Origin of the sequence: Stieleria tagensis, assembly GCF_024129865.1 — a bacterium.
In the GTDB taxonomy this organism is placed as follows: Bacteria; Planctomycetota; Planctomycetia; order Pirellulales; family Pirellulaceae; genus Stieleria; species Stieleria tagensis.
Genome location: NZ_JAMYFE010000009.1, coordinates 1 through 57,671 on the forward strand (window position 1 = coordinate 1; position 57,671 = coordinate 57,671).

General features: G+C 57.6%; 43 protein-coding genes (1 of these 43 running past the window's edge). 26 read left to right on the forward strand and 17 right to left on the reverse strand.

Features of this window, described 5'->3' with window-relative positions; translation table 11 throughout:
• Positions 1-79 precede the first annotated feature (79 nt).
• Complete coding sequence (locus NHH03_RS00985; protein WP_253153798.1) at positions 80-2,299, reverse strand: hypothetical protein; 2,220 nt, start codon at positions 2,297-2,299, stop codon at positions 80-82.
• Between the two features lie 448 nt (positions 2,300-2,747).
• Here NHH03_RS00985 and NHH03_RS00990 point away from each other — a divergent pair, with 448 nt between their 5' ends.
• Genes NHH03_RS00990 through NHH03_RS01000 form a run of 3 tightly spaced genes read left to right on the forward strand, consistent with a single transcriptional unit; the run spans position 2,748 to position 8,603 of the window.
• A complete protein-coding gene (locus NHH03_RS00990) occupies positions 2,748-4,301 on the forward strand; it encodes a circularly permuted type 2 ATP-grasp protein (RefSeq protein WP_253153800.1) in 1,554 nt (517 codons plus the stop codon).
• Positions 4,302-4,338: 37 nt separating this feature from the next.
• On the forward strand, positions 4,339-5,289 hold the full coding sequence (locus NHH03_RS00995) for an alpha-E domain-containing protein (protein ID WP_261364006.1): 951 nt from the start codon (positions 4,339-4,341) through the stop codon (positions 5,287-5,289).
• The gene (locus NHH03_RS01000) at positions 5,286-8,603 is read left to right on the forward strand and encodes a transglutaminase family protein (protein ID WP_253153804.1); all 3,318 of its coding nucleotides are present in this window, start codon (positions 5,286-5,288) and stop codon (positions 8,601-8,603) included. Before NHH03_RS00995 ends, NHH03_RS01000 begins: the two co-directional genes overlap by 4 nt.
• A 1,245-nt stretch (positions 8,604-9,848) precedes the next feature.
• Here the strand turns inward: NHH03_RS01000 and NHH03_RS01005 are convergent.
• The 8 genes from NHH03_RS01005 to NHH03_RS01040 all read right to left on the reverse strand — a co-directional run bounded on the left by NHH03_RS01005 (position 9,849) and on the right by NHH03_RS01040 (position 20,339).
• Entirely contained in the window at positions 9,849-11,369 is a 1,521-nt protein-coding gene (locus tag NHH03_RS01005; RefSeq protein ID WP_253153806.1) for a sulfatase family protein, read from the reverse strand.
• 76 nt (positions 11,370-11,445) lie between these two features.
• Positions 11,446-12,330, reverse strand: coding sequence for a hypothetical protein (locus NHH03_RS01010; RefSeq protein ID WP_253153807.1), 885 nt, complete (start codon positions 12,328-12,330; stop codon positions 11,446-11,448).
• 365 nt (positions 12,331-12,695) lie between these two features.
• Positions 12,696-13,649: a transglutaminase family protein gene (locus NHH03_RS01015; protein WP_253153808.1), complete on the reverse strand. Its 954-nt coding sequence runs from the start codon at positions 13,647-13,649 to the stop codon at positions 12,696-12,698.
• Positions 13,646-16,201, reverse strand: a complete 2,556-nt coding sequence (locus tag NHH03_RS01020; protein WP_253153809.1) for a circularly permuted type 2 ATP-grasp protein — start codon at positions 16,199-16,201, stop codon at positions 13,646-13,648. Before NHH03_RS01020 ends, NHH03_RS01015 begins: the two co-directional genes overlap by 4 nt.
• Before the next feature lie 500 nt (positions 16,202-16,701).
• Positions 16,702-17,580 (reverse strand): peptide chain release factor N(5)-glutamine methyltransferase, encoded by an 879-nt coding sequence (prmC, locus tag NHH03_RS01025; RefSeq protein ID WP_253153810.1) that lies wholly within the window; start codon positions 17,578-17,580, stop codon positions 16,702-16,704.
• Positions 17,581-17,624: 44 nt separating this feature from the next.
• Positions 17,625-18,704 (reverse strand): peptide chain release factor 1, encoded by a 1,080-nt coding sequence (prfA, locus tag NHH03_RS01030; protein WP_253153811.1) that lies wholly within the window; start codon positions 18,702-18,704, stop codon positions 17,625-17,627.
• Positions 18,705-18,882: 178 nt separating this feature from the next.
• A complete protein-coding gene (rpmE, locus tag NHH03_RS01035) occupies positions 18,883-19,122 on the reverse strand; it encodes a 50S ribosomal protein L31 (RefSeq protein WP_253153815.1) in 240 nt (79 codons plus the stop codon).
• A 224-nt stretch (positions 19,123-19,346) separates the two neighbouring features.
• Complete coding sequence (locus tag NHH03_RS01040) at positions 19,347-20,339, reverse strand: NAD-dependent epimerase/dehydratase family protein (RefSeq protein ID WP_253153816.1); 993 nt, start codon at positions 20,337-20,339, stop codon at positions 19,347-19,349.
• Positions 20,340-20,656: 317 nt separating this feature from the next.
• On the opposite strand from NHH03_RS01040, the gene NHH03_RS01045 reads away from it, so the two are divergent.
• The 7 genes from NHH03_RS01045 to NHH03_RS01075 all read left to right on the forward strand — a co-directional run bounded on the left by NHH03_RS01045 (position 20,657) and on the right by NHH03_RS01075 (position 33,436).
• Entirely contained in the window at positions 20,657-23,944 is a 3,288-nt protein-coding gene (locus NHH03_RS01045; protein WP_253153818.1) for a tetratricopeptide repeat protein, read from the forward strand.
• Positions 23,941-24,933 carry a MotA/TolQ/ExbB proton channel family protein gene (locus tag NHH03_RS01050; protein ID WP_253153820.1) on the forward strand — a complete coding sequence of 331 codons (993 nt, stop codon included), beginning with the start codon at positions 23,941-23,943 and terminating at the stop codon, positions 24,931-24,933. The genes NHH03_RS01045 and NHH03_RS01050 overlap by 4 nt, the downstream gene beginning before the upstream one ends.
• 3 nt (positions 24,934-24,936) lie before the next feature.
• The gene (locus tag NHH03_RS01055; protein WP_253153821.1) at positions 24,937-25,371 is read left to right on the forward strand and encodes an ExbD/TolR family protein; all 435 of its coding nucleotides are present in this window, start codon (positions 24,937-24,939) and stop codon (positions 25,369-25,371) included.
• A 62-nt stretch (positions 25,372-25,433) separates the two neighbouring features.
• Positions 25,434-28,118, forward strand: a complete 2,685-nt coding sequence (locus NHH03_RS01060) for a prenyltransferase/squalene oxidase repeat-containing protein (RefSeq protein ID WP_261364009.1) — start codon at positions 25,434-25,436, stop codon at positions 28,116-28,118.
• 739 nt (positions 28,119-28,857) lie between these two features.
• Entirely contained in the window at positions 28,858-30,384 is a 1,527-nt protein-coding gene (locus NHH03_RS01065) for a MotA/TolQ/ExbB proton channel family protein (RefSeq protein WP_253153824.1), read from the forward strand.
• A complete protein-coding gene (locus NHH03_RS01070; protein ID WP_253153826.1) occupies positions 30,381-32,399 on the forward strand; it encodes a hypothetical protein in 2,019 nt (672 codons plus the stop codon). Before NHH03_RS01065 ends, NHH03_RS01070 begins: the two co-directional genes overlap by 4 nt.
• Positions 32,396-33,436 (forward strand): hypothetical protein, encoded by a 1,041-nt coding sequence (locus NHH03_RS01075; RefSeq protein WP_253153827.1) that lies wholly within the window; start codon positions 32,396-32,398, stop codon positions 33,434-33,436. Before NHH03_RS01070 ends, NHH03_RS01075 begins: the two co-directional genes overlap by 4 nt.
• Before the next feature lie 88 nt (positions 33,437-33,524).
• Here the strand turns inward: NHH03_RS01075 and purD are convergent, their stop codons facing one another.
• On the reverse strand, positions 33,525-34,814 hold the full coding sequence (gene purD / locus NHH03_RS01080) for a phosphoribosylamine--glycine ligase (protein ID WP_253153828.1): 1,290 nt from the start codon (positions 34,812-34,814) through the stop codon (positions 33,525-33,527).
• Positions 34,815-35,574: 760 nt separating this feature from the next.
• Here purD and NHH03_RS01085 point away from each other — a divergent pair.
• The 7 genes from NHH03_RS01085 to NHH03_RS01115 all read left to right on the forward strand — a co-directional run bounded on the left by NHH03_RS01085 (position 35,575) and on the right by NHH03_RS01115 (position 41,299).
• On the forward strand, positions 35,575-36,369 hold the full coding sequence (locus NHH03_RS01085; RefSeq protein WP_253153829.1) for a methylamine utilization protein: 795 nt from the start codon (positions 35,575-35,577) through the stop codon (positions 36,367-36,369).
• Between the two features lie 234 nt (positions 36,370-36,603).
• Entirely contained in the window at positions 36,604-37,845 is a 1,242-nt protein-coding gene (locus NHH03_RS01090; RefSeq protein WP_253153830.1) for a cytochrome c, read from the forward strand.
• Positions 37,842-38,021 carry a hypothetical protein gene (locus NHH03_RS01095; RefSeq protein ID WP_253153832.1) on the forward strand — a complete coding sequence of 60 codons (180 nt, stop codon included), beginning with the start codon at positions 37,842-37,844 and terminating at the stop codon, positions 38,019-38,021. Before NHH03_RS01090 ends, NHH03_RS01095 begins: the two co-directional genes overlap by 4 nt.
• Positions 38,018-39,067, forward strand: a complete 1,050-nt coding sequence (locus tag NHH03_RS01100) for a COX15/CtaA family protein (RefSeq protein WP_253153834.1) — start codon at positions 38,018-38,020, stop codon at positions 39,065-39,067. Before NHH03_RS01095 ends, NHH03_RS01100 begins: the two co-directional genes overlap by 4 nt.
• A gap of 1 nt (position 39,068) precedes the next feature.
• The gene (locus NHH03_RS01105; RefSeq protein ID WP_253153836.1) at positions 39,069-40,154 is read left to right on the forward strand and encodes a protoheme IX farnesyltransferase; all 1,086 of its coding nucleotides are present in this window, start codon (positions 39,069-39,071) and stop codon (positions 40,152-40,154) included.
• Between the two features lie 3 nt (positions 40,155-40,157).
• A complete protein-coding gene (locus NHH03_RS01110; protein WP_253153837.1) occupies positions 40,158-40,832 on the forward strand; it encodes an SCO family protein in 675 nt (224 codons plus the stop codon).
• Positions 40,832-41,299, forward strand: a complete 468-nt coding sequence (locus NHH03_RS01115) for a DUF420 domain-containing protein (RefSeq protein ID WP_253153839.1) — start codon at positions 40,832-40,834, stop codon at positions 41,297-41,299. The genes NHH03_RS01110 and NHH03_RS01115 overlap by 1 nt, the downstream gene beginning before the upstream one ends.
• Positions 41,300-41,475: 176 nt before the next feature.
• On the opposite strand, the gene NHH03_RS01120 is transcribed toward NHH03_RS01115, so the two are convergent.
• The 3 genes from NHH03_RS01120 to NHH03_RS01130 form a co-directional block, all read right to left on the reverse strand.
• Entirely contained in the window at positions 41,476-42,126 is a 651-nt protein-coding gene (locus NHH03_RS01120) for a lysophospholipid acyltransferase family protein (protein ID WP_253153840.1), read from the reverse strand.
• A gap of 3 nt (positions 42,127-42,129) precedes the next feature.
• Positions 42,130-43,113, reverse strand: a complete 984-nt coding sequence (locus NHH03_RS01125; RefSeq protein ID WP_253153842.1) for a phosphatidate cytidylyltransferase — start codon at positions 43,111-43,113, stop codon at positions 42,130-42,132.
• 74 nt (positions 43,114-43,187) lie between these two features.
• A complete protein-coding gene (locus NHH03_RS01130; RefSeq protein WP_253153843.1) occupies positions 43,188-43,940 on the reverse strand; it encodes an SDR family NAD(P)-dependent oxidoreductase in 753 nt (250 codons plus the stop codon).
• Positions 43,941-44,422: 482 nt separating this feature from the next.
• On the opposite strand from NHH03_RS01130, the gene NHH03_RS01135 reads away from it, so the two are divergent.
• From NHH03_RS01135 to NHH03_RS01170, 8 genes are all read left to right on the forward strand, one after another.
• Positions 44,423-45,490 (forward strand): DUF1559 family PulG-like putative transporter, encoded by a 1,068-nt coding sequence (locus NHH03_RS01135; protein ID WP_253153845.1) that lies wholly within the window; start codon positions 44,423-44,425, stop codon positions 45,488-45,490.
• Positions 45,491-45,555: 65 nt separating this feature from the next.
• The gene (locus NHH03_RS01140) at positions 45,556-45,966 is read left to right on the forward strand and encodes a hypothetical protein (protein WP_253153846.1); all 411 of its coding nucleotides are present in this window, start codon (positions 45,556-45,558) and stop codon (positions 45,964-45,966) included.
• Between the two features lie 47 nt (positions 45,967-46,013).
• Entirely contained in the window at positions 46,014-47,240 is a 1,227-nt protein-coding gene (locus tag NHH03_RS28080; protein WP_253153848.1) for a multiheme c-type cytochrome, read from the forward strand.
• Positions 47,164-48,450, forward strand: a complete 1,287-nt coding sequence (locus NHH03_RS01150; protein ID WP_253153850.1) for a hypothetical protein — start codon at positions 47,164-47,166, stop codon at positions 48,448-48,450. The genes NHH03_RS28080 and NHH03_RS01150 overlap by 77 nt, the downstream gene beginning before the upstream one ends.
• Positions 48,447-49,580 (forward strand): hypothetical protein, encoded by a 1,134-nt coding sequence (locus NHH03_RS01155; protein ID WP_253153852.1) that lies wholly within the window; start codon positions 48,447-48,449, stop codon positions 49,578-49,580. The genes NHH03_RS01150 and NHH03_RS01155 overlap by 4 nt, the downstream gene beginning before the upstream one ends.
• 188 nt (positions 49,581-49,768) lie before the next feature.
• Positions 49,769-50,950 (forward strand): Na/Pi symporter, encoded by a 1,182-nt coding sequence (locus NHH03_RS01160; protein WP_253153854.1) that lies wholly within the window; start codon positions 49,769-49,771, stop codon positions 50,948-50,950.
• 9 nt (positions 50,951-50,959) lie between these two features.
• Positions 50,960-51,184: a hypothetical protein gene (locus tag NHH03_RS01165; RefSeq protein ID WP_253153856.1), complete on the forward strand. Its 225-nt coding sequence runs from the start codon at positions 50,960-50,962 to the stop codon at positions 51,182-51,184.
• Positions 51,185-51,805: 621 nt separating this feature from the next.
• The gene (locus tag NHH03_RS01170; RefSeq protein ID WP_253153857.1) at positions 51,806-53,314 is read left to right on the forward strand and encodes a cytochrome c3 family protein; all 1,509 of its coding nucleotides are present in this window, start codon (positions 51,806-51,808) and stop codon (positions 53,312-53,314) included.
• A gap of 17 nt (positions 53,315-53,331) precedes the next feature.
• Here the strand turns inward: NHH03_RS01170 and NHH03_RS01175 are convergent, their stop codons facing one another.
• The 4 genes from NHH03_RS01175 to NHH03_RS01190 form a co-directional block, all read right to left on the reverse strand.
• Complete coding sequence (locus tag NHH03_RS01175; RefSeq protein WP_253153862.1) at positions 53,332-53,727, reverse strand: DUF1844 domain-containing protein; 396 nt, start codon at positions 53,725-53,727, stop codon at positions 53,332-53,334.
• Between the two features lie 37 nt (positions 53,728-53,764).
• Positions 53,765-55,405: a CTP synthase gene (locus NHH03_RS01180; RefSeq protein ID WP_253153864.1), complete on the reverse strand. Its 1,641-nt coding sequence runs from the start codon at positions 55,403-55,405 to the stop codon at positions 53,765-53,767.
• 46 nt (positions 55,406-55,451) lie between these two features.
• Complete coding sequence (kdsB, locus tag NHH03_RS01185; protein ID WP_253153866.1) at positions 55,452-56,264, reverse strand: 3-deoxy-manno-octulosonate cytidylyltransferase; 813 nt, start codon at positions 56,262-56,264, stop codon at positions 55,452-55,454.
• 192 nt (positions 56,265-56,456) lie between these two features.
• Positions 56,457-56,651: a Flp family type IVb pilin gene (locus NHH03_RS01190; protein WP_253153868.1), complete on the reverse strand. Its 195-nt coding sequence runs from the start codon at positions 56,649-56,651 to the stop codon at positions 56,457-56,459.
• Positions 56,652-56,953: 302 nt separating this feature from the next.
• On the opposite strand from NHH03_RS01190, the gene NHH03_RS01195 reads away from it, so the two are divergent.
• Positions 56,954-57,671, forward strand: the 5' portion of a protein-coding gene (locus NHH03_RS01195; RefSeq protein ID WP_253153870.1) for a hypothetical protein. Its footprint extends 1,049 nt past the window's final position; 718 of the gene's 1,767 nt are visible here — the first part of the coding sequence; the start codon lies at positions 56,954-56,956; the stop codon falls past the right edge of the window.

A 57,671-nucleotide genomic window follows, 5' to 3' on the forward strand; every position in this document is an offset into this window, starting at 1 on the left:
CAAAACTCACGCGTCGGGTTGGGATGAAAACACACCTCCAAAATTCACTCCGCTCGAATCCTCTCTGACGACCTGCTCGCTAGTTCAACAATCCTGCAAAATACGACTCGTAGCTGCGGAGGGAGCTTCCGGGTAGTACCACGGACGTTCCGTCGGGGAAGGTGATTTTGCAATCGCTGCGGACGTAGCCGGCGATCTTTTCGATGGTTGTTTTTGCAAGCAACCCGCGTGCGATGGCTTTGATTTCCAACGCGGTGTCCGGTGTGGGCTGGCTGACGGTGAAGCAAATCAACGTCGCATCGATCTTGGTCAGCACCGCATTTTTGATCGCTCCGGCTGTCTCAGCGTCGCGATAGACACAGCGCACCGTACCGGGATGGGCGCCATCGCCGACCAAGTAGTCCAGGGTCTGGACGACTTGCGGAGACGCCGTTTTCTGATCGCAGTGTTCCAAGACTCGGGCGGCGTTGGCGGTGTGATAGCGATCGATGGTGCGTGCGGCATCGGCGCGCAGGAAGTAGGCGGTCACACGCAAGGCTTCTTCGCCCGTCCAAGGTGGCAGCAGGATCGATTCACCGGCCAGCAATGCCGTGTGGGCTTCCGATTCGGGCAAATTGGCCAGAACTTGTTTGCGGCCGCCGGCCGCCATCTCGACCAGGTCCGTCAAAAACTGTTCGCACAGCGGACTCGACGGTTCGATCATCGGCGAGTGATACAGAAACGGTGGCTCCTCGGTCAGATCATTGATCCACTGTGCTTGGGTGTGTGTGTCGGTCGCATTCCAAATGTGCGAGCGTTGCAAGCGGTCGATCGCCTGTTGCGGATCATCACCAAAGTGTTCCAGTGCGAATGCGGCCAGTGACCAGATCGCGCGTTCGGTTTGTTCTTCGCGACTGGCATCGACATGGCCGGCGTGGAACTGAATCTCCAGACGTTGCGCTGCGGCGAATTGCCAAGCGTCGATGGCGGATTTGTCCATGCGATGATGGGAGGGAGTCATCACGTGCGCCAGCATGAATGACTCCAGGCGTTCGACGACCGTCATCCGCTGCGCCGCGGACAGAGAATTGGCGGGTGCGTAACCGGCCGGCCGAGGGCTTGATCCGCTGGCCAGATGCCGCATCAGCGACACTCGGCCGTATTCGTCGCGCAGGGTCAGCACCGCAATTTGTTTCATCGCTTCGACCCGTGCGGTATCGCTGATCGACAGTTCGCTGGCCAGGTGTACGAGTTCGACGCCATAGATCCAGTGGGCGTCACGGTAGCGAACCATGGGGCTGTATACCGAAGCGACTTCGATGGCGACGATCTCGACCAATTGGCGGATCAGTCCGACGGCTTGTTGGTCGATCACGTGGCCGCCCAATTTTGAAGCGCCGTAGGTCGTTGCCTTGCTGGCGGCCCACCAGGCGACCAGCGTGATCGGATTGGTGCTGATCACGATCCGGCCCGCGAACAGGACTCCGGATGCCACGTCGATATAGGGTTTGGCCGATTTGTACATGCCGTAGGTTTTGACGGCGCGGATCACCACATTGTAAATCGTGCGAAAATCATAGCTGGCCAATCCACCGGGCAGGTTTTCGACAGCGACCAGGAACCGCAATGCCCCGCGGCCGGCCGCTCTGGAGAGGGCTTCGACGTTGGTGTTCAGCAAGGGGGATTCTTCGCCCGGGCGATAGATCGCGGCGACATCCGCGACCAAGGCGATCAAATCGTCACGGATTTTCTGGTCGTTGAACGCCATTCTGTCACCCTCTTGGCGGCGATAGGCGTCTTGTTTCAGACTGTCGAACAATTCCTGTGTTTTCTGTTCGATCAATTCAAACAATTCGCGATCATGGCGAGCCATCGGGTCGTTGGCCGCCGGCAGGGTCGCGTCGGGCGGCGGAATCGATGCCCCCGGCAGCGCGTCGCGGAATCCGATCGCGTCGGGAAACTGCATCCACTGCTGTAACGCCAGGGCTCGTGCGTTCAACGCTTGCTCACGCGTCGTCAGCGAATTGGCTTTTTCTTGCAGCCAATCCTTTAACTCGATTTGTTCGTCATCCAGCGGATTGGTTGGACCGTCGCTGCCGCCCTGCCCTGCCCCGTCGCGGCGTTTGCGGTCACGAGGCCGGCGTCCGCTCAAGCGAACTGCATCGACCAGCGCGGCCGCCAACGGCAAAAATCCCAACGCACCCAAACCGGTCGAGGGCAGCCGGATTCCCGAGATCGCCGAAACCACGAGGACCGAGGCCACGATCGCGCCGGCTGATAGAGAATACAGTGGCAACCGTTTGACCCCGTCGACATCCATTGATTCGCTCGTTGCTTGGCGCGGATTATTCGTCAGCCGTTGAGCACTCGCTCACGGTTCCTTGGTTGCCAACATTGCATCGGTCGATGCCAATGTCGTGGATTATCCGCGTCTAGCGAATGGTCGCCAGATAAATTCACCCCAGGAACCAGCCAAACCAATCAGTGTAGCGGATCCGCCCCTAGCAACGAATCTTGACGAAGTTGCGCGGTCTGTGCCACGCAGTTCAGCGGAATGCAGTACCCTTACGGGGAACTTTTGGGGAGGCGATCGTCCACAACCAATTCCGCGATGCTTTGGTAGCGCCGAGTGACAGTGGAACTGACTACACTCGCGTCTGCTCGACTGGAACTTGGCGGATCCGGACGATTTAGTCTCGTCGTTTTTTTAAATCATGCAGCCTGCTTGCTCGGTACGCTTGGCACACAGTCTGCAAGAGAAACCCGTCATGCAAAAACAATCTTCTTCGACCGGTTCGGCCTCTCAAGTCCAATCCTTGGGGCCGATCCCCAAGTTGCCCAACTACGAGACGGGCGGTTTTTTCGACGAATTGGTTGATGTGAACAACTTGGCGCGTCCGGATGCCGAAGAGCTGGTGTCGCTATTCAATCGCTTGCCGCCAAAGGAACTGTTGCGGCGTCAACACGCGATCGAGCAATCGCTGTACCGGATGGGAATCACCTTCACGGTTTACAGCGACAAAACTGGCACTGAAAAAATCATGCCGTTTGATGTGGTACCGCGAATCGTTTCGGCGATGTTGTGGAAACACATTGACGCAGGGCTGAAACAGCGAATCCGCGCGCTCAATCGGTTCTTATGCGACATCTACAACGAACGTGAAATCGTTCAGGCTGGCATCATCCCCGCCGATCTGATCGATTCCGCACCGGCCTACTTGAAGGAGTGCCGGGGGTTGAAACCGTTCAATGACGTTTGGTGTCACATCACAGGGACGGATTTGGTCCGTGATGATTCCGGAACCGTTTATGTGTTGGAGGACAATTTGCGTTGTCCGTCCGGCGTTTCGTACGTGTTGCAGAATCGCCACGTGATGAAACGCAACTTTCCACAGGTCTTTAGTGCGTCGCGAGTCCGCCCGGTCAACGATTACAGTTCACGGCTGTTCCAGTTGTTATGCGACGTCGCGCCACCGCACGTTTCTGATCCGACTGTGGTTGTATTGACCCCCGGGGTCTTTAACAGCGCCTACTACGAACATTCCTATTTGGCTCAGCGGATGGGCGTGGAATTGGTCGAAGGCCGAGACTTGGTGGTCGAAGGCGACATGGTCTACATGCGAACGACCGGCGGTCTGCAGCGTGTCGACGTGATCTATCGGCGGATTGATGACGCCTTTTTAGATCCCAAGACCTTCCGCAAGGACAGCGTGCTGGGTGTGTCCGGATTGATGGACGCGTATCGCGCCGGAAACGTGACCTTGGCCAACGCACCGGGCACCGGGATCGCCGACGACAAAGTCATCTATGCGTTCGTCCCGGACATGATCCGATTTTATTTGGACGAAGAACCGATCCTTCCCAACGTGCCGACCTACGTTTGCCAGTTGGAGGAAGATCGCCAGTACGTGCTCGATCACATGGACGAATTGGTCATCAAAGCCGCTGGCGAATCGGGCGGATACGGGATCTTGATCGGAACCCAGTCGACCAAAGCCGAGCGAGACGAATTTGCCAAAAAGATTATTGAAGATCCACGCAACTGGATCGCTCAACCAACGCTCAAATTGTCTCGTTCGCCCACCATGGTGGACGACCATTTAGAAGGCCGTCACGTCGATTTGCGGCCCTACATTTTATGCAGTCGACCGGACGATGTTTGGGTCTTGCCCGGCGGTTTGACTCGCGTTGCACTGCGAAAAGGGTCGCTGGTCGTCAATTCCTCGCAGGGTGGCGGCAGCAAAGACACGTGGGTGGTTGCTGAACAAGGCCAACGTGTGGCGTCATCCAAAGATGGTGCCACCGAACCGCTCGATTCCTGAATTTTATCCATTCTGACATTACAGATTAACCAAGCCTATGCTCTCGCGAGTCGCTGAATCGATCTACTGGATGAGCCGCCAGGCCGAACGGGCCGAAAACCATGCGCGGTTCATCGAAGTCACGTTGCACATGATGCTGGACCAGACCGAGTACTTGGTCGATCCCTGGGAACCGTTGGTTCAAGTGACCGGCGATAACGCTTGGTTCGAAAAGAAGTACGGGAAAGCAACCTGTCAAAACGTCGTGCAGTTCTTGGCGTTTGATCGTGAATACCACAGTTCGATGCTGACCTGTTTGCACGCCGCACGTGAAAACGCACGCAGCGTTCGCGAGGCGCTGTCGACCGAGGCGTTTGAAGAATTAAACGCGTTCTACCACTTTGTTCGTGACAGCAGTACATCGCAGTTGACCGACCCGACCGCGATGTTCTTTGATTCGGTTCGCTCGCATGCCCTGATGTGGACCGGCGTGCTCGATAGCACCATGTCACATGATATGGCGTGGCATTTTTTGAATGTCGGGCGATTGCTGGAGCGGGCCGACAAGACGTCTCGGATTTTGGACGTCAAGTACTTCAATTTATTGCCGCGGCTGGACGACGTCGGCACGGCAATCGATGATTTGCAGTGGTCGACGCTGTTGTTGGCCATCAGCGGATTTGAAGCGTATCGACGTGAACACCATTTGATGGACGTGCACAAGATCGTGGCCTTTTTCCTGTTTCACCGAACGTTTCCTCGGTCTGTCGACGCTTGTATCGCCGGCGTCGAATCATCGCTGCGGGAGATCGAAAAACTGTCGGGTTCAGACACACAGGGTGAAGCAATCCAGAAAATCACTTCGCTGCGGCTTCGGTTGAAAAACTCGAATGTCAAAGAAGTGCTTGCCGGTGGAATGCATCAATTCATCGATCGTTTGCAAGTCGAACTCAATGACATCGGTGACTCCCTGGTTCAAGACTACTTCTACGCAATCCAAACCGCATGACCATTCGCGTCGCACTTCACCACAAAACTCACTATCAATACGATCGCGCCATCGGACTCGGACCGCAATTGATTCGGTTGCGACCGGCCTACCACGGTCGCACCAAAATCGTTTCATATGATCTGACGGTGCGCCCGACCGAGCACTTCATCAACTGGCAACAGGACCCGTTTGCCAACCCGGTCGCGCGATTGGTGTTTCCCAAAAAGGCGCGTGAACTGTCGATCGTCGTCGATTTGGTCGCCGACATGACGGTGATCAACCCGTTCGATTTTTTTGTCGAAGACAGCGGTCCCTACACCGCCGAATCGTGGCCCTTCACCTACGCGCCGGAAATCAAACAGCAACTGGCGCCCTATTTGGCGGTCGACCCGCTGACGCCGAAGTTCGAATCATTTGTCGAATCGTTGCCGAAGTCGCGGGAGCGGGTGATCGATTTTTTGGTCGATGTGAACCGCATCGCACAGCAAACCATTGACTACACCGTGCGGATGGAACCGGGGGTGCAAACGCCCGAGAAAACACTAACACTGGCCAGCGGTTCCTGCCGTGATTCGGCTTGGTTACTGGTTCAGGCGTTCCGCAACATCGGTATGGCTGCCCGCTTTGTTTCCGGCTACCTGATTCAATTGGCTGCCGATGAAAAACCGGTCGATGGCCCCGCCGGACCGAGCGAAGATTTTTGTGATCTGCACGCCTGGACCGAAGTCTATTTGCCGGGGGCCGGTTGGGTCGGGCTCGATCCGACCAGTGGACTGATGGCCGGCGAAGGCCACATCCCGTTGGCGTGCACGCCCCACTACGCCGATGCCGCGCCAATCACCGGCGGACATGAAACGTGCGAAGTCGAATTCAGCCACGAAATGACGGTCACCCGGATCGAGGAAGGTCCGCGAACGACCAAGCCCTACAGCGATGCTCAGTGGCAACAAATCTTGCAGGCCGGTGATCGAATCGATGCCCAGTTGGAACGCGATGACGTCCGCATGACGATGGGTGGCGAGCCCACGTTTGTGGCGATCGATGACGCCGATGACCCCCAGTGGAATACCGACGCGGTCGGCGTTGAAAAACGAGTGCTCTCCAACCTGCTGTTGTTGCGGCTGCGCGATACCGTCGCACCGGGGGCGATGCTGCACTACGGCCAGGGCAAATGGTATCCGGGCGAATCTTTGCCTCGTTGGGCACTGACCTGTTTGTGGCGTCTGGACGGAGAACCGGTGTGGCAGAATCCAAACTACATCGCCGACGAAGGCGCCGATTATGGGTTCACCCACAGCGATGCCGACCGCTTTGTCAAACACCTCGCGGGTACGTTGGACATCGCCGCCCAATTGACCTACCCCGTCTATGAAGACACCTTTCATTACCTGTGGAAAGAAGGTCGATTGCCGATCGACGTCGATCCGGCGGATCCAAAATTAGCAGATCCAAACGAACGCGCGATGATGGTTCGCACGTTCACCCAGGGATTGAACAAGCCGGTCGGTTTTGTGATGCCGATCAAACGCGCCTGGTGGCAAGCCCATCCCGGTTGGGTCGGCGGCGTCTGGCCGGTTCGCGGTGGAAAACTCTTTGTCATCCCTGGCGATTCACCAATCGGATTGCGTTTGCCACTCGACAGTCTGCCGGCCGCCTCGGCGGCTTCGCCGGTCGATCAACTGCCCTACGATCCGTCCGCACCGCGCAGCCCGCTGCCGACGGTGTCGACGATCCAACAAGACGACAAGCGAATCCAACAAATCAATGAACAGCATCTGGCGCAGCGAGACGAACAACCCAATGCCGAAATCGTGCCGACGGCGTTGTGCGTTGAATGTCGATTCGGACGCTTGCATGTCTTCATGCCACCGACGCAACGTCTAGAAGATTACCTGGACCTGATTTCTGCCGTCGAAGAGACCTGTGTCGATCTGGACATGCCCGTGGTCTTGGAAGGTTACCTGCCGCCACCGGATCACCGTGTCGAAATGTTCAAGGTCACGCCGGATCCAGGTGTGATCGAAGTCAACGTGCAACCGACCGCCAATTGGAAAGAATTGGTGGAGTTGACCGAGACGTTGTACCGTGAAGCTCGCCAGTGTCGTTTGACCGCTGAAAAGTTCGACATCGACGGTGCTCATACCGGCACCGGCGGTGGCGCTCACATCGTGATGGGCGGCAAGACACCGACCGACAGTCCGTTCATTCGGCGGCCCGATGTGCTGGCCAGTATGATTCGATTCTGGCACAACCACCCTGCCCTGTCGTACCTGTTCAGTGGCAAATTTATCGGCCCGACCAGCCAGGCGCCGCGGATGGATGAAGCCCGCCGCGACAGCGTCAACGAAATGGAAATCGCGTTGACGGAGATGGAAAAATTCTATCGCGAAGGGCAAACGATCATGCCTTGGACGGTCGATCGTTTGTTCCGTGATTTGATGGTCGATTTGACCGGCAACACACACCGCGCCGAAATCTGCGTCGACAAACTCTACTCGCCCGATTCCAGCACCGGACGTTTGGGGCTGGTCGAATTGCGGGCCTTTGAAATGCCGCCCAACGCGCGGATGAATCTGGCTCAGCAATTACTGATCCGCGGGATCGTGGCCGCATTTTGGCACAAGCCCTACGAGGCGCCGCTGACCCGCTGGGGCACTTCGCTATACGATCGTTTTCTATTACCACATTTTGTCTGGAACGATCTGCGTGACTTGGTCGGGGTGCTCGGTCGACACGGCGTCGATTTGTCACACGAATGGTACTTGCCGCAATTTGAATTTCGGTTTCCCAAGATCGGCGAAGTGACCTTGGGCGACACCCACATGGAAGTCCGGTCGGCGATCGAACCCTGGTACTTGATGGGCGAAGAACCGTCCGGTGGCAGCACCGCCCGGTTTGTCGATTCGTCGATGGAGCGGGTGCAGATTTGTTTGGACGGTTTTGATCCGGCGCAGCATGCGGTGCTGTGTAATGGACGTCGCGTGCCGATGCATGCCTCCGACATCGCCGGTCGCTATTTAGCCGGCATCAAATTCCGTGCCTGGCAGCCGCCGCGTTGTTTGCATCCGACGATCGGAGTCAATGTGCCCTTGCAGTTTGATGTCGTTGATCGCACCACGGAGCATTCACTAGGCGGTTGTCGTTACTTTGCAGCCGACCCCAGCGGACGCTCACACGACGTGTTCCCGATCAACGCCAACGAAGCCGAATCGCGCCGCGCGGCGCGATTCCATAGCGGCACCCTGACCGGTGGTCGTCTTGTGATCCCCGATCTGCCTCCGATCGACGCGCCCAACGATTTCCCGATCACCTTCGATCTGCGCCGCAGTTAAACGGCCGCCGTTTCCGCGTCTCCTTTTCCCGTAGCTGGACCGGCCACGGTTCAGACTCCCCTTCCCTGCCGGCCGACTGAACCCTGGCGGGATCAGCTACGGTCTCGCTCCCCCGCGCGATGGCGATTTTGATGTCCGACAGCGTTTCCGCGTCTCCGTTTCCCGTAGCTGGACCGGCCACGGTTCAGACTTCCCCTTCCCTGCCGAACGACTGAACCCTGGCGGGATCAGCTACGGTCTCGCTCCCCCGCGCGATGGTAATTTTGGTGGCCGATAGTGTTTCCGCTTCTCCGTTTCCCGTAGCTGGACAGGCCACGGTTCAGACTCCCCTGCCGGCCGACTGAACCCTGGCGGGATCAGCTACGATCTCGCTCCCCCGCGCGATGGCGATTTTGGTGTCCGACAGCGTTTCCGCTTCTCCTTTTCCCGTAGCTGGACCGGCCACGGTTCAGACTTCCCCTGCCCTGCCGGACGACTGAACGCTGGCGGGATCAGCTACGGTCTCGCTCCCCCGCGCGATGCCCATTTTGGTGTCCGATAGTGTTTCCGCTTCTCCGTTTCCCGTAGCTGGACCGGCCACGGTTCAGACTCCCCCTGCCCTGCCGGCCGACTGAACCCTGGCGGGATCAGCTACGATCTCGCTCCCACGCGCGATGCCCATTTTGGTGTCCGACAGCGTTTCCGCTTCTCCGTTTCCCGTAGCTGGACCGGCCACGGTTCAGACTCTCCTTCCCTGCCCTGCCGGCCGACTGAACCCTGGCGGGATCAGCTACGATCTCGCTCCCACGCGCGAGATGTCCATTTTGGTGGCCGACAGTGTTTCCGCGTCTCCGTTTCCCGTAGCTGGACCGGCCACGGTTCAGACTCCCCCTGCCCTGCCGGACGACTGAACCCTGGCGGGATCAGCTATGATCTCGCTCCCCCGCGCGATGGCGATTTTGGTGGCCGATAGTGTTTCCGCTTCTCCGTTTCCCATAGCTGGACCGGCCACGGTTCAGACTCTCCTTCCCTGCCCTGCCGGCCGACTGAACCCTGGCGGGATCAGCTACGATTTCGCCCGCCTGCGCGATGGTAATTTTGGTGGCCGATAGTGTTTCCGCTTCTCCGTTTCCCGTAGCTGGACCGGCCACGGTTCAGGCTTCCCCTGCCCTGCCGGCCGACTGAACCCTGGCGGGATCAGCTACGGTCTCACTCCCCCGCGCGATGGCGATTTTGATGTCCGGCAGCGTTTTCGCTTCTTCTTTTTTACTTCCCTTGCTGCGAAAGGGGAGTCTTTGTTGAACGATACCACTGGGGTGTACCGAACCAGTCGTGCATTTCTTTTTCGAACGGTGCCACGACTTCCCGGGGTTCTGGAAACACACCTTGGTCCTGCGTTTCGATCATCCAAACGGACAACGCCGCGCGCATTCGGATCATCGCTGCTTGGTGTTCCGGATTCTCCGACTTCGCCAGATTGTTGATCTCATGCGGATCGCTTTCAGTATCAAACAGTTGCTCTTCCGGGACCGTCGGCGACATCAACGCGGCGGTTGGACCGGACAACTTGCCTTCCGCCATCAACTGACGCATCAGTGGCTTGATCGGAAAACACTTTTCCTTGTAACGATTCAGTGATGTGAAGTGCCGATCCGGGAAGTAGTTTCGCAGATAGTGATACTTCTTGCCACGAACGCTTCGAATCCGGTTGACTGTCTCGTCAATTCGGTCTCGCGCCGAAAACGCGTATTGCCGCTCCGGCCCAAGTTGATTGCCCAGGAAAATTCGTCCCTGCATCCCGAGTGGTCGATCGATTCCAGCGAACCCGAGAGTGGTGGGAGTGATGTCGATCAAACTGACCACCTGATCGCTGACGGAGCCGGCGGTGTAATTGGCCGGGGCGGGGAAGTTTTTTGGCCAATGAATGATCATCGGAACATGCAATCCCGTGTCATAGCACCAGTGAATGCCGCGTGGCTCAATTCGACCGTTGTCACCAAAAAACATGATGATGGTGTCATCCGCCAGACCTTCACTTTCCAATTGTGCCAGAACGCGGCCAATCGTCTTGTCCATCCCCGAAATCGAGTTCAGGTAGCGCGCCCATTCCTGTTTGACCAATGGGTGATCGGGATAATAGGGCGGCGGGGAGACGTTGTCGGCTGTCGCGATCTGCTCATGTTTGTTTTCCCCTTTCCACTCCACACGGGGCTGCTGCCAGGTTTGCCGATCGTAGATGTCATACTCTGCTTCCAACGTATTGATTTGCGCAAAGAACGGCTGGTTGCCTTGCAGGTCCTCCCACTTGTTGGTGTCGTATAACTTGCCTTCTTCCACGAAGTTCAAGTCTAGCTTTCCGGATCCGATCTGTTCTTGCCCCATCGTGGCGATGTTGCCGGTGAAATAGCCGACGTCTTTCAGACGATGAGTGATCGGTCGCACACCCTCGGGAAGCCGGTACCCATCGGTTCGATGCGAACGCATGTTATGTGTGTCAGTGGTTGTCTGATACATGCCGACAAAGAACGCGCTACGACTGGGGGCACAGACCGGCGAGGTCGAAAAGACGTGGGTGTATCGCACGCCATTTGCCGCCAGCCCATCGAGCGCAGGCGTTTTGACGTTTTGTGCACCATAGCACCCCAAGTCGAGCTTTAAATTTTCACCGACGATCCATAGGATGTTCGGTTTCTTCTCACTCTCGGCCGGATTCGCGTAGCCAGCCGATGCGAGCAGCATGCCGCAGAAAATCAGCCAGGAGAGCGAGCGGAGATTTCGTTTCAACATGGTTTCTCTGGTAGATAAATGATTGCTATTCGAAGTCCACCTTCTCGCTGATTGACGCCTGAGTGGCTTGTCGGCGTCAGTCTGCGGCTCGTTTCAAGGCTGACAGATTGCTGCGTGATTGATTGCGATAGAAATAGGGTGCACGTATCAGCCCTGTCGGCGGGCGGTTGTCTGCGGGCACACGCCAAATTTCTTGCTGATGGTAGGACATCCAGATTTCGCGCGTCGTGAACCGGCCGATCGAATAAGTCCACTGCAACTGGTCCTCGATTCGTCGGGCTTCGATCAATAACAGTGCCTCGGGGTCGGTTCCGGCGGATGAAACAAAGGCAAACAGTGCACTCTCGATCACGTCCCCGGTGTCGGTCGATTGACGTGCGATGGGCTGGGGAAGCAAGCGGAGTTGGTTCTCGACGTTCGAGTCGGTGACCTGCATGCCAAGCGAAAACGATCTCGCCAAACCGCGCATCTGAACCAAACGACGCGGCGCCGAGTTGGCCGGTGTGGGAGCGTCTTCGATGAGTTTGATCGGCGGGACATTGGTTGGAATTTGCCAAGTCTGTGAATCGCCCAACGCGACGTCATGGATGGGTTGATCGGCGAACGAATGGAACTCTTGGAAAAACTGAATGTCGCCGGTTTCCTGCAACTGCGATCCCAGACAGCCGACCAGTTGAATACGGCCTTGGGCAGTGTAAACAAAGAGATCACCCGACCATCCACCGAGACTGTTCCAAGATAAAATCGGCTTCTCTTGGACACTGATTTTGGTATCGGAATCGGCGAGTAGGAATTCCAATTCAGCCGCGTGCCCCCGGTAGGCATCGCGTAGCAGTTGCATCCCCGGCGCACCGTCGGTTGCCGCGCGATCGCTCTGAGCGCAGAGTTGCGTGGGGAGTGAGAAGTGAATGCCGACGATGAGTGTCGAGCAGATTGCGAATGAGCGGGCAAAGCATTTCATGGCACTGGCCGATGCGCGTTTGGAAGTTGCGTTGTTGCAAGCCTCGGAGGGCGATACACGAAGTGCCGGCGGCGTGAGTCGCCGGAAGGCGGGAGATTTTTTTCCCAGCCCAGAGGGCGGCACATGGTCTCACGCAGCGCTGCATCATTGTGTCGCCCGCTGGGCTATGGGGGACTCATTCCTTCTTGATCCGGCGACTTACGCCGCCGGCAGTCCTTGTGCCGCCCGCTGGGCTTTAGAAAGCATAACTTCAAAACGCGTCAGCGAGGGATCACTGCCAGCGGTTTCACTGGGGATCTCTAGGTCTCGCCGAATCGAATGCACTGTCAACGAAAACGAATTGGCGTTCGCAGCGGCCCGAGTCGCTATTCGGCCGCGTCGGGGTTTTCGATTGGTTCGACGTCGACGCTGACTTTCAGTGTGTTGGTGCCGCCGCCGAGCACGACGCCGCGCATTGGGCTGACGTCATTGTAGTCGCGGCCCACACAGACCGGGATGTGGTCCATCGCGACCAAGCAGGCGTTGGTCGGGTCCAGGCCCAGCCAACCTAATTCCACACCCGCGTACACGTCCAACCAGGCGTGAGACTCATCGGCGCCGATCAGACGTTCTTTGCCCGGCGGGGGGACGGTTCGCAAGTAGCCGCTGACGTAACGCGCCGCCAGCCCGAGTGATCGCAGGCAGGCGATTTGGACATGAGCAAAATCCTGGCACACGCCGGCGCGCAAGCGGAACGCTTCTTCGGTCGTTGTGTTGACGTTGGTCGCAGTGCTGTCGTACTTGAATTGCTGGTTGACCCGGCGGGTCAAATCCAATGCGGCTTCGACGATGGGGCGGCCCGGTGAGAACGACGGCAACGCGAAATCGGCATACGCTTGGCTGGGTGTGATTCGCGGTGACAGAAAACGGTGTTCGGCGCAGCGCGGTGGTAACACGCTGGTGTCGTTGATCGCCAGCAGCGTCTCCCAGGGTGCCGACATGGTGTTTGCCGTGACCGTCGGCCGCAATACGCTGACGTGACTATCGGCCTCGACCGTCAGCGACTGATGGATCGCTTCGATGGAGAACGTCACCACACGATTGCCGTAGTAGTCAAAGTGTTCGTCTTTGCTGGTCGGTTCCGGCGTGATGGTCAATTCGGAACGCTGGCAGGCCACGTTGGCTGTGGAGACCGGTTGCATGCGGACTTGGTTTTGGCACACCGCAACGTTGTTGCTGTACCGATACTCTGTCTTATGACGAATCCGATAATGCGTCACCGCGGCGGAGTCACCGTTGTTCGCAGCGCTGCCTGCTGTCGTGCCACCCGTACCGTTCATCGTCCCGTGCCCGTTAGCAACTGTTTGGATTCGGTATGGATCAAGTACCGCGCATTGATGGCTTCACCGAGCACCGGTAGGTCGTCGGCAAGTTTCGTGAGCAGGGTCTTGAGAGTTTCCAACGTGCCATCGGCACTGGTCTCACTCAATTTCATTGGATCAGCAGTGGTGATCCGATACTGCAGGTCCAGCACGATTCGCTGGATCGCGTCCAACCCCACAGGGCCTTCCACCGATGGCAGCTTGTCCATCAACGCGGCGACTCGATCAAGTTGGAACCGCAGCGAACGAGGGTTGGTTTCATCGGTGACAATCAAATCGATCACCGGCGCCAGTCGCACCAGATTCATGTATCGCGAGCGATAGGTCATCCGGCTATCGGTTGTTTCCAGCACCGCATCGCAGATGGATTTTCCCTCGTCGGTCGGGGGACAGAGCATCGTGATCAACAACTCGCAGGTGTGTTCGGCGCGTTCGAGCCGTCGTCCGAGTTCCAGGAATTGCCAGGCATGGGTGCGGACGAAGCTTTCGCTGGTCACACCGGCCAGCGCCAGTAAATCCACGATCAGAATGCCGACCCGTTCGATGGCTTCACCGATTCCGATTTCCGATTGACCGGAGCGTGTGGTGGACGTCACTGGACGCGTCAGTTCGCGTGAGGCGCGCTGCAGGATGCGGAAGGCGTCGACGGACAATCGGTCGCGGACGGCGGTGGCGTTGTGCATCACCGATTCCATCGTGCGGATCAAGCCGCGCGGCTGATCCGGGTCCATCACCGATGCCGGTAGCGTCTGTTCGACATGCGGCAGGTTGACGACAAATGAGTCGACGGCGAATCCCGGTTCGATTTGGCCCATCGATGCCAGCGTGTAGACCAGTCGTCGCACTTCGACCAGTGAATCCCATTTTTCTTCGCCCGCGATCCTGGCCAGCGTGGTTCGCAATACCCGCGCAATCGCCTCGCCGCGTTCGGCGTAGCGCCCCAGCCAATACAGATGCTCGGCGACACGACTGGGCAGTTCATCACCGCCGCGGCGCAGCCGGATCACGGTGGTTGAATCCGGAAGCAGGCTCGTGGATTGATCGACCGGCGACTCGCTGGTGACCCAACAATCTTGTGTCATCTGGCCACAGACCGGTGAACGCGACAATTCCAGTTCGTCGTTGCCCACTCGAGCCAACGCGCCGGGCATCACGTGAACGGCATCCGGGGTTAACAATTGGAACGTCCGCAATGCCGCCTTTTGCGATTTGACTTGTCCATCGATCCAGACCGGGGTTTGGCTGAATCGAAGCTGTTCCTGAGCGATGAACTTTTCCGGGTGCGCGGTCAGTCGTTGCACAAACGATTCGCGATCGGCCGCGGACAATTGCGATACCATCACCGGGGCTTCGCTGGTCACCGCCATCGCGCCGCGAAAGATCAACTGATCCAGGTGATCCATCACATAGCTGCGGTGCCGGGGATCACCACACCAATAGGTCTTGGCCGATGCCAATTGCAACGGGCCGCCAAAGAAGAATTGCTGGGCCGCATCCAGGTATGGCAACAAGCCGGGTGTTTCGACCAATCCACTGCCGATGGTGTTGACGACCGCGACGCTGCGTCGGCGAATGCAGCGCAGCAGTCCGGTCACGCCTTCCTGCGATCGGGAGTCCAGTTCTAGCGGGTCACAGTTGCGATCAGAGATGTGTCGCCACAGCACTTGGATCGGTTGCAATCCACCCAGCGTTTTCAAATTCAATCCGCCGCCGCGAACCGCCAGGTCACTGCCTTGAACCAGCGTGATTCCCAGATAGCGTGCCAGGTAGGTGTCTTCGAATTCGCGGTAGCTGCCGCTAGGCGGTGTCAGCAGCGCGACGCGTGGATTTTCACGATGGCTGGGGGCCAGTGATTGCAGGTGTTCTTGCAGCGATTCGAAAAACGAAGCCAGTCGCAACGTGTTGCTGCTGCGGATCAAACTGGGCATCGCGCGACTGGTCACGACGCGGTTTTCCAGCAAGTAACCCAGCCCACTGGGGGCGCGCGTTCGGTCGCCTGTGACGCGCCATTGACCGTCGGAGGCTCGCACCACATCGGCGGCAGTGATGTGCAGTTTCTGTTGCGATTTTTCCAAGCCGTGGTAGGCGCGATAGAAGTACGGGTTGGTCCACAGCAACTCACCCGGCACCACGCCTTCGCGGATCAACCGCTGAGGACCCAGCAGGTCCGCCAGCACCTCGGCCAACAACAGGGTTCGCTCGGTCAACCCGTCGTGCAACGTTTGCCATTCACTCGATCCGATCACAAACGGGATCGCCGACAATTTCCAGGGTCGATCCGGTGCCCCGACTTTTTCATCGGCGTGAAACGTGACTCCGTTTTCGCGGATGAATTGTTCGATCGAATCGGATCGTTGCCGCATCACATCGACGCCCAACGATTCAATCTGGTCGGTCAACGACGACCAATGGGGGCGCACGCAACCATCGGCCGATCGCCGTTCATGGAAATCCAGCGGATCGAGTCTGTCGTCGTTAAACACCGAACTGGTTTGGAGCGTCGTGTTCAATCGTTGAATCTGTCTTGCTTGCTAACGAAAAGGAAACTTGTTATCGGTTCGCATGATAGCCGGCCAATAGCCGTAGCATAGGATCGGCTCAGATCGATGGTAGTCTGTCGGGAATGAACCGATTGGGATGCCCCCCGTAGCTGGGCCCGCCAGGGTTCAGTCGGTCTGAACCCTGGCGGGATCAGCTACGGGGGGAGACGGGGTCTGAACCCTGGCGGGATCAGCTACGGGGGGAGACGGGGTCTGAACCCTGGCGGGATCAGCTACGGGGAGAGACGGGGGTCTGAACCCTGGCGGGATCAGCTACGGGGGGAGACGGTGGTCTGAACCCTGGCGGGATCAGCTACGGGGAGAGACGGGGTCTGAACCCTGGCGGGATCAGCTACGGGGGGAGACGGGGGTCTGAACCCTGGCGGGATCAGCTACGGGCGGAGACGGGGGTCTGAACCCTGGCGGGATCAGCTACGGGGGGAGTGCGGCTGGTTCGTGTTGCGAGGATTTTAAAGGCGTGCAACGGACACGATTCGTTTGTGCCCGGCCAGGTCTTTGATAAACCGCAGCTCGCCGAGTTCATCGAATTCACCCACCAGTTCCGCCACTGCGTCGGCGATCATCGGACTGAGTTCGATGATCAACCGCCCGCCGGGATTCAATCGGGAACAGGATTCGGCCAGTAAACGCTGGATGATTTCAGTGCCTTTGGGGCCCGAAACCAGCGCTGATTTGGGTTCGTGTTGGCGAACGGTTGGTTCCAGTTCGGCAAACTCGCTTTCGCTGACGTAAGGCGGATTGCTGCAGATGATGTCAAACGTTTCTTGGGGATCCAGTGACGCCATCAAGTCACCGTGCAAGAACCGAATGCGATCGGCGACCGAGTGTGTTTCGGCATTCCATTGCGCGATCTCTAGCGCCGGTTGGCTGATGTCGATGGCGGTGATTTCGGCGGCCGGTTGATGGACGGCAAAGGAGATCGCAATCGCGCCGGTTCCGGTGCCGACGTCGACCATTCGCAGCGGGTGGTCCAGATCGGTCATTGCTTTGGCGCAGTCGAGCGCTTCGATCACCAGGTGTTCGGTTTCTGGACGTGGGATCAAGGTGTGTTCGTTGACACGAAACCGCAGCGAATAGAATTCTTTAAAGCCGACCAGTTGGGCCACCGGCGTGCCCTCGCCGCGGCGCCGCACCAGTTCGCGAAAGGCCGCGCGCTGTTCTTCGCTGGGTTCCTGCTCGAACGCGGTGTACAGTTCGATCCGACTACAGGAGCGCGCGTGGGCGAGCAACACTTCGGCATCCAGTCGCGCCGAGTCGCTCCCGCGTTTCTGAAAGAACTCCGTGGTCCATTGCAGCAGGCGCAAGATGGTCCATTGATCGTCGGACATCAAACATTGGGTGGTGTGAGAGGGGGCGGAAAGTCAGCCATTGATCAGTCGATCATGTCGCCGCGCAGTTGGTCGCGGTCATATTCGATCAGGGCTTCGGTGACCGGTAGGACATCACCGGCCAGGATTTGATCCAGTTTGTAGAGCGTCAAATTGATGCGGTGGTCGGTCAGTCGGTTCTGCGGGTAGTTGTAGGTGCGAATGCGTTGGCTGCGGTCGCCGGATCCGATCAGGCCTTTGCGTTGTTCGGCCTGTTTGGCGGCTTCCTCTTCACGTTTCTTTTCATAGATCCGAGCCTTCAGCACCCGCAGTGCTTTGGCCAAATTCTTGTGCTGGCTCTTTTCGTCTTGGCACTGCACGACGATTCCAGTTTCGTGGTGGGTCAACCGGATCGCCGACTCGGTCTTGTTAACGTGCTGGCCGCCTGGCCCGGAGGCACCAAATTTGTCGACGCGATAATCGTCAGCCTTCAGATCGATTTCCAAGTCTTCTGGTTCCGGCATCACCGCGACGGTGGCGGCACTGGTGTGCACTCGGCCTTGGGTTTCCGTTTCGGGGACCCGCTGGACGCGGTGGCCGCCGGATTCATAGGCCAGATCGCGGAACACGTTCTCGCCTTCCATGGTCAGCAGGATTTCTTTGAACCCGCCCATATCCGAGACGCTGCTGTCCATGATCTCGATCTTCCACGATTTGATTTCCGCGTAGCGTCGATACATCTCGAACAGATCGCGGGCAAACAGCGCGGCCTCCTCGCCGCCGGTTCCGGCGCGAATTTCGACGATACAACGTGTGCGATGACTGTCTTCGCCGCCGACGGTCATCGACAGCAGATCTTCCCAGATCACTTCGCGCTGCTTACGCAGATCGGCCATTTCGGCTTCGGCCATCTCCTTTTCCTCATGGTCCTCGGCTTCGGCCGCCATCGTCTTGCAACCGACGATCTCCTTGGACAGTCGTTTGAACTCACGATATTTTCCGGCCAATCGGGCCAGCCCGCCGTGTTCACGTGCCGTGGCGCTCATCCGTGCTCCGTCACCCACTACTTCGGGGTCGGACATGTCACGTTCGAGTTGTTCGAACCGGTTGAGTTTTTCTTCCAGCAGGTCGCGGATGCTGCTCATGGCTGACAGGGAGGCTTAAAAAGAGGGTGAGTCAGGGACAAGAAAAAACCGCATGGTCCGGCAGAAGGGCTCGGACCATGCGGCAGTGCGTAGCCTGTCGTCGATTCTCTGCGTGACTGCCAAGCGGCCGATGCCGGCCAAGCGGTGTGCGAGAGATCGATCGGCAAAGATCGAATCGCTATTTTTTCTTGCTTTTCGACTTCAAGCTGCCGTACGTACCGGCGGCAAATTTCTTTTGGAACTTGTCGATTCGACCGGCGGTGTCAACAAATTTCAGCTTGCCGGTGTAAAACGGGTGGCAGGCGTTGCAGATATCGACCTTCATTTCGCCGCCACGCACGGTGCGGGTGTCGAAGGAATTGCCACAACCGCATTTGACGCTGGTGGCTTCGTACTTGGGGTGGATGCCTTCTTTCATGGCACGTTCTCGTTGTTTTCTAAGGGTGCAAGCGGGGCTGGCTGGTGTACAGGTCCGCGAAGCCCCACAGAATAGGCAATGCAGCACCGATTCGGCAAGGGCTGTCTGATCAATTGCCAATGCCCCTCGGTTGGCTGTTGGTGTGGAGGATTTATCCGACCGGGTTTGGGGCTCGGGCAGAATCGTGCAGAGTCGGATAAATCCTCCACACCAGCGGGGGTGGACTATCGCATCGAGGAGGCTACCGAATCGATGATGGCGTCTAAGTCTTTTGTTGCGGCGTAGTTGATGGTGTTGGCGATGCGTGTCAGATCGGGCACCCGCCGGCGAATGTCTTCAAAGGTTTCGTCGTAGGCGTCCGAGTACGATTGGAAATCGATTTTGACGTTGGGGTTCACACGGTCGATCACCCGCTGGGCCAGTTGCAGGATCGAGACCGGCGTGTCGCTGCCGATGTTGTAGACGCGGCCGTGGGCGGCCGGCGTGTCGACCAAGCGAACCACGGCGCCGACCACGTCGTCGACATGAGCAAAGCAGCGGATCTGCTCGCCATCGTCGTGTACCACCAGGTTTTCTCCGTTTAACGCCGCGCTGACAAACCGCGGCAGCACCATTCCATAGGCTCCGGTCTGCCGCGGTCCGACGACGTTAAAGAACCGGCCGACGACGACCGGCAACTGTTTCTCCTTGTAAAACGCCAACGCCAGGAACTCGTCGATCGCCTTGGACACGCCGTAGCTCCAACGCGGTTTGGTGGTCGCCCCGAACACCAAGTCGTCTTCTTCGGACCAGACCGGTTTGGGGTTTTTGCCGTAGACCTCGCTGGTACTGGCGATGAAACAAGGCACCTGTTTGCCGCGTCGGGCACGTTCGCCCAACCGGTCCAAGATCAATTGCGTCGGGTAAACGTTCCGCTCGATGGTCTGGATGGGTTGTTTGGCAATCAACGCGACACCGACCGCTGCGGCCAGGTGGTAAACCACATCGGCGCGGCCGACGGCCTCGGCCACCAAGCGATCGTCTTCCACCGTGCCTTCGATGTAGTCCAGGTTCTCGTGATCGATGAACGATTCCAGGTTGGAAGCCTGGCCGGTCGACAAATCGTCGACGATCAGGACCTTTTCACCGCGGTTGAGCAAGTGTTGGGCAAGGTGGGACCCGATAAACCCGGCGCCGCCGGTGATCAAATTGGTTGGCTGGTTGGAACTGCTTGGCATCGGGGCAAAAAATCGGTTGACGGTGGGGTGAGGCGGCCGGAAGCGGGGTGCAAATCGCAAAGGTGTCTCTGCCGGCACAGGATGCAAGCTTACCCATACGTCGTGAGGGAAGCGATCGGTTCACTCGGTGGTGCTACCGACGCAATAAACGCCAAAAACCCGTGAAATGATGGTGTTGAATCGTCCCAAGTGGACTTTCGGTGCGACTTTGTGGACTGGGTAATCCGGGCGGCGAACTATCGACTGCTAGCGGACACCGTTAAACTGTGGCTGACGTTTTCTTTGCCCTTCGGTTTCATCCTGCCCCAATCGTCGCCGTGCCTGCTGCTGGATCGATTCGATTTGTTGCTACCGCGATGCTCCTTGCCGGGTGCGTCGTTTCATTGACCGTGTCGCCAAACCAAAGGGTTGCCGCAGCGGAGTCGACGGAAGAGTCGATTGCGTTGTATGCCGACGCGGCCAATTTTCAAACCAGTGGTGCGCTCGGACTTGCCATCGAAAGTTGGAACAAGTTCTTGCAGACCTACCCCGACGACGATCTGGCTTCGAAAGCAGCGCACTATTTGGGTGTCTGCTACATGCAGCAAGAAAAACCGGACTACGTCGCTGCGGCCAAAGCGTTTTCCGTCGCGCTGACGGACAAAGAATACGAGTTGCGAGAGGAGAGTTTGGCAAACCAGGGTTGGTGCTATTACGCCTCGGCCGGCGATGGTCCCCAGCGTGATGCAGAGAAGCTCAAACAAACCATTGCGACGTTTGATTTGTTGCGCAAGGAGAATCCCAAGAGCGACTATATCGATCGCGCTTACTTCTACAGCGGCGAAGCGGCGTATGGTTTGGGACGGCGTGAGGAAGCGGTCGATCTGTACGATCGTTTTCTGGCACTGCCGGCGGCCAAGGATTCGCCGCTGCGATGTGACGCTCTGTACGCCCGCGGAATCGCTCAGGAAGAACTGAAGCAGTCCGATAAAGCGGTGGCGTCGTTTAAGCAACTGTTGAGTGATTGTCCCGATGGCCAGCTGGCGGTCGATGTGCAACTGCGATTGGGCGATCTGATGATCATGCAGCGTCAGTTCCCCGCAGCGGTGGAGGCGTTCGAAAAAGCGATCGCATCGTCCAAGCAGGACGCCGATAAAAGTTACGCGATCTTTCGCCAGGCCTACGCTTTGGTGCAAGACGAAAAACCCGCCCAGGCCGGAGCGCTCTACGACCGCCTGCAAAACGAGTTTCCGGATTCACCCTATGCTGCCAACGCGACCTTGGCATCGGGGCAAAGCTTTTATCGTGGCGGTCAAACGGAGCAGGCGGCTGAGCGGTTTGAAAAAGTGTTGACACAGAACAACGCTGCCGCCGCGACGGAAGCCGCACACTGGTTGGCACGGATCCGACTGGCCGCTCAAGACGCGCCGGGAGCCATCTCGGTCGCCCGTCAGCAAATCAAATCCGGCGCGGAAGGCGATTTCGCAGTGGACCTGCGAGTTGATTTGGCCGAAGCATTGGCGATGAATCCCGACACGACCGGCGAATCAATCCAAATCGCCGAGCAGGTCTTTCGCGATGCACCGGATGACCCACTGGCGCCACGCGCGCTTTACAACGCCGCGTTCTCGGCGCTGCAGTTGAACCAATTCGACCAAGCCAATGGTTTGGCGTCGGAGTTCCTGGCTGCCTTTCCCAATGACGCGCTGGCTGCGGATGTGCGTTTCATCATCGCCGAAAGCGATTTGTTGATGGGCAAGACCGATCTGGCCATCAAGCACTACAAACAATTGCTCGAGCAAGCGCCGGCGGACAACTTGCAGCGGCCCCTGTGGGTGTTGCGGACCGCCGTCGCGATGAATTCCGGCAAAGCGTTTGCTGACACGATCAAGTTGTTGCGATCCGAACAAGCCGGTTTCAAGCTGCCGGCGCAACAGGCCGAAGCCGAATTTCTGATTGGGCAGGCACAGTTGTTGTCCGCCCAACCCGCCGACGCGGCCAAGGCATTTGCCGCTGCCGCCAAGGCTGACCCGCAGTGGTCGCGAGCCGGCGAATCGCTGTTGTTGCAAGGCACCGCGTTGCTGTCGGCGGGTGATTCCGCGCAAGCCAAACAGACTTGGTCGCAATTGGTCGAACGCGAATCGGATTCGGCGATGGCGGACCAAGCTCGCTACAAATTGGCGCAACTGGCCAGTAACAGTGGCGATCACCCGGCGGCGATCAAGTTATACGACCAGATCATTGCCGCGGATCGGGACACCGGCTTGATTCCCTATGCGATTTACGGGCTCGGATGGTCTCAGATGCAGCAAGGCGATCATCAACAGGCGGTGGAAACACTCGGCAAGATCGTGACGGATTTGCCAAACCATCCGTTGACCGATGACGCGCTGTTGGCACGTGGGATTTCCAATCGCAGTGTCGGTGATCTGGATGCGGCAAAATCGGATCTAACGAAGTATCTGGAGCTCAAGCCGACCGGCAACAACCTGGGGCATGCATTGTACGAGCTGGCTTTGGTCGATCAGAAACAGGACCGGCATGACCAGGTCGTCGCGCGATTAAACGAATTGGTTCAGAAAGTCCCCGACTACCCGGCGATGGACAAAGTCCTGTACGAATTGGGGTGGTCGCTACGAGAGTCCGGGGATGACCCGAAAGCCGCTGAACAGTTCGTCAAATTGCTAAAGCAGTTTCCTGACACGCCGTTGGCAGCCGAGGCGGCCTACTTTGTGGGGCAACAAGAATACAGTGCCGGTGAGTGGGCGGAGGCGGCCGATCACTTTCGTATCGCTGCGGATCAAACCACCGATGACGCCATGGGTGAAAAGGCGCTTTATCGATTGGGATGGTCGCTTTACAAGGATGGCAAACTGGACCAAGCCAAACAGGCGTTCGAGCAACAAGCGAGCAAACATCCCAGCGGAAAACTGGCGATTGATGCGGTGATGATGGCCGGTGAATGCTTGTTCAAAAAGGGCCAATACGAACCCGCATTGGCAGCCTATGTGGCCGGTCGTGAAAAAATTCAACTCGCCGATGACAATGCGGACACCGTCCGCGACCCTGCCGAACGCCAGGTCCGTGAATTGATTCTGCTGCACGGCGGCCAGTCGGCGGCCCAATTGAAACAGTGGGACGACGCGATCGGTTGGTACGATGAATTGAAACAACGTTTTCCGGCCACGGCCTATTTGCCACAGGTCTTTTACGAAACCGGGTTCGCCTACCAGCAAAAAAATGATCTGCCCCAGGCACTGAAATACTTTGGCCAAGTCGCCGAGCAATACCGCCGCAGCGAAGTCGGTGCGCGAGCCCGGTTCATGATGGGCGAGATTCATTTTGGCGAAAAACAATTCGACCAAGCGATCCCTGAATTCCAACGTGTGATGTACGGCTTTGGCGGAGAACAGGCGGCGGACGAGATCAAGAATTGGCAAGCCAAAAGCGGGTTCGAAGCCGGGCGTTGCAGTGAGCTACTGATGCAATCGGCACGCACGCCTGAAGCCAAAAGCAGTGCTCTGAAATTTGCAACGCAGTTCTACCAGTACGTGGTTGGAAAACACCCGGGGCATGACCTGGCCAAGAAATCCGCCGAGCGTCTGGAGGCGCTGCAACGATCGTGAATTCGACAGACATCCATATCGATCTTCGCCGGTCCAGTGGGCGACAACGCGTTCTTTCTGTGGGGTGGTTGTTCGTCGTTGTGATGGCGGCTTGCCTGTGTGGGGCCGACGCGTCAGCCCAACAGGAGAACGAACCGCCGATCAATGCCGCCGACATTCAAGCGGTGATGAATGCCGAGCAAGCCGAGACCGCGCCGCCGGTTGTCGAACCGTCCGGGATCGACATGCTGTCGCTGATCCTAAGCGGCGGGCGGTTCATGATTCCGATCGGTTTGATGAGTCTGTTGGTGGTGGCGCTGGCGGTCGAACGGTTTCTGAGTCTGCGGCGGGGGAAAATTCTGCCGCGCCGGTTGGTGCGTGAGCTGCGAGACAGTGCGGATCCGATCGACTCATTCGACCCACCAAAATGCTACCAGGCTTGCTTGGAAAACCCTTCGCCGACGGCCAGCGTGGTCGGCGCGATGTTGATGCGGACCGGTCAGCCGTTGGCGGAAATCGAGCGCACCGCCAGTGAAACGATCGGCCGCGAGGCGGATCGCTATGCAGCGCCCATCCGCTGGTTGGGTCTGGCCGCCGCAGCAACGCCCTTGATGGGGTTATTGGGCACTGTCTGGGGAATGATCGTGGCGTTCCACGAATCGACCTCGCTGTCGGCCGACCGGTCTCGCAGTGAGCAGCTTTCCGAAGGCATTTACACCGCACTGGTCACCACATTGGCCGGCTTGGTCGTCGCCATTCCCGCAGCCATTCTGGCTCAGTACCTGGAGAACCGAGTCGCCAAACTGTTTCATGATCTGGAACAGTTGGCGTTCGATTTGGCGCCGGGACTGGCACGCTTTAGCGGACGCCGCCGGTTGGATGGTTCCGGTGAATTGGTGCCCATGGATTCCATCGATGGGGTCTCCAGCGGTGCCGTTCCGCCGCCCGTCCCACCCCCGCATGCCGACGGTGTGCAGCGGGCATCGGGCGAACCTGTCAAAGCGAGCTGAGCGATGGCCGTCCAGATCAAACGCTCCAGCGTCGCCGGAACCCTCAGTCTGACACCGCTCATTGACGTGGTGTTTTTGTTGTTGATCTTTTTCTTGGTCACCAGTGAATTCGAAGACGAAGAGCGCCGGCTTGATATTGTGCTGCCGACGGCGACCAGTGCCGTGCCGATGGTCGGCAAACCGCGTGAGATCGTGATCGACATTGATTCCTCCGGCCAGTTGTTTCTGCGCGGTCAGAAAACATCGTTGGAGGATCTGGAAAAATTGTTGAAGGCCAGTGTGGCCAGCAACCCCACCAACCAGTCGGCCGTGATCCGCGCCGACCGCGAGGCATCGTTTCAACCGGTCGTCAGCGTGATGGATGTCTGCAATCGAACGGGCATCAGCGATTACTCCGTGACCACACAGGAAGGCCCTGGCGAAGCCGCAGTCGAGTGAATCGATCCGTGAAATCCAACTCCAACCACCGTGTTGACAACCAACCGGCCGATTCAGGGCGGATGTGGCCGCTGGATGTGTCGGCCGTTGCGCTCGGTGGGTTGGTGTTGTTTTTGATCGTCACCCAGTTTCGTTTTGACGATCCACGATTGCTGTACAACGCCAAGACATACCTGATCGCGGTGCCCTGTGTCTCGTTGGCGCTCGCCCTGGTGCTGCGGCGTTTGACATCGCAGTACTTTCGCAAATCGATTCAGTTGGGATTCCTGTTCAGTGTCTCGCTGCACCTGTTGTTGTTGATCTTTGCAATCCACTATGTGGTGTTTTCGGCCTATCAGCCCCTGGTTTCCAAAGGGGAAAAACGGGAGCGGACGCCGATCCGCAAAACCGTTCCCGAACATCTGTTTCAGGCACCCAAGGAATCCAAAGAGTCACCGGATTGGTCGAAACCGGTCGAGGCAGAAACCAAGTCGCGGGTGATTCCCAAAGAACAGCGGCAACTGCCGCCGGTCGAACGCTCACAGGCTCGATTGGAGGTTCCCAAGCCGAAGCAGCCGGAAACGCAGCCGATGCAAAAGTATTTGATGGAGCGTCAGCAGCCTAGCGCGGCCCAGCCCATGCCGGCCGACGCGCCGGGAAAATTGGCACGTCGGGTCACCCCAAAAACGGCGCCCAAACCCCAGTCGGCCGCGATCGAAGTGCCCTCCCCTGCCCTGCAGATGACCGAGCCAGCAAAGGCCGCGCCGAGTGAACGCAAGCTGGCGGATGCTTCGTCACCGAGTGCTTCGCGTCAGGCGCCCAGTCGGTTGGATCGCGTTGCGGTCGGTCCTCAAGCAACGAATTCTATCCAGCCCCGAGCGCTCACACCCACCGCGGCTTCGCAAAGCCCAACCGAAGCGTTGCCGACGATCGGTGATGCGGGTTTGGCACAGGCACGCCGCTCGCGCAATGTTGCTCGCCCGGCAGCCGTCGCCGGCGCAGCACCGGCGCCGGTCACGGTGTCCGTGGCGCGGCAATCCGCCGACGCGTCGATGATGTTGTCGCCGGTCGAGATGCCGACGCAGCGAAGTGGTGAAACCACCGGCGCGCAAATGACCACCGGCCAAGCCCCTAGTTTCATGGCCGACCAGACACAGCCCGAACCGACCGGTGGCTCGGCGATCGCGCGCAACACCCTGTCGGCAGCGGCGGGCGCACCCGATGTCGATGCCGGGCCGGCCGCGCGGGCACCGGGACGTTCACGACGCATCAATGTGGCCCAGGGCGCCGCACCGATCGGTTCGATCAACCCAGCCGAATCGATCCCCGCAAGTTCGGCCGGTACGCAAGGGTCGGGGACGTTCCAGGCGATGGAAGATCGGCTTGGTGCGTCGGAATCGTTAGCGGATCGGCGGGACGATGACGGCGGTTCGGTCACGCCGGATTTAGCGGCCGGTGGCGCGCCCGGTTTGGAACTGGATTTGTTGGCGGATCGAGGGCCGGTCGGCATCAGTCAGGTGCCGGCACCCGCCGCCGGTTTGACCCCCAGCGACATGCAACCCGAAATCGCCGCGATGGAATTGCCACGCCAGGCCAGACCACGCCGCCAAATCGGTGGGCCGGCGACACCGGCGGGGACCAAAATCGCGGCGGTCGAATCATTTTCGCGACGGGTGATGCGGACCAGTGGTGGAAACGCGTCGAGCGCGCCGGGATTGGGCGGCCCGGCAACCGAAGAAGCCATCGAACGTGGATTGGCGTTTCTGGCCAGTGTGCAAAACGACGACGGTAGCTGGTCGCTGCAAGGACACGGCGATGCGGTGTTGCTGCGCAGTGACACCGCCGCCACCGGGTTGTGTCTGTTGGCATTCCAGGGCGCCGGCTACACCCACACCCAACATCAATACGCGCAAACGGTCAGCAAAGGGTTGAAATTTCTGATCGACAATCAACGCACCAGTGGCAACCTGTATCGCAGTGAAAACGAGATCAGTGACCGCAATGTGATGTTTTATTCGCACGGCATCGCCGCGCTGGCAATGTGCGAAGCCTATGGGATGACGCAGGATCGCGAGCTTCGCCAATCCGCCCAGGAAGCTCTGAACTATGTGATGGCCACGCAACATCGAGAGCGTGGCGGTTGGCGCTACTCGCCACAGGTCAGCAGTGATACCAGCGTGACCGGATGGATGATGATGGCGCTCAAAAGTGGCGAACTATCCGGTCTGGATGTTTCCCAAGCCAGCTACGATGGAATTGATCATTGGTTGTCGCTGTCCAGCGAAAGCGAAGACCGACTGGATCGCTATCGCTACAACCCCTTTGCACTCGATACGCCTCAGCAGCGTCACGGCCGGGTTCCCACCCCGACGATGACTGCGGTCGGGATGTTGATGCGAATGTACAACGGCTGGCGCCGCGATGAACCGGCAATGCAGTCGGCCGCCGAGTACCTGTTGAAGTATCCGCCACAATTGGGAGATCGCCGACGACCGCGACGCGATGGTTACTATTGGTATTACGCCACCCAATTCATGTTTCACATGGGCGGTGACTATTGGGACCGATGGAATCGTTTTCTGAATCCGCTGTTGTTGGAAACCCAAATCAAAACGGGCCCGGAAGCCGGCTCCTGGGATCCGGAATTACCCGTGCCCGATCGTTGGAGCACTCACGCCGGACGGCTGTATGTGACGACCATGAATCTGTTGAATCTGGAAGTTTATTACCGGCACCTGCCGATCTACGAAGACACCGCCGGCGAGTAGTGCAGGTGGCCTGACGGCCACGGCAGTGGATCTGCCGGCCTCCGGCCTGCGGAGGATTCCTTCGGCCTGTGGAGGATTGCGATGTCGCGGACGGGGGCGTTTGGATTAGGCCGGAGGCCGAAACATCGTTTGCCGGTTGCGTCAGCAACCGGACTGTTTTGAGCGTGTTGAAGTGAGCCCGCAGGGCGGCACATTTGCTTGTGTCGCCCGCTGGGCTGTTGTTGGGAAGAGTTGGTTTTCCGTGGCCTGACGGCCACGGCAGTGGATCTGTCGGCCTCCGGCCTGCGGAGGATTGGTCCGGTCTGTGGAGGATTAGTCCGGTCTGCGGAGGATTGCGATGTCGCGGACGGGGGCGTTTGGACTAGGCCGGAGGCCGAAATATCGTTTGCCGGTTGCGTCAGCAACCGGATTGTTTTGAGCGTGTTGAAGTGAGCCCGCAGGGCGGCACGTTTGCTTGTGTCGCCCGCTGGGCTGTTGTTGGAAAGAGTTGGTTTTCCGTGGCCTGACGGCCACGGCAGTGGATCTGTCGGCCTCCGGCCTGCGGAGGATTAGTCCGGCCTGTGGAGGATTGCGTACAACCTGAAAACAATTGCCCCCCGCTTTGGCGGCTGACAATGCGGTTGTGTTAAAAAATGCGGATCCGGTAAAGATAGCGGGAGAGGAAGGTCGATGGGGTGACAGGGATTATGCTGTCCCCGAATTTTGATTCTTTGATGCCGCACGGCAAGGACGCTGACGCGTGAGCAAGTTAGATCCGCAAAACGCTGGCAAACTCGATTCTGACACTGCCGATTCGTTTGCCGCAGGCCAGAATTCGCTTGCTGGCAAAAAAACGACGTCCGCTAGCAAATCGCGAGGGACTGGCACGTCTCCTTCGCCGCTGTCAAGCAGCCGGCCGACCGCTACCAAGAGTGGTGGTGGATTGCTGGTCATCATCGGCGGCGTAGCCTTGTCGGCAGGCTTTTATGGCGTTGTTTTTGCAACCCAATGGGCGCCGCTTGAGCGTTATTTCTTAGGGCACCCTGTCGCGGTCGCTGCCACCGTTTTGTTTTGTGTCGCGCTTGCGATTTTGACCGAAAAATTCTTCAGCGTGCGCCGGCAATGGAAGCTGTTGGCTGCGACGGATGAGGACGTGTTGGCGCCCCGTGCTGGTAGTGATTCGCCGTCGGATCAATTTCACAATCAACATGATGCTGGATTTGTCGCTCGCGCCTGGGCAAATGATTTGCTACAGCTACCGCGGGGGCTGAATCGATCGCAAATGGTCGGCCGTCTGCGCGAGGTTTTGACACGTCAGTCGGGCCGTGGAACGACCAAACACTTGGCCGATGACTTGCGTGAATTGTCGGGGCGTGATGCAGACGTCGCGCACGGTTCGTTCACGCTGATCCGAATCATCGTTTGGGCGATTCCGATGTTGGGGTTCTTGGGAACCGTGATCGGAATCACACAAACGCTAGGCGGATTAGATTTTTCCAATGGCAACGCGGCGGTCGACAACTTGAAAAGCGGGCTGTACGTCGCTTTTGACACCACCGCATTGGGTTTGGTGCTATCGATCGTGGCAATCTTTTTACAGTTCCCGGTCGAAAAGAGCGAGCAGGATTTGTTGGCGGCGATTGACCACCGCGCTAGCTATCTGACCGGTTTGTATTTGCCCGGAGACGATGCGGCTGACAATCAGTTCGAATTGCTGGCCAGTTTGTGCGAAGGCGTTCGCGCTGCGGTTGCGGAATCGCTGAGCAACCAGACGGTGTTGTGGCGAGTGACGATTGACGAAGCCCAAGGGTATTGGCAACAGGCGCACAACGTCCAGGCAAAGAGCATTGTGACGGCGGTCGAAGAAACGTTGGTGCCGGCGCTGCGAGACCATGCGGGGCGATTGGAATCGGCGACCGAGCGAAACCAAGCTCAGTTGGCGGGCCAATTCAATCAGTGGCAAACACAATTGTCCGCTTGGCAACAAACGATGATCGAGGGCGCCGATGCGATGACCAAACATCAAGAGACGGTGTTGGACCAAATTGATCAAACCGTGATGGTGGGCGAGCAAGCGCATGCGTTGTTGCAGATGCAGCAGACCTTGAACGCCAACCTAGAAAAATTGGATCAAGCCAATCGTAGCATCGACGCAAACATCGGTGCTGCGGCCGGAAATGGGATGGCGGATGCGATGATCGTGTTAGCCCGAGCGGTCGATGTTTTGACACGTGAGATGGTGGTGGCTAAAACCGCAGCGACTGATAACCAGAGGCGTGCTGCATGAGCGGACGTCGACGCCAGACACTGTCGCCGACTCTGTTTCCGTTCTTAGCCGTGTTGGTCTGTACGCTGGGGACGTTGATTTTGTTGTTGGCCTTGGTGGCTCAGAACACAAACGATGCGGCCGAACAAATCGCCGAACAGGCCGCTGAAAAAGCGTCTGAAATGGAGAACCATTTGACCGTCGGCCAAGTCAAGGAACTGATCGAGGAAGAACAGTTTCGCTTGGACGAATTGGTCTCATTCCGCGATGCACAGACCAGCGATCTAGAAGATCGACGGAATCAACTGGCGCACCTGGACGACCACATGCGGCGAATTCGCGAGCGGTTGCAACAGATCGGCGATGCGATGCAACGCGCGCTATCCGACCAGCCGATGCAAACCGTGTCGGCCGATGAAATCGCAGCGCTGCGACAGCGATTGATCGCTGAACAACGCCAAGTCGAAAAGCTGCGCGACGAAGTCTCGTCGGAACGGCCGCGCATCGTGATCGTGCCACATCAAGGACCCAACGGAACCACACGCCGTCCGATCTATTTGGAATGCACTCGAAAAGGCGTCACGATCTGGCCGGAAGGGGTTGAGATTAGTACCTGGCAATTGGAGCATTCCTCACGCGATGCCAATCCACTAGACGATGCGCTCCGCGCCGCACGGTATCACGCCATGCAGGAATACGGCGACCAAGTGCCACCGTATCCGATGTTGGTGGTTCGGCCCGATGGCGTCGACAGCTACTTTGCCGCTCGCGCCGCCATGTTGGACTGGGATGACCAATTCGGTTACGAACTGGTTCCCGACGAAGTCGCGTTGGCGTATCCCAAACCGGATCCGGAAATGCGCAAGCGGATCGAGTATGCAGTGGCCCAGGCCGCCAAGCGTGTCCAAGCCCAAGCGATCGTGCAACGCAGTTATGGACGCGGGACCGGGCGCCCCGGTTCGGCCCAGACCAGCGGTTCACCTTACGCTAGCGGGGCTGGATCCGGCGTGGCTTCTGCCGATCCGTCGGGTTCGAATTCCGGTGGCAACATGCCGCGGTTGTCTGTTTCTCAGATGGATCGCGAAGGCCGACGGAGCGGCTACAACGACCACCGTACCCTGCCACTGCCAACCTATGGCGGCGGTGGGAGCGGCAGTTATGGCAGCGATCAACCGGTCACGGCCGAAGCTGCCAAGCGTCGTTTGGAACGCCAATTGGAAGAGTCCGCATCGTTGCTGGCTGATGGTGACGGGGAACAGTCCTTGGGCCAAGCCGCCCAGCAGCTGTTGGGACAAACAGGTGATCAAGGTTCGCCGGATGGCCGCCAACAGGAATCCGAATTCGACGCGGCAAATGCCGATTCGACCAGCGGATCAACCGCCCAAGACGCATTGGCGATGGCGGTTGGCAATTCAGACCAAGGTTGGTCGCGGCAGGCAAACTCTCAAGCTGCAAAACCGATCGACGGTGCACCCGCCGGCGTCGGCCCAAGCGCCGGCGTGACGCCACGTACCCAGGCGATGAACCAGCCCAAGACATCCCAGCGTCCACCGGCAGGGGCACAGGCACAAAGCGGGTCCAATCAATCGACGAGTTCATCATCGAGTGATCAACAACAGCCCGCCAACAACACTAAACAAATGGTTCGCCGAGAAGGAGCCAGTTGGGCGTTGCCCAGTCACGTCGCCATGGCACAAGGCAATGACATCGTGCGTTCGTTGAACGTCGAAGTCTATCCGGATCGTTTCGTGTTGCGGCCCAGTGCCGGTGGCCGCGCCGCGCAAACGTTCCATGTACAGCCAACCGGAGTGGAGTCGGCGACGGTGTTGATGGCCACCGAAATCCGTGATCGCATCGATCGCTGGGGCGCGGCCATTCCGGGCGGTCGTTGGTCACCTCGCTTGCAAGTGCATGTGATGAGCGGTGGCGAAGCGCGTTACAGACAATTGGGACAACTGATGAACGGCAGTGGCATTCCGATCGAGCGGGCGGCCTATCGGCAAGCCGGTACCGCTGAACCAGGAGCAGTTCAATGAGTAAACGTCACGGAGACGGAGTGTCGGTCGGTCACGATGCGTTCTTGGACATTGTTGCCAACCTGGTCGGAATCCTGATCATCTTGGTCGTCGTTCTGGGCGCCCAGTCGCACGCGGTCATTCAGCAAGTTCAACAATCGCCGGTCGAATCAACGGATCCGAATTTGCGTGCCGCCGGCGATAAAGACATGCAGGGTTTAGCACTGATGGCGGCTCACGCGGCATCGGCGCAATCCGACTCGATACGATTGGAACGCACGGTCAAAGTGCTGGACGCAAAAATCGATCAACAATCCGAGCGGCGGACGGTCATGCTGACGCTGTTGGAACAAGCCGAAGCGGCCTGGCAAGAAGAACAATCCAAATTGGATGACCAACGTCGTGCCGCATCGCAGCGTGACGCTGAAGTGTCAGCATTAAAAGACAAGATTGCCGATCTTTCCGGGACGCGCGAGCAACTGCAAAACCAATCTCCCAAAGTGATCGCCGTTTCGCACCTGCCGACGCCGATGGCCAAGACGGTGTTTGGCGAAGAACTGTATTTGCGTTTGAAGGAGAATCGCGTGTCGGTGATTCCTTTCGAAGCCCTGGCGGATGAAATCGAGCGGGATTTCCATCGCACCGCCAGCGGTGGTCGGGAAGGGGTCAGTGACGCGGCGGTCGGCCCCGTCCGCGGCTATGTCGCCCGCTACGTGATGAATCGAGAAAACCAACTGGTCCCGCAAGGCAATAAGATCGCACGAATGACCCGGGCGCGGGTGATGATCGCGTCATTCGAACCGCTGCAGGAACCGCACGGGGTGCCGATCGAGCAAGTGCTGGCCAATGACGATTGGTTGGACGTCGAACTGTCCGGTTTTCCCACGGGGACAACCACCGTGACCGTGGCGGTCTATCCGGACAGCTACGGTGCGTTTCGCAAGTTGAAAGAAAAGATCTATGCCAAAGGCTATCCGACGGCTGCCCGACCGATCTCCGCTGGCAGCCCGGTCTATGTGAACTTTGCCGGTGGCGGATCCAAATCCGTCGCCCAGTAGTAGTAGGCCAGGTGAAACCTGGCGGGATTCAATGCGCCAGGTTGCACCTGGCCTACTGGTCTGCGCCAGGTTTCACCTGGCCTACTGGTTATCGCAACGCTTTGTCGCTGATGTCTTTGCGGCACCAGGCTCCGGCCCAGCGAATTTTTTGGACCGCGGTGTAGGCGTTGAGTTTGGCCGCGCTGATGGAGTTGCCGATGGCGGTCACCCCTAACACTCGTCCGCCGGTGTTGACCACTTTGCCGTCGACCAGCGCGGTTCCGGCGTGGAAGACTTTGACGTCTTCGACTTCCGCGGCGGCAGCGAGCCCGCTGATTTCGCGACCGGTTTCATAGTCACCCGGGTAGCCTTCGCTCGCCATGACCACACAAATGCTGGGGCGTTCATCCCACTCCAGCGGTTCGATCTCGCTGAGTTTTCCGTCGGCCGCGGCGATCAGGACATCGACCAAATCGGTTTTCAATCGCATCAACAGGGGTTGGCATTCTGGGTCGCCGAACCGCACGTTGAACTCCAACACCTTGGGGCCGGCTGGTGTCAGCATCAGGCCGGCATACAGCACCCCTTTGAACGGTTTGCGAGCTCGCTTCATGGCGTGCACGACAGGGACCAGCACGTCGGATTCGATTTTTTCGAACATCGCTTCATCAACGATGGGCGTGGGGCAGTAGGCGCCCATGCCGCCGGTGTTTGGACCTTTATCGCCATCAAAAGCCGGTTTGTGGTCTTGCGCGGCGGGCAGCGAGATGATGGTTTCGCCGTCGGTGATCGCCAGCACACTGGCTTCTTGTCCGGTCAATCGTTCTTCGATGATCAATTCATTGCCGGCGGCACCGAACTCCTTTTGGCCGGCGATGCGATCGATCGCCTGCAACGCATCGCTGCGTGTTTCACAGACGATCACGCCCTTGCCGGCGGCCAGCCCGTCGGCTTTGACGACCACTGGGACAGCGTCATTGGGATCGCTGTATTTGTCTTTGATGAAACGTGACGCATCGTCGGCGTTGCGGAACGTTCGGTAGTCCGCGGTCGGGATGTCAGCGGTGTGCAATAGGTTTTTGCAAAACACCTTGCTGCCTTCGAGTTCGGCGGCGGCGGCCGAGGGGCCAAAGACACGCAGGCCGGCAGCTTCCAGAGCGTCGACCATGCCGGCGACCAACGGCGCTTCGGGGCCGACGACGGTCAATTCGATTTCGTTTTGTTTGGCGAATGCGACGATGCCATCGACATCGGTTGCCGCGATGTCGACGTTGGTCGCTTCGGTAGCGGTTCCAGCGTTCCCGGGAGCAACGAAGACTTGTGAGACTTTGGGGCTTTGTCCGAGTTTCCAAGCCAAGGCGTGCTCACGTCCGCCGCCACCAACCACCAATACCTTCATCGCTGCTACCGCTGGAAAAACTGAGTTGAGTTCTGACTCTAACGCTGGCAATGTAATTGCTGGCCGACGATGTTGGCAGGCCACAGCATCAGCCGACGCGAGAGTTTTGCCCTTGCGATTTTCATTGCAGCCCGACGCGTCAGTGTGGAAGTTGCACTTTTATCACAAGCGCGACGCGTGAATTTTTAAATTGCGCTCAGCTGGCGATTCAACCCAAATGGATCGGCAAATCGCGACTTCGTTCTCTTCACTCTCCCTGGGGAGAGTCGGCCTCTCAGGGCCGGAGAGGGGCGCGCCCGAGAACCCTCTCCGGCCGCTTAGTCGTCCGAACTCTCCCGCGGGTCGGGAGAGTGAATCGAGAAAAACGCCACTGCAAAACTCTCGCGTCGGATGCCTAGCGGGGCAGTTCGTTCGCCGTTGCATGGCGGAAGCTGGGTGGACTTTATCGATCATTAGCGGTGGACATTCCGGCGATGCGTCGTATAATTCCCGCAGTCCCGCCGGGAAACGTCATTCTGTCGCCAGATTCCATCCCACCCCCCCATGGCGACGCGAATCCCCTACCGACTTGTTTTTGAGAAGGCGGTGGCCGACTGAGATCCCCACTCTGTTTTCGGCCACCGCCTTTTTCATTCGTCGTCTTGGATTATTCTATGCCTGTGCGCGACGCGACAGTTTCAATCGCTACCTCGGAAGCCGGTTACGGATCCCCAATCGAGGTCGACGTGTCGTTGGCAATCCCTACCTTTGGAGTTTCGGTGTGAACCAAATCGTATTTTCAGCCTCTCGGCTTGTGTGTGTGACCGCAGGCATCGTCGTCGGATTATCCCTAGGCTTGTCGCCGGCGATGGCACAGGAAACCGGCACGCTGCGGATGACGTTCAAATACAAGGGCGCCGCCGAAGCACCGGCTGCGATCGTGCCCAACGTCGACCAGGCGTTTTGTGGCCAAAAGAAAATTTTCAATGAGAGTTTGGTCGTTAACCCGGAAAACAACGGCATTCGCGATGTCATCGTCTATGTCTACACCGGTCGCCGCGGCACCGATTTGCCAGAGATGAAACTGGAGCCCAAGACGCACGTTTTGGCCAACGAAGATTGCCGATTTGAGCCACACGTCGTGCTGGCCAAGAAAGGCGACACGATCAAAGTCACCAACCCCGACAAGGTCGGTCACAACGCCAACTTCCAGGGCTTCAACATCAGCGAAAATCCGACCATTCCGGCCGGTGCCGAAGTTGACATCAAACTGGAAGACACCGAGCCGTCGGTGATTCCCGTTTCCTGCAACATCCATAACTGGATGCAGGCTCGGTTGTTGGTCGTGGATCACCCCTTTGCCGCGTCAAGCGACAAAGACGGTGTGCTGGAAATCACCGGTTTGCCAGTCGGAAAGGAAATCATTTTCCGCGCCAATCACGAAAAGGGTTCGTTGACCGACGTGATCGTCGACGGCAAATCGGCCTCCTGGCGTGCCAGCAAGTTTGAGGTCGAAATCAAACCCGGCATGAACGATATGGGAACGATCGAAGTTCCCGCCGCTGCGTTCGAATAAGCCGCATTGGGCCATGCGGCTAATCGCCGCCACGAAACTGGGCTCACAGAGCCCAGCCACGGCCGGAGTCTTGGTGTGGCCCGCGGAGTGAATTTTGACGTCGGGTTACCAAAAACCAAATGCCTCGCGCAAACCGCGACGTCAATAAAACCGGTAATTTCGCCGCTGTAATCCCATTGCTGCGACAATTCATTCGGTTGGTCCAGAACGAGTGATTCGGGTAGGCTACGGCTTATGAGACGCGCTCGTTTTCTGTTGCCGATTTTCGCCCTGGCCGCTTTCTGCGGCTGTGATGTGCCGGTGGAACAATACCCGGCGAATCAGTTGCATGCGCTGGTCGTCGCCACCAGTCGCCATGTCCCCACCGAAGTCGCTGCCCAAGACAGCGCGGCGGTGGTGGAGGCTTGGTTCGGCACACCGATCCGGCCCCGTTGGCCTGTCGATCAAATGTCCGGCGCGGCGGCCAAGCAGTTGGTCGATCCCGATCACTTGATGCGTGCGGCCGGCCGCGTTTACAGCGACCAACAGAACCGGCATTTTGGATTGTTCAACGAGCACTGCGTGACCTGCCACGGCGTCGCCGGTGGCGGCGATGGGCCGGCGTCGTTGTTGCAGAATCCCTATCCCCGTGACTTTCGCGCCGGGGTCTTTAAGTGGAAATCCACCCATCGCTCGAGCAAACCGACGCGTCATGATTTGACGACTATTTTGCAACACGGTGTGCCCGGAACCGGGATGCCCTCGTTTGCGAGTTTGTCGACCGAAGATTTACAGGCACTGGTGGACTACGTGATCTACCTGTCCGTACGGGGCGAATTTGAACGGGGGCTGATCAGTCAGGCTGTCGATACGTTGGGATACGAAATCGAGCGTCCCGATCCCGAGGCCAGTCTGACGACGTTATTGGATCCCACTGGGGACAGCCCGGCAGAGTCGAGTGATGCCATGCAGGTAGCCCGCCAACTACTCGATCAAATCTGTGGCGAATGGGTCGATGCCACCGCAGAGGTGATCGAGGTGCCCGCCGAAACGCCTGACGATGCGGAATCTGTTCGTCGAGGTCGGGAATTGTTCCATGGCCAAATCGCAAACTGTGTGGGATGCCATGGTCCCGGTGGCAACGCGGAAGTCGCGACGTTGGACTATGACGATTGGACTAAAGAATTCACCACTCGATTGGCGATCACACCCAGCGATCGCGAAGCGGTCAAACCATTCCGCCAGGCCGGTGCGCTGCGTCCACGCCAAATCCATCCTCGCAAACTCTCTGACGGCGTGTATCGCGGCGGTGGGGATGGAGACACACTCTATCGCCGAATTGTCGGTGGCATCGCCGGGACGCCGATGCCAAGCCAAATCATTGCCCAACAGGCCACGGCAACCGGATTGAGCCAAGCCCAGGTCTGGGATTTGGTCCACTATCTTCATTCACTCTCAGGGGTTCATTCACTCTCCGAGGACCAAGTCGAACAATGAGTCGTGAGAGCTTTCGCAGCATCGGCGCTGTCCTGGGACTGGTCCTGGGAATCCTGGTCATGTGGTTGGCCGGCCAGAGAGGCGTGTTGCCGGGTGCCATTTTTGGCGCCGGCGGGGCGTTGGCTGGTGGCGTGATCGGCGAACGGATTCACGCCTTTCGGCATAGGCAGCGATGAACCAGACCCCACCAACCGAGACGTCAGCTGACGACTTGCAAACCGCTGGCGACGCTGCCCCACCGTCCGGCGGCCCTGCGGCGGATTCGCGCTGGCTGCACCGTTTGTCGTTGTTGTCGGTGTTGCTGGTGTGGCCGCTGATCTGGGTGGGCGGGTTGGTGACAACCTATGACGCGGGGATGGCGGTTCCCGATTGGCCGGGCACCTACGGTTACAACCTGTTTCTGTATCCGTTGTCGACATGGCTGTATGGACCGTTTGATTTGTTCATCGAACACGGCCACCGATTATTGGGCGCGGTGGTGGGGTTGGTGGCGATCGGAATGGTGGTCGCAGCGGTGGTCGAGCGCAGTCGTCGCTGGGTGCGATGGTTGACCGTCGGGATCTTGTTGGCCGTGATTTCGCAAGGCGTGCTTGGTGGGATTCGGGTGTTGTTGGGTGATCGGACGTTTGCCATGATTCACGGCTGTTTTGGTCCGCTCGTGTTTGCCCTGTGCTGTATCGCCGCAGTGGTGACCAGTCGAACGTGGTGGCAGCGACGGCGGGCGGTATCAGCGACGCCGAAACCACTGGCCAATTGGGTGGTCGTGGTGGCGGTTTTGCCGGTGCTGTTAAGCTATTTGCAACTGGTGTTGGGGGCCCAACTGCGGCACGTCCAGCCGGCAACCACGCCGCGGACATTCACGCTGATTGTCGCGGTCCACATTGTCACAGCGTGCGTGTTATGGCTGCTGACGCCGATTTTGTTTGTTTTGGTACGTCGCTGCGGCGATTTGACGCTGTCCAGGCCGGCCGGTTGGCTGATATTGTTTGTAGGCACGCAGATCCTGCTCGGCACGGGGAGTTGGATCGTCAATTATGGTTGGCCGAGCGTCTTGGATTTTCTGCCCTTTGGCGAAGGATTCCTCGTTCGCAGCAAAGGATTTCTCGATTCAATCATCGTGACGGCGCATGTCGCCGTAGGGTCGTTGATTTTGGCGACCAGCGCAGTGGTCTTGGTCCAGACCCTGCGTCAAAAGTATCTAGTCGCCCACGAATCAAATTAAAATGTCTTCCAACGTTCTCGACACCGCAGCCTCGCGGCAGGCAACCCTGCCGCCCCGGGCGTTTGATTCCTGTTCCAACGTGGCGGTCTTGGACCCGGAAAAAGAATTGTCCACGTTGCATTCGGATCGCGACCCCATGGTTGAATTATCACCGACGACTGAGATTCCCGGTTCGCAGGCCAGCGGTTCGCAGGCGGCATTGGCACAGGCCAGTTGGAGCGTTGTGCTATCGGATTTGGTTCAGCTGACCAAGCCACGCATTGTGGTCATGATTTTGGTCACCACCGTTTCCACCGCGATCATCGCAGCCGGCGGTGCGGTGTCGCTGGAGATGATGACGTTGTTGTTGTTGGGGACAGGAATGGTCGCCGGCAGCGCAGGCGGGGCGAACCAGATTTGGGAACGGGTGATCGATCGCCGCATGCCGCGGACTGCGATTCGACCGCTGCCATCGGGGCGGATGTCGACCGGACTGGCCACTGCATTCACCTGTTCGATGGGCACGCTGGGGTTGGCTTTGTTGGGAATGCGTTTTGGGGTCACACCAGCGCTGGTCGGGTTGGCGACTTGGGTGTTGTACGTGTTCGTCTACACGCCGATGAAAACTCGCACCTCCTGGAACACCACCGTGGGCGCGATTGCCGGCGCCTTACCGATGCTGATCGGATACACGGCGCTGGGCGGATCGCTGCAAAGCCCGACGGGTTGGTTGTTGTTCGGCGTGCTGGCCGCGTGGCAATATCCGCACTTCATGGCGATCGCCTGGTTGTACCGACGGCAATACGACGAAGCTGGTTTTTGCATGTCGACCACGGTGGAACCGACCGGTGTGTCGGCGGCCATCCAAAGCATCGTCGGCTCGATCGCCGTGATCGCTTGTGGGGTCGGGCTCTGTTTCCTGTCGCCGGGAACCACCGCGGCCATCGTCGGTAGCGTCGCCGTCTTGGCAGCCACCTTGCCGATGTTAAAAGCGTCCATTCGATTCGCAGTGAAACGCGATGATTTGACGGCACGTCGGCTGCTGCGTTCTTCGTTATTGGTTTTGCCGGCTGTGTTGGCAGTCGTCACGATTCGTGTGTTTTGGTGAGTCATGAGAACTGCGACTAATCTGATTGCAATCCTTGCCGTGGGAGCCGTATTGGGTCTGATCGGTCGATCGATACGCAGCATTCCCGAACCAGCCGGTCCAGGCCCGGACGACATCGTCCACACACCGGACGTCGCTCCCGGTGAAAAACCGTTGGTGGACGCGTCCCAGATCGCCAACGATGAAGTCGCTCACCCGCCGGAAGACGAAGCTTGGCTTAGTCGGTTCGAGTTGACCGAGCGAAGTGGCAAGTTGGTCAACAGCGAAGACTTATTGGGCGCTCCCTATGTCGTTAGCTTTTTCTTCACCCGCTGTCCCAGTATTTGTGTCCAGCAAAACCAGAAGCTGAAGGAACTGCAAGACAAGTTTGCCGGGCAGGCCGTGAAGTTCATCGCGATTTCGGTGGATCCCGAAAATGACACTCCCCAGCGGATGCGTGAATACGCCGCTCGTTTTGGTGCTGACGAAGACCAGTGGTTGTTTTTGACCGGCGATCTGTTGTACACCCGTCGCATCGGTGCCGAAATTTTTCAGCAACCGGTCGACAAGCAATTTCATACCGAAAAGTTTGCCCTGGTCGATGTCGATGGCAAGATCGAAGGCTTTTATGAATGGCCGAACGAAAAACAATTCAAGAAGCTTGAAGAAGCAATTGAAAAACAACTGGGGGATCACTGATGTGGCAAATCCTGGCGGATAATCTTCCGCACTGCACGGCGCTACTCAATGCGCTGGCGGCGGGGGTGTTGGCCGCAGGGTTGATTAAAATCCGCCAGGGCAAGGCGCGGGTGCACAAAAAATTGATGCTCACCGCACTCGGGATCAGTGCCGTGTTTTTGGCGCTCTATCTGTTGCACAAGGTCGCGCTTTACCAGACCACCGGCGCGCCCAACAAACGCTTTCCCACCGACACCGCGATCGCACCGTTGGCCGCTCGCTACACCTACTACGCCATCCTGGGCACTCACCTGTTGCTGGCCATCACAGTGCCAGTGCTCGCATTGCGTGCGGTCTATCTGGCGATGAAAGGCCGCATCGTCGCCCACAAACGCTTAGTGCGCTACGCATTCCCGATCTGGATGTACGTGTCGGTCACCGGTGTGCTGGTGTACTTGATGCTGTATCAGTTGTATCCGGCAGCCTAATTCTTAAGGGAGAGTGACGAGAGCGAAGTCGCAATTTGCCGATCCATTTGAATTGGGAATGCAGTTTAGCGCAACTTCAAAACTCAGGCCCATGCGTTTCCCCTGAAAACGCACTTTCAAACGGCCTTTCGGGCATTGCAGGGAACCTGGGAATACACCATGCGTCCGCGGGGAAGCTAGGGGGTGGCTTCCCAGCGAGGGATGTTCAGTTCGGATTCCAACCGGTTCATCGTCTCGTGAATCTGTTGCATGAAGCTGTCTTTTTTGCCGGTCCAGTGAATCGGTTGGCCGACCGAGACGTCGCAAAAAAACGGCACCAGAATTCCTTCGCCTTTGGGTAGTGAACGGCCCAGGCCATGCATGAAGACGGGCGTGAATCCGATTTCTGGAAAACGTTTGGCGATGTGGGCGATTCCGGTTTTGAATTCGTCCCGTTGCTCAGGCGAGCCGCGACTGCCTTCGGGGAACAGGATCAGGATTTTGTCTTGTCGCAACGCTTCGCAAATTCCCGCCAACGGATCGCGACGCGCCCCTTTGACCTCGCGGTCCAACGGAATGATGCCGATGATTTTGGTGGAAAACCAGGCCATCAGTGGGTTTCGTAAAAAGTGGTCCGCTGCGGCGACCGGATGAACATCCTTTAATCGATTCATCCCCAAGAGCGTCATCAATACCATCGTGTCCAAATGGCTGTTGTGGTTGGCAATGACAACCGCGGGGCCTTGTTTGGGCAATCGATTGGGACGACGCACATTCAATCCGATGACGATCAAAATCACCGGTCGAACGATCACCAGAAAATACAAATAGCGCAGTGCATGAATCATCGATCAACCGTAACAGTAATAGATGAAATGAAAAAACAGAGGCGCGGTGTAGGTCAAGCTGTCGACACGGTCCAAGGTGGTTGCATGTCCGGGCAGTGATCCGGCATTTTCGTCCACCCCCAAATCTCGTTTGAACGCGGCAATCGAAATGTCGCCGGCGAATCCGGCGAGACCGATGATCAGTCCGGCCAACAACGACCGCGGCAGATCCATCAACGTTAGCCAGGGTCCGACCAAGCCGGACAAGATCACCGTCGAAATGATCCCGCCGACCAAACCACCGACCGTTTTGCTGGGACTGACCTTGGGCAGCAACGGCGTTTTGCCGATTGATTTTCCCCAACAGAATTGCGCGGCATCATTGAATTGCGTCAACACGACCAAAAAGACCAGCAGTGCTGCACCACAGGATTCCTTTGACAGATCGGTCGGCCAGTTGGCTGCCACACGTGCCGTTGTGACGGGCGTGATCGCCAGCAGCATTGCCGCGTGAGAGAGACTGAACACCGTGGTCATCAGCCCCCACTGGACCGTGCCGATCGCTCGCAAGAAGCCTTTGGTTTCGCCGATCAGAACCATTCGTGTTGGCAGCCACATGAACATGTAGACGGGAATGAAGATCACAAACATTCCGAACCAATGTGTGCCGACGCACAGGTATTGCAGCGGGATCGCCAGGTAGGCCCAGAACAGCACGCGGTGATCTGCACGTCGCGTCGGGATCAGCGACAAGAATTCTTTGAACGCGATAAAGCTGACGAAGGCGAAGAACGCAACCGCGGTTGTCTGGGAAACACTCAGCATGACCACAAAGATGGCCAAGGTGATCCACCAGGTTCGAATCCGCTGTGCGACTTTGGGATCGCCCCGCTTTCCGCTCATGCGGCGGCGAAAAAATAGCACCACGTTGGCCGACAGCAATGCGATCGCGACGCCTAGGAACGTTTGGTGAATCGGGCCCGACAGGGATAGGAAAACGTCGCTCACCGCAGTGCCTCTTTGAACGATGAACTCGACCGACGGTGACATCCATGGGGGCCGATGCGAAGAATGAAACGGTTCTACAGGGTTTGGCCGCCGTCGATGCTGAGTATTTGGCCGGTCGCCATCGAAGTTCCCGTGGCAAAGAATAACACAGCGTCAGCGATGTCGTCGGGTTGCGATGCTTTGGGGATTGGGTAGTCGGCGACCATTTCTTCCAAGTCCCAATCGGTGTCCGCCTGACGGATCCAACGACTGTCGATCGGGCCCGGACAGACCGCATTGACACGCACCTCGGGCGCCAGCACCCGTGCCAAGGATTTAGTCATCGTGTTGAGCCCGGCTTTGGTGGTGCAGTACGCGATCGACGAACCGTTTCCGGTGATTCCGGCAACGGAGCTGATGTTGATCACGCTTCCGGCGCCGCTGGCGCGCAGCAGAGTCGCCGCGGCGCGGGTGACAAAGAAGGCTCCCTTTAAGTTGACGGCCAGCATCCGATCCCACATCGCTTCGGTCAGTGATTCCAAGTCGCGGTGCTCAATGAATGAGGTCGTCGCAGCGTTGTTGACAAGCACGTCTAGTCGGCCGAACTGGTCGTCGATCTCAGCAATCATCTCGCGGACACGGGTGTCGTCGGATACATCGCAGCAAATCACCAGCACCTTGGACCCCAGTGCTTCGGCCTCCGCTGCGGTCTGCAACGCATCGGCTTCGCTGCGTGAGTAGTTGACGACGACATCGTATCCGCGGCGCGCGAATTGAAGGATGCAAGCACGACCGACGCCGGTTGCGGATCCGGTGACTAAAGCGACTGGGCGAACTGCATCCGGCATCAGGGAATCTCTCGAGAAAAGGGGGCAAATGTCGTCTCACTAACGGAGCCTACCGGGCCCGATTGTACACGCCAAAAAATTCGACACAGAAACACGGTGCCACCTGATAGCGGGCGCGGTTTTTGAAATTCCAAAAACTTTGTTCGGCTCAGCTTTCACTAATGGGGATGCAGTTCCCGTTGAACGCAATGACAGTGGCAATCGGAAACGCTGGGTTGGCGGGCAAGCGTCACTCGGCGGCCTTCATCGTTTCTGCATCAATCGATCACTCCGTTCTCATCATCGCTGGTTCTAATCCCCGCCCATCAGATGACCGGTTGGGTCTTACTGGCGGCCAATTTGTTAGCTCCTACAGCTTGTTGGCTCCCACAGTGACTCGATCAGTTCCTTGTAAACAAAAAAGCAGTTCAAACCTTCCTTAAAAACTAGGAACCCACTACGTGGACAACAACATTCCACAACGACGTGCTGACCAACCAAACGTGAAGTCTGGTTTTACACTGGTTGAGTTATTGGTCGTGATCGCGATCATCGGAATTCTGGTCGGGCTGTTACTGCCCGCCGTTCAGTCGGCCCGTGAAGCGGCGCGGCGGATGCAATGCCAGAACAACATGAAACAACTGGGACTAGCGTTACACAATCACATGAGTGTGTTTCGCGCTTTCCCACCTGGAAACGTCAACTATGACGAAAATGGCAACCGCTTCAAAACCGGTGGCTGGCAGCACGGTCAAAACGAACTGGGCTGGCACTGGTTGCCGATGCTGTTTCCCTACATCGAGCAAGAGGGTTTGTGGGACAAAGTCGAACGTTGTGACGCCGACCAATCGGGGCATACAGCAAACCCTTGTGACCACTGCGAATACATGGATTCGAATGACAACTTTGGTCGTGACCAGTTGCCGGCGTTCTCGCACTGCCCGTCAGCCATCACCGACAACGTTCAATTCACCGATGGCAGCTATGGGCTCGAGTCGTTAGCCAAAGGCAACAATTACGCGGCGAGTTGGGGTTCTGGAAACATGCTGTCCTGGGAAGACCCCAAAACACGTGGAGCGTTCGGTACCTACTACGTTCATCAAGACAAAATCATCAATAATGGAATCGCCGGCGATCGCTACCAAAACCGCAACGGTCGTGGTGCGAATGATTTCACCGATGGCTTGAGTAACACCGTTGCCTTGGCCGAAGTCATCAGTTCCGCCTCCGGCGGATCGGATCAGCGAACGGACATCCGCGGCGTTTGGATGTCACCGGCGATGGGAGCGACCATTTTTACCGCGTTTTTGAATCCTAATTCTCGGGAGAAGGACACGCTGGCCGCCTGCGATGAAACCATCGGCGATGAAGTGCGTCCCAATATCGCCTGTCTGGAAGAACGTGACACGGCGGATGTCTACGCCGCATCGCGTAGTTACCACAGCGGCGGTGTCAACGCGTTGATGGCCGACGGTTCGGTGCGCTTTGTCACTGAATCGATCGACAATCTCAAGATTTGGCGGCCAATGAATACCGTGCAAAACAACGAAGTGTTGCCGAACGAAGAATAGGTCGGCAGTCGCTTGATTTCCCCCTCCTCCACCCTATGAAAGTCTGTTTGTTAGAAAGTCAAAAGATGAACTCAAAGAATTTTACGACGACGTTGGTTGTCAGTTTGTTGATTGCGGTATCCGGTTGCAGTTCCTATGAACCGCAAACGGCCACGCTAGAGCAAGACGCCTATGCACGTGTCGAAGGCCTGGGTGACTTGGCCAGTGATGAGAAGATGTTTGCATCGGCTTTTGTGCCCGGTGCAGAACCCAAGAATCGCAAAGACTACAGCGCTCGTGGTTACCAAGTGACCGGCCAGCCGTCGATCGAAGGTGACAGCGCTTCGGTGACCGTCAAGATCTTTGGCGGTGTGGTTGATTCGGCTGCGGGTGACGGACACTCTCGTGCATCGACGGGGATCAAGGATTCCCAACAAACCTGGACTTTGCAGTTGGTCGACGACAACTGGAAAATCAAAGACGCACCGTTGGGTTAAACCACCATCAAGTGGTTTCCTATGGAGAAACTGAATTGAAGCCGTCGGTGACTTTACGTTTCACGCTGTCGATCGGAGCCATGGTTCTGGTCGGCGGCGTGATCTTTTTCTATTTCTGCATGGAACACGAATTTCCGTCGACCAGTGGCGCTGCGACTGCACGGGAAATCCGTCCAGCAGCTTCCACGCGTTTGAACGCTGATGCGCTTCCCCCGTCGGTTGCTGCCCGCGTCAGCGCCTGGGAAAAAATGATTGCGGCAAACTTCGCCGGTGACGATGCCTGTGTGCAGTGCCATCCCAGTGAAAGCCAGGCACATCAACGATCCGGTCATTCACACACCGCGATCAAGATGGCCGATTCGGCATTGGCAAAACAATTGATCGAACTCGGTACCTACGCTGATCCGCTGCGTTCGCAAACGTTCCAGTTTGAAATGAACGAGGGGCAATTCACCGTTCAAGATGTCTCGCCGGGTGCGCAGTCGATCAAAGTGCCGGTCACTTGGTTGTTGGGATCCGGCACACACGCGCAGACCCCTGTCACGGTCGATCTGCAAACGCAGCGTGGCATCGAACTGCGTTGGTCGTTTTTGGCCGGCCAAAACGGGTTGGGGGTCACGCCCGATCAGACGCGTTACCAGCAGTTTCGAAACCGGTCGGTCGAATGTTTTGGTCGCCCGATGGACAGCGCGGATATCCGCTCCTGTATCGGTTGTCATGCAACGGTTAGCGCGCCGCCGGAGTTACCGTTTCTGGACGCATTGGTGGTCGAAAACGTTGGCTGTGAGCGTTGCCATGGCCCACGAAAAAAGCATGTCGATCTGGCGCACCGTGGACAGGCCGAACTCGCCAAACCGTTGATTTCACTGGACGATCCCGACGTCTACATGAATATCTGCAGCGGTTGCCATCGCGATGAAAGCTCGGTTGCGGCCGATGCATTGCCACACGAGTTGGCTCGGTTTCAGCCCTATGGTCTTAAACGAAGCGCCTGTTACCTGAAATCCGGCCAGTCGATGACGTGTTCGACCTGTCACGATCCTCACGACACCGTTTCGCATGATCGTGCATTTTATGTGTCAAAGTGCCAGTCCTGTCACAGTGAAACCACCCAGCGCAGTTGCCCCCAACCACTGCGTGGCGACTGTATCGAGTGCCATATGCCGAAAACACAATGGACCGCCGGGATTGCCTTTCATGATCATTGGATCCGTTTACCCGATGACGATTCACGTTCCCCCAAAAAAACCGCAAGCGATGCAGTCGACCGCTAAATCTGTCCGCTATCCGGCAATCGATTTACCAACGATTGTTTCACGCAGTGGGTTGGTGATGCGCAGTTGCCCTGTGTCGACGCTGCCGGGCAATCGGATCCGATTTTCCAAATCGGGCACTGGCCGACGATCAAGTTTCGACTGCGAACGTCAACCGGTACCAGCAGATCGCGCGGAGACAAACCGTTCCAGTCGAGCCTTTCTCTTTTCGCCGTTGATCGATTTGGTTTTTGTAGCCAACTTGTATTGGCCACTGTTGTTATTGATCGATGTGATGGGCGGTGTTTCGACTCACGAGAGTTTGATTTTTTGGCAGATCTATTTCATCACTGCACCCCATCGCTGGATCACGTTGATTTTAGTTGCATTCGATCATCAGCAAACAGGTGACCGACGGGCCCTGTTTGCCATGGTGGCGATTGCGATTGCGGTCGGTTGTTTAACGCTGCGTTGGGGCACGGGAACGCTGTTGTGTTTGGGAGTGATCGATTACGTGTGGAACGCTTGGCATTTTGCTTCCCAGCATCATGGGATCTTTCGCATCTATCAACGAAAAACAAAACCCGCGGGACCGGCCCCAGAGACAACGGGCGGCGCGACGGGAACCAGGGTCTGGGGCCCGAGGTTAGAAAAGCTGTTTTTCCGTGGATTTTTGTTGTACGTGATCGCTCGAGTCGCCGGGTGGGGATGGAGCGAGGGGCCGTTCGCCGGCAGTGAGCGTGTCGTCGGACTCGATTGGGTCGCGTTGACGGTACCGGTCTGTCTGTTGGGGGTTGAACTGATTCGGTGTCGTCGCAGTATTACGACCGCGCTGGGGGGACTGTGCTATTTGACCAGCATGTTGACGCTGTTCACCGCGATGTTGATGGCCGCCCACTTTGAACGCAGCCAGTTGGTGATTCAGTTGGCGTTGGCGTCGGCTGTGTTTCATTCCTTGGAATACATGTCGATTGTGACGTGGTCGGCACAGCGGAAAAAGAATCTGACGAAACAAACGGTATTCAGTCGCCTGGCACGGACGTGGATGCTGTTTCTAGTTCTGTTTGTGGTGGTGATCGGAGTCGGCAATTACCTGCTGTCACGAGGCTTTTTCGAAATCTGGGTGACCATCAATCTGATCGTCGCGTTTTGGCATTACTGCTTTGACGGCATGATTTGGAAATCACGAAAGCCGGCACCCACGCCACCGTTGGGGGTAACCACCGGATGAATGAAGCACTCAGTTGTCTCAATGCTTTCGGTCGCTGGGATGTCTTTGGATGCGGATTGATATGCGCAGTGCCACTGGCGGTTTGGTTACAGACGCAGTTGCCACCGGTACAGCGCACCACCAGATTGATGTTGGCGATCGGCCTGGCTATCGTGTCGCTCTCACTGACGGAGTTGCTTGGCAATTTGTTGCCGATGACCAGTGTTGGCCCGGTCAGTGCGGCGCTCGGACGGGTGGCGATCTCAACCTGCGTGGCGCTATCGGGTTTATTGCTTGTCGGTACCAAGGTCCAACGTCTATCAACGGCTTGGCTAGTTGACCCACAGACGTCGCCGAATCTGTTTCCTGGGTGGTTGACGTTTGCCATTGTGCTGGGGTTTGCATCCGTGATTCCCGCCGTGTATTGCGACTCGATCACGCGTGGGATGCAGTTGACGCTTCAACAGTCATTACAAGATCAGCGCGTGGCACGCGCCAATCACCAAATTCGTTGTCTGCAACAATTGCGTCCACGATTGCAGGTCGATGGAGTGCCGCTAGAGCGTCTGGGGCAGCAGATGGGGGATTGGGAACAGAAGCTGCGGCATCAGGTTGCGCGTCCGCTTGGTCCCGATCCATCGTTGGGGCAACTCGGTGGTCGCATCGCAGCACTGATCCACCTGGACCAAAACGAACAGGCGTTGCGATTGATCCGACCGTTGATGACTGGCGAATCATTTCACCCGATCAGCCTGGATTATGCAGGGCTGTGCTATCAGCGATTGGGACAGGCTCAGGAGAGTATGGATGCCTATCAACGATCGATCGATTTTTGGAGTGCGCAAACCGAGTCCGGGAAGAATCGCAGTGCTATCGCAAGCGGCTGGAAAGGCGTCGCCTATGCCGCCCGGCGATTGGATCGGCGTCGTCAGGAGGAACAGGCATATCAATCGTTGGTGACTGTGGCGCCCACGGCCCAGCACCACCAGTTGCTTGCCAAGTGTTATCGCGACCACCAAAAGTCGTCGCTGGCCGCCAAGCATGCGGCAATCGCGTCGGAGATGGATCCGTCGTTGGGTGAATCCACGGGGGCGATGTTGACGACTCTTGCACGCGATCATTTCAGTTGCTTTTTGATTCCCCGGCGGTGACATTCGCGGCCACTCATGCCGGTAGGTGAAGCTTTTGTGAATTGTCTGAACAGGGCATCTCAAAGTGAGTGGCCTTGGGTTTAATGAATGACGCCCGATGGCGACGGTGACCAAGCCTGAAACTTTCAAATCTGAATCGCAAACCGATATCGGCTGACCGATGTCATTTCTCTGGTTGAATCAATCCGATGCATGTTGAATCGCGTTCTGCCGAAGCGTTGCCGAAGGAACATTCACCGAGCACACCGTTCGCGACTGCTGACCGAAAGCAGTTGACGCAGTGGTTGATGGTTGCCGGGCTGATTTATTTGTTGATCTGCGCAGTTGGATTGATCGGTTCGGGTTTCAAATCCGCGACCGGGGATCAAGCGAAAGAGATGTTTGCGTTTGCGACGAATCCCTTTGCGGGGTTAGTCGTCGGTACGGTCGCAACCGCATTGATCCAGTCGTCATCCACGGTGACGTCGATCATCGTCGGATTGGTGGCCGGCGGATTGCCGGTGTCAGTCGCCGTTCCGATGGTGATGGGTGCGAACATCGGGACCTCAATCACCAATACGATTGTGTCGCTCGGGCACGTGCGTGAAAAAAAGGAGTTCGCACGTGCGTTTTCGGCAGCGACAGTACACGATTTTTTCAACCTGCTGTCGGTGGTGATCTTTTTGCCGCTGGAGATGGCATTCGGGTTATTGGAGAAGATTGGCAGCTTTTTGGCAGGGCTATTCGTGGTCGAGAACGCATCCATGAATGGGCTGAATTTTGTCAAAGCATCGACGGCACCGGTCGTCAACTCATTCAAACACATGGTTGAGGGGTTTGGGCATGTGGTCGGTGGATCGCTATTGATTCTCGTCGGAATCGTGCTGATCTTTTTGTCGATCCACTATGTCGGCAAACTGCTAAAGAGGTTGATGGTCGGGCGTGCCAAAGAAATCATGCACACTGCGATTGGTAAGGGCCCGCTCTCTGGGATTGTCTCCGGCACGCTTGTTACCGTCCTCGTTCAGTCTTCCTCCACCACGACGTCGCTAATGGTGCCGTTGGCGGGATCGGGAACGTTTGGGTTGAAAGAGATCTATCCGTTCACATTGGGCGCGAACATTGGGACCTGTATCACCGCGTTGTTGGCGGCGACCGCGGTGACGGGCAATACCGCCGCCGCATTGCAGATCGCATTCATCCATTTGACCTATAACGTGTTGGGTGTCCTGGTGATCTATGGATTGCCGTTCCTACGCTACCTGCCCGTTCAGGCGGCTGAGTGGTTGGGGGAAACGGCTTCCAAAAACAAGTTGGTCGCCTTGGCCTATATCTTGGGCGTTTTCTTCATTGTTCCAGGCGTGTGCCTTGGTGTTACAAGCTTGGTTTAAGGTGCCAGAATGTCAGAACTACAACGTCTATCTTTAGAAAAAATTCGGCATTTGGTTGCTGAAACCGAAGGCACGCTGGGTGAGCTGAAATCGGAGCTGGGACGTCGTGAAGCTGCGGCGCAGGATGCCGAATTGGATCATCTGGAAGAACATTTCAAGAATGCTGAATTGTCGTTGGGGTCGATCCGAGATTTCATCAGCTATCTGGTCGAACAATACCGCAGCAAGCACTAGTAGTTCATGTCAGCCATTCCTCGGGTGAGCCGTGGTGGATCTTTAACAAGGTCCACTCGCCGAAAACCCAGCTGCGGGGAAATACCAGCCGCTTGCGAGGATCGATGTGTCGGCGAGCATCTGGGGGCTGTGGTATAACGGGGCAACGTCCCCGGCTGCCGCGACGGTTGATGGTGTTTGTGGTAAGCCGAAAAAGTGCCTGTCGCCATCGCGTTGGCTGTCTCGTTGCGGCATACCTGAATTTTCGTCATGAGGAATTCGACACTCTGGATGTGGGTTTGTTTGGCATCGGTTGGATGCTTCCAATCTCCTGATCCTCCTACCGCGCCGCAGCAAGTGTCGTCTGATCTAGTTGACCCCGGCGAAGCATCTACAGAGCGCCTTCCGGCGGGTTATGTCGGCACGGCTGTCTGCGCCGGTTGTCATCAATCGCGACACGAAAGCTATTTGCTGACGCATCATAGCCGATCACTCAGCCGACCTGATGTGGCGGGGGAGCCGACTGGTTTGGCGTTTCATCATCAACCCAGCCAGCGAACCTATCGGGTTCAAAAATCCGGTGACAGGTTGGTTCATCAGGAAGAAGTTTATTTTGGCAGTTCGCCGGAAACGGATCAGCGAATGCCTGTCGCGAAGCATCCGGTCGAGTATGTCATCGGCAGCGGTGCGTTTGCCAAAGGCTATTTGTTGCGTGACGGAGACTACCTGCTGCAATCGCCGGTGACCTGGTACACGGCCAAAGACGGCTATGCGATCGCGCCGGGATATGACGAAACCACGCATCGCGGTTGCAACCGCGTGATCGAAGACAATTGTCTGGTCTGTCACGCCGGCATCGTTTCGACCCCGGACCACAATCCAAACAAGCCGATGATTCACGAGTTGGCGATTGGTTGTGAGCGTTGCCACGGCGCCGGGGCGGCGCATAGCGAGCTATACCAATCACTCGGTCCGGACGCTCGACAGTCGCCACCGGCGGATTCGCTGATCGTCAATCCGGCAAGTTTGAATCGCCGCGAACGCGAGTCCATTTGTGCCCAGTGTCATTTGGACGGCGATGTGGTTGCCTATGCCCTCGGCAAGGACGCCTGGGATTTTCGTCCGGGACAAGATCTGTCGGATCTTCGATCGTCCTACAAGGCCACAGGAGATAAAGCGACTGAAAAAAGGTTCTCCAATCATTTTGATCAGATGTGGCAGAGCGATTGTTATCTCGGCAGTGAAACGCTGACCTGTACGACCTGTCATGACCCACACCGGGAAACAGCGCCGCAAGAATTACGGGCGGTCTACCGAGAAATCTGCAACCAATGTCATTCAGATGACGGGTGTTCCAAGGCATTGGCGGTCCGCGTCGAGACCAATCAGAACGACTGCACGGCCTGTCACATGCCACGCTCGGAGACTGAGATTCCGCATACCAGCACCACCAACCATCGGATCGCGGTTCACCAAACCGATGCGGTGGACCAGGCAACGGTTCCGGCGGAGATGGCGCTGCGTTGGGTCACGCCGTCAACGGATGTGCTGCAGAGCGACCAGCGCGATCGACGGGCGATGATCGCGCGGGGCTACTGGGCGATTCAGCAGACGTTGGGCGGGAAGCATCAAGAGCTATTGTCACTGCAAACCGATCCGCTGCGGCAATCCGCCGTCGAAAATGCGGATGCCGAATCGTTCGCCCTGCTGGCGCGAATTTCTCGCTACCGGGCCGAAGTATTGACAGGCAATGCGGCGTCGAGGGATCAGGCCGACGCCTATCACACATTGGCGATGCGAGATGCCCAGGCAGCGCTACAGATCGATGATCAACCGGACACGCCGCATCAATCGGCACTAGAAACGTTAGCCGACCAGCAGATGGTCAAAGAGGATTATGTTGGTGCGATCAAGTCCTACGAGGAACTGACACAAATCCGCCGCGCTGCGCCGGATTGGTACAATTTGGCACTCTGCTATGCAAAGCAAGGGCGACTCGCAGATGCGGAATCGGCCTTGCTGCGATCGATTGAATTGGACGCCGCCTATCCACAACCCTATCAGTCACTGGCGCGACTGTATGCCTCGGTCGACCCGGTCGCAGCGGCACGGTTTCAGACGATTGCGAGGCGTTTGACGACGCGGCAATGAGGGCTGCATCAAGTTGATTAGGACTTGGTGGCGCCGACGTAGGCCATTCGTAACAGGTGCAGGACCTCGTCGAACATTTTTGTTTCTTCGGTGTCCAGATTGCCTTTGGTTTTGGTCTCCAGCATCTCCAGAGTTTCGATAAAGTGCTTGGCCATTCGCAAATCGGTGTCTTTGTTACCGGTCGACGGATTTGGCATCACACCGAGCGCCATCATGGCTTGGCTGTAGAAGGTGCTGATCAGCATGGCCATGGAAGCCGGCGGCAGTTCGCCGCTGAAATCTTCGGCATCCGGCGTCTCAGCAGGAGTTTCCGCAGGCGATTCAGCGGCCACGGCTTCTTTTTCCTTTTCGACCTGTGCTTTCCAATCGGAATCGACGACCAAATCAGGTTCTTTCTCGTTGTTTTCTGACATGATGTTTGGGGGGCAAAACAGGTTAGAGAAGATAAAATTAGCGTTGGCTGACAGCGGGTTGATCGCGATCGTGTTTGCGGTTGCCACGATCGATCGCCGCTTCGACAAACCCGGCGAACAGCGGGTGGGCTTTCAACGGTTTGCTTTGGAATTCGGGGTGGTATTGTACCGCGACGTACCAGGGGTGGTCGGCCAGTTCAACGATTTCGACCAATGACCCGTCGGGGCTGGTGCCGGTGAACTGCATCCCGTTTTCTTGGAATTGCTCGCGATATTCGTTGTTGAATTCATAGCGATGTCGGTGCCGCTCGTGGACTTCGTCGCTGCCGTAACACTGCTGTGCTTTGCTACCGAGCGTTAGTTTGGTGGGCTGGCTTCCGAGCCGCATGGTGCCACCGAGCTGAGTGATATTCTGTTGGTCATCCAGCAGGCAGATCACCGGATAGGGCGTGTCTTTGTCGAATTCGCTGGAGTGGGCGCCTTCCATATCGCACTTGCCGCGAGCGTATTCGATGACGGCACACTGCATTCCCAGGCAGATGCCAAAGAACGGGATCCCTCGTTCACGGGCGTAGCGAATCGATTGGACTTTTCCTTCGACGCCGCGCTCGCCGAAGCCGCCGGGAATCAGAATGCCGTCGTAGCCGGACAGGAGTCGTTCGGCGCCTTCGCGTTCGATGTCGCTGCTTTGGATGCGACCGATTCGGACTTGGGCCTGATGATGCATCCCGGCGTGATCAATCGCTTCGTAGATCGATTTGTAGGCGTCTTTGTGTTCGGCGTATTTGCCAACCACCGCGATACTGACTTCGTGTCGAGGGTTGCGCAGTCGGTGCAGCAGATCGGTCCAGGGCGTGATGTCCAGGGATTGACAGTGCAGACCAAGCTTTTTGACGACCAGTTCGTCCAGTTTGTTGTCGACCAGCGAGATCGGGACCTCGTAGATCGAAAAGTCTTTGTCTTTTTCCTCGATCACGGCTTCGGTTGGCACGTTGCAGAACAACGCGATTTTGTCACGGTCTTCGCGCGAGATCGAGTGTTCGCAGCGGCAGACCAGCACATCGGGCTGAATACCGATTTCTCGCATTTGACCCACCGAGTGTTGGGTCGGTTTGGTTTTTAGTTCATCGGCGGCTTTCAGATACGGCACCAACGTCAGGTGCATGAACAGCACGTTCTCGCGGCCGACGTCTTGGGCATACTGGCGGATGGCTTCCAGAAACGGCAGGCTTTCGATATCCCCGACGGTGCCACCGATTTCCGTGATCACGACATCGACATCGTCACCTCCCATACGGGCGATGACGGATTTGATTTCGTTGGTGATGTGCGGGATGACTTGGACGGTTTTGCCCAAGAAGCGGCCTTTGCGTTCCTTTTCGATCACCGACAGATAGATCTGGCCGGTGGTGTAGTTGCAGTCACGCGTCAGCGACCCGCTGGTGAAACGCTCGTAGTGCCCCAAGTCCAGATCGGTCTCACTGCCGTCATCTAGCACGTACACTTCGCCGTGCTGATAGGGGCTCATCGTCCCCGGGTCGACATTGATATAGGGGTCCAATTTTTGCATTCGAACCCGTATGCCACGTGATTCGAGCAACATGCCCAGGGAGGCACTGGTCAAGCCCTTTCCCAATGAGGAAACGACGCCGCCGGTTACAAAGATGTTTTTGGTCATGGACGCGGATGATACCGCGCAAGCGAAAAACCGGAAGTGCGGATGATCAGCGAGGCGATTGACCGGCGGCGCGGATTCGAGCCTGAAATTGCCGCAGATCGTCGGCCGTATCAATTCCCGGCTGGGCCGGTCCGACGCGGGCAACGACAATTTTTTTTCCGGCTTCCAGGGCGCGAAGCTGCTCTAGTTTTTCAATTTTTTCCAGTGTGCCGGGGGGGGCGTTTGCGAACCATTGCAGGAAATCGCGGCGATAGGCGTACAGTCCCAGATGGTGCCAATAGACAGGCGGCCGATCGGTCAGCCGATCCGCCGGATCGCCATCGCGGTCGGCGGGGACGCAGGCGCGACTGAAGTACACCGCCCTGCCCCGCCCTGCCCCGCAGCCATCGGCCGGAGAGTTTTCGACAAAGTCGGCCATCACAATTTTGACGACGTTCGGATCCGTCAGATACGGAGCCTGGTGGATCGGCGTGCCGGCGGTGGCGATGTCGGCCGTCGGGTCGGCGGCCAGTGCGTCAGCGACCGCGTCGATCGCATCCGGATCGATCTCAGGTTCGTCGCTTTGCACGTTGATGAAGATTTCGGTCTGTGGAAATTGCCGCGCTACCCAAGCGACGCGGTCGGTCCCACTGGCACAGTCGGTCGGGGTCATGAACCAGCGACCGCCAAACGAGTCGACTTCGTCGGCCAAACGTTGATCGTCGACGGCGACAACCACACCTGCGGTGCCACAGCGGGCTCGCGACGCAGCTTCATAGGTGTGTTGCAAGACTGATTTTCCGCCAGCCCGCTGCAACAATTTTTCACTCAGTCGGCTTGATGCCAGCCGCGCAGGCAAAACGATTTGAAATTCAGGCATGGTGGATCACCGGGGGATTCGATGGCGTGACGCCGCATCGAACAGGCTGTGCCAACGGGGGCTTCACCGACAATGATCGAAAACATTCGCGAAGCAGACAACCGCCCTCGCCTAGCAGCATGCTTGGTTTGCTGCTGTGGGAGCGATTTTTTTAGTGAGAGGCCGTCGAGGCGGCCGAGAATGCTGGATGGACTAGTTGCCCATCGCGCCCGCAATCGCGTTGCCAGATCTGTTGAAACTTTCTTCGGTTTCGTTTGTCAATGTCGCGATCGAGCCAAGGCAAACAGCAACGATCAAGGCCAGCATCACAGCGTATTCAACCGCCGTTGTGCCCTCCTCTTCGCGCCAGAAAGACTGGCTGGGGGGAAGTTTTTGTTGTTGATTCATCGTAGTTATATTTAGTGGTTAGTTTTTCACAGGAAAAAGGCATAGCCACCGAAACATAGGCCACGAAACCACGTAATCACTGACAATGTGTTCACATTTGGGGGGGAGGATCAGGAGACCACTGTCGAATGATTCCGGTCGTACCGATTTTTCCGGTTAGGCTGTCCCCCCGGGGGATCTGGCTTCACCGCACGTTGTGTTTGCAAGCACTGCGTTCTAATCTGATGCACCCACGCGGCGACGCGATCACAGCGGGAATCTGATTGGCGTGCGATTTCATTTCATTTTGGTAATCAAAACCGATGCTCGGTCCTGTCTTTAATCGCGAGGCGACGGTCGTTCCCAAGCGATCCAAAACCTATTTGGCCCGGGGATTGTATCTGCTGGCACTGTTCGGATTGCTGTGCACCGGCTATCTGGTGCTGGACGGTTCGCGTTCACTGGCGACGGTTTCCGATGCGGCCCGTTTCGGCGGCTGGATGTTTTTCCTACTCGCCCCGCTGCAGTTGTTGGTGCTGTCCAGTCTGGCGGCGGTCGGATCGGCCGCCAGTGTGGCCCAGGAAAAGGACCGGCGAACGCTGATTTTGTTGTTGATGACACGGCTGAGCGGTTTCGAGGTGGTGGTCGGAAAACTGACGGCGACGCTGTTGGGGCCGTTGGCAATGTTGTTGGCCGCGCTGCCGCTGTTTCTGGTGCTGCCGCTGCTCGGTGGCGTTTCGCCCCAACAGGTGCTGTTGGTTTTTTTGGTGACTGCCGCCACGATTTTGTTTGCCGGATCGGTGGGCACCGTTGTCGGTCTGTGGCGAGAAAAGACATTTCAGGCGATCGCGCTGACCGTGTTGATCCTGCTGATGCTGGTCGGAGTGGGCGAGATCTTGATCCATCTGCTGCAATTGCCGGTGGCGGTTCAATTGGCACTTAGCCCGCAGCGTGCGCTCGCCGCAGCCGCTTCGCCGCTGGCCAGTTTGTCGGCGGCAACGTCGCTGGGCGTCGGATTGTTCACCGGGTTGGCTGTGATGG

What these genes read in the sequence shown, in the direction of transcription:
- NHH03_RS00985 (WP_253153798.1), bottom strand. Translation starts at nt 2,299, where the DNA reads ATGGATGTCGACGGGGTCAAACGGTTGCCACTGTATTCTCTATCAGCC.
- NHH03_RS00990 (WP_253153800.1), top strand. Translation starts at nt 2,748, where the DNA reads ATGCAAAAACAATCTTCTTCGACCGGTTCGGCCTCTCAAGTCCAATCC.
- NHH03_RS00995 (WP_261364006.1), top strand. Translation starts at nt 4,339, where the DNA reads ATGCTCTCGCGAGTCGCTGAATCGATCTACTGGATGAGCCGCCAGGCC.
- NHH03_RS01000 (WP_253153804.1), top strand. Translation starts at nt 5,286, where the DNA reads ATGACCATTCGCGTCGCACTTCACCACAAAACTCACTATCAATACGAT.
- NHH03_RS01005 (WP_253153806.1), bottom strand. Translation starts at nt 11,369, where the DNA reads ATGTTGAAACGAAATCTCCGCTCGCTCTCCTGGCTGATTTTCTGCGGC.
- NHH03_RS01010 (WP_253153807.1), bottom strand. Translation starts at nt 12,330, where the DNA reads ATGAAATGCTTTGCCCGCTCATTCGCAATCTGCTCGACACTCATCGTC.
- NHH03_RS01015 (WP_253153808.1), bottom strand. Translation starts at nt 13,649, where the DNA reads ATGAACGGTACGGGTGGCACGACAGCAGGCAGCGCTGCGAACAACGGT.
- prmC (WP_253153810.1), bottom strand. Translation starts at nt 17,580, where the DNA reads ATGTCCGACGATCAATGGACCATCTTGCGCCTGCTGCAATGGACCACG.
- prfA (WP_253153811.1), bottom strand. Translation starts at nt 18,704, where the DNA reads ATGAGCAGCATCCGCGACCTGCTGGAAGAAAAACTCAACCGGTTCGAA.
- rpmE (WP_253153815.1), bottom strand. Translation starts at nt 19,122, where the DNA reads ATGAAAGAAGGCATCCACCCCAAGTACGAAGCCACCAGCGTCAAATGC.
- NHH03_RS01040 (WP_253153816.1), bottom strand. Translation starts at nt 20,339, where the DNA reads ATGCCAAGCAGTTCCAACCAGCCAACCAATTTGATCACCGGCGGCGCC.
- NHH03_RS01055 (WP_253153821.1), top strand. Translation starts at nt 24,937, where the DNA reads ATGGCCGTCCAGATCAAACGCTCCAGCGTCGCCGGAACCCTCAGTCTG.
- NHH03_RS01060 (WP_261364009.1), top strand. Translation starts at nt 25,434, where the DNA reads ATGTGGCCGCTGGATGTGTCGGCCGTTGCGCTCGGTGGGTTGGTGTTG.
- NHH03_RS01070 (WP_253153826.1), top strand. Translation starts at nt 30,381, where the DNA reads ATGAGCGGACGTCGACGCCAGACACTGTCGCCGACTCTGTTTCCGTTC.
- NHH03_RS01075 (WP_253153827.1), top strand. Translation starts at nt 32,396, where the DNA reads ATGAGTAAACGTCACGGAGACGGAGTGTCGGTCGGTCACGATGCGTTC.
- purD (WP_253153828.1), bottom strand. Translation starts at nt 34,814, where the DNA reads ATGAAGGTATTGGTGGTTGGTGGCGGCGGACGTGAGCACGCCTTGGCT.
- NHH03_RS01090 (WP_253153830.1), top strand. Translation starts at nt 36,604, where the DNA reads ATGAGACGCGCTCGTTTTCTGTTGCCGATTTTCGCCCTGGCCGCTTTC.
- NHH03_RS01095 (WP_253153832.1), top strand. Translation starts at nt 37,842, where the DNA reads ATGAGTCGTGAGAGCTTTCGCAGCATCGGCGCTGTCCTGGGACTGGTC.
- NHH03_RS01100 (WP_253153834.1), top strand. Translation starts at nt 38,018, where the DNA reads ATGAACCAGACCCCACCAACCGAGACGTCAGCTGACGACTTGCAAACC.
- NHH03_RS01105 (WP_253153836.1), top strand. Translation starts at nt 39,069, where the DNA reads ATGTCTTCCAACGTTCTCGACACCGCAGCCTCGCGGCAGGCAACCCTG.
- NHH03_RS01110 (WP_253153837.1), top strand. Translation starts at nt 40,158, where the DNA reads ATGAGAACTGCGACTAATCTGATTGCAATCCTTGCCGTGGGAGCCGTA.
- NHH03_RS01115 (WP_253153839.1), top strand. Translation starts at nt 40,832, where the DNA reads ATGTGGCAAATCCTGGCGGATAATCTTCCGCACTGCACGGCGCTACTC.
- NHH03_RS01120 (WP_253153840.1), bottom strand. Translation starts at nt 42,126, where the DNA reads ATGATTCATGCACTGCGCTATTTGTATTTTCTGGTGATCGTTCGACCG.
- NHH03_RS01130 (WP_253153843.1), bottom strand. Translation starts at nt 43,940, where the DNA reads ATGCCGGATGCAGTTCGCCCAGTCGCTTTAGTCACCGGATCCGCAACC.
- NHH03_RS01140 (WP_253153846.1), top strand. Translation starts at nt 45,556, where the DNA reads ATGAACTCAAAGAATTTTACGACGACGTTGGTTGTCAGTTTGTTGATT.
- NHH03_RS01150 (WP_253153850.1), top strand. Translation starts at nt 47,164, where the DNA reads ATGATCATTGGATCCGTTTACCCGATGACGATTCACGTTCCCCCAAAA.
- NHH03_RS01155 (WP_253153852.1), top strand. Translation starts at nt 48,447, where the DNA reads ATGAATGAAGCACTCAGTTGTCTCAATGCTTTCGGTCGCTGGGATGTC.
- NHH03_RS01160 (WP_253153854.1), top strand. Translation starts at nt 49,769, where the DNA reads ATGCATGTTGAATCGCGTTCTGCCGAAGCGTTGCCGAAGGAACATTCA.
- NHH03_RS01165 (WP_253153856.1), top strand. Translation starts at nt 50,960, where the DNA reads ATGTCAGAACTACAACGTCTATCTTTAGAAAAAATTCGGCATTTGGTT.
- NHH03_RS01170 (WP_253153857.1), top strand. Translation starts at nt 51,806, where the DNA reads ATGCCTGTCGCGAAGCATCCGGTCGAGTATGTCATCGGCAGCGGTGCG.
- NHH03_RS01175 (WP_253153862.1), bottom strand. Translation starts at nt 53,727, where the DNA reads ATGTCAGAAAACAACGAGAAAGAACCTGATTTGGTCGTCGATTCCGAT.
- NHH03_RS01180 (WP_253153864.1), bottom strand. Translation starts at nt 55,405, where the DNA reads ATGACCAAAAACATCTTTGTAACCGGCGGCGTCGTTTCCTCATTGGGA.
- kdsB (WP_253153866.1), bottom strand. Translation starts at nt 56,264, where the DNA reads ATGCCTGAATTTCAAATCGTTTTGCCTGCGCGGCTGGCATCAAGCCGA.
- NHH03_RS01190 (WP_253153868.1), bottom strand. Translation starts at nt 56,651, where the DNA reads ATGAATCAACAACAAAAACTTCCCCCCAGCCAGTCTTTCTGGCGCGAA.